Origin of the sequence: Magnetospirillum sp. WYHS-4, from assembly GCA_039908345.1 — a bacterium.
Lineage (GTDB): Bacteria > Pseudomonadota > Alphaproteobacteria > Rhodospirillales > GLO-3 > JAMOBD01.
On sequence record JAMOBD010000013.1, the window covers coordinates 1 to 50,741 of the forward strand.

Sequence of the window (50,741 nt, forward strand, 5' to 3'; positions counted from 1 at the left end):
CTCGCCGCCGGATTGACGGCAGCCAGCCAGGCGCCGCCGTGGGGGGACGCCTGGACGGTGGCGACCGGCCTACCCCGCCAAGCGATGCCGGGCCGCCGGGCTTCCCACCGCCGGATCGGCCGGTCGGTCGGAAAGTCCGGCAACCAGAGCGAAACCACCCGCCGTTCCATGGCTCACCTCCAAAATCCAGGTCCCCGTGCCGCCGCCCCGGCAACGCAGCAATTCCAGCCGCCAACGCGGAGGGCCCAGGCCCGGCAAGGCGGAAAGGCTGGGTTCCGCCGTCACCCGCCAGCGCGTCACCGCCGGCAAGGGCTGGTCGCGGGCCAGCAGCAACAGGGCCGGCGTACCGCCCGTCTCGGCGGCCAATTGCAGACGCCGGGCGGTCACCGGCGGCAGGCTTTCCGCCTCGCCCAGCACGGCGGCGAGCGCCCGGCTCTTCAAGCCTTCTTCCATGGCCCAAAGCAGGTCGGCGGGACGGCGCGCCCGCGCCACCACCAGCCGTTCCGGTGGCAGACCGAAGGCCGCCACCCCCGGGCCATGCAGGTCGCCCCCCGCCCGGCACCAGAGCACCCGGCCTTCCTTCCCCGCCAGACGAGCCGCCAGAGCCGCGGCGAATCCGGATACCGCCGGACGTTCCCCGGCCAGAGCATGGAGGGCACCACGCGCCAATCCTCCGCCGGGCAAGGCCGCGTCGATATCCACCAGCCCGAAAGGCAGCCCCCCGTCTCCGCCGCCGCCCCTTCCTTCCAGGCGCCGGATTCGTTCCCGCAACCCAGCCAGAAGAGCTTTGTTAGGACGTTCAATGTTTACAATGTCAGCCATCGATCAGCCAATACGACTGTTTTATTCGTTATTTGTTCTAGAACAAATCGGGTTTTTTGTCAAGAATAGCATCCTCCCCGACTCCTCCCTTCCCCGCTTACTGGTCGCAACGATGCGCAACGGTTTGTGCGGCCGGCTACAGGTCATCCCATATTCCCTTGACAGGTCCCACCCCGAAAGGTTGACATCGAGGCGATGGGGAATCAGCAGGTTACCTCCGCCCAGTTTCAAGCGACGACCGTTTCACCTCCGCGCCCGCGCACCGAATACGGCGTCGTCGACTGGGAACAGTTCTTCGAGCATGTCACCGACGGCTTGGTGCCGCTGGTTCGACAGGCGCGTTCGCGCGATGCCCTTAAGAAGTGTTCGATGGTCATCGTCGAAGGCCTGTTCACCCGCAAGGACGATCACATCCATCGCCAGACCTTCCTGCGCGCCATCGGCGACATCGTCGGCGAGACCGGAGATATCGAAGAGACCAAGGACCGCCTGATCGACCTGCTCCGCCAACTCAAGGAACACCGGGCCGAGCGGGCCGCGGAATTCATCCGCGGCAAGCGAGCGGAGGAAGCGGCCGCCCCGGAACGCCGCCGTCCCGGACCGCCCCCCGAGATCGCCTTGGTCGCCGGGCCGAGCGACAATGTCCTGGAATTCGATACTCTCGGACAGACGTCGACCCAGCCCGACCAGCCCGGCACCACCACCGTCCCCGCCGAACTGTTCTGCCTGGTCTTCTGGGAGATCATCGCCGAACGTCTGGAGATGCTGCGTCGCGGGCTCACCCGGTCTCCCCTGTTGCCCAGTCCCTTGCCCTACCTGTTTTCCAAGGATTTCGCCGACCGCTACCAGCGCATCGTGGTGGCGGACATCGCGCCGGACCTCGCCCAGCGCCTGAGCACCATCATCCGCCCGGCGGAACTGCTGCCGCCCGAGCAACGGCACCAGTTCCTGCGCGAGCAGATCGACGAACACAAGAACCGGCGCTCAATATGGGCGCTTTGGCAGGAAGTTTGGATCGCCTCCACCCGCCAGGCCGAACTGCCCGCCGAGCCCAAGGAACAGAAGAAGGGCAAGCTCGACTTCCTCAAAAAGAAGGAGGACGTCCCTGCTTGGCGCAAAACCATGACCCGCGAGGAATGGCAGGAGGCGGTGGCCCGTACCACCGCCGCCAACCAGCGCGCCCAGCGCATCTGGGCCGAAATCACGGCTCCCGCCGACGTCTTCTCCCCCCCGCACGAGGAAGACAACGGCTTCCTGATGGAACTCTTCGCCCATAGTCCCCAGGTGCTGCAACAGAACATCCAGGCTATCCGCCAGATCGGCCAGCAGGGCGGCGAGGTCGGCCGCACCTTCGATTCCTACCGCCGCAACAAGAATATGGATCTGCCGGTGCTGGCGTCCTGCCTGTGGTTCCCCGATATTTTCCTGGAAGGCAAGAAGACGCTACTGAAATCGCTGGTGTCGGGCATCCTGAAGCAGGACCTGCCGCGCTACATGCCCCTGACCTGCCGGTACCTGGAGAAGTTCCTTTAGCCGACCGCGTTCAGCAGCCGCCGTTCCGGGAAGCACACGGTCACCGTGGTGCCGACGCCCAGTTCGCTATCGATGGTCAGCGTGCCGCCGTGGGCTTCCACCAGGCCCTTGGTGAGCGGCAGCCCCAGGCCCGTGCCCTCGTACTTGCGCGACAGTTCGCTGTCCACCTGGGTGAACGGCGTCAACACCCTGGCCAAGTCCTTGCGGGCGATTCCGATGCCCGTGTCGGCGACGCTGACCGTCATTCCCTCATCTTTCGGCACCCAGGCCCGCACGGTGATCCGTCCGCCCGGATTGGTGAACTTGATGGCATTGGATAGCAGGTTGAGGAAGATCTGCTTGAGCCGCCGTTCGTCCGCCTTCAGGCCCGGCAACCCGCTCTCGATCTGCGCCGCAAGCATCACCCCTTCCCGTTCGGCGCGCTCCCGTACCAGGCGCAGGCTGGCGTCGATGCAGGCGGCGATGTCGACCGGTTCCTCGATCAGGTCGACGCGCCCGGCTTCCACCTTGGATACATCCAGGATGTCGTTGATGACGTCCAGCAGATGTTGTCCCGAATCCCGAATATTCTTCAGGTAGCTAACGTAGCGGGCATCCCCTACTTGGCCGAATATCTCGGCCAACATGGCGTCGGAAAAGCCGATCACCGCGTTCAACGGCGTGCGCAATTCATGACTCATGGCGGCCAGGAATTCCGACTTGGCGCGGTTGGACTCCCGGGCCCGGACCAGGGTCTGTTCCAGTTCCACGTTCTGGCGTGCCAGTTGGCGGGCTCCCTCGGCCAGACGTTCCTCGTCACGCTTAGCGCGTGAAATGTCGGAAAACTGGGCGATGTAGTGGGTAATCTCGCCCCGAGGGCCCTTCTGAGTGCTGATTTCCAGCCATTCCGGATAGATTTCTCCCGCCTTGCGGCGGTTCCAGATTTCGCCAGCCCATTTTCCTTCCTCGGCCAGGTCCGACCACATGCGGGCATAGAAAGCCTTGTCGTGCCGGCCCGAACTGAGGATTCCGGGCGTTTTTCCCACCGCTTCATCCTTGGTGTAGCCGGTCACCGCGGTGAAGGCCGGGTTGACGTCCAGGATACGATTGCCGGCGTCCGAAATCATGATGGCATGCGGGCTATGGGCGAAGACGCTAGCCGCTAGACGCAGGCTCTCCTCACCCCGCCGCTGCAGGGTGATGTCGGCCACCGAACCCGCCATACGGTAGGCACGGCCATCGTCGCCCCGGAGCGCCAGACCGCGCTGGCGCACCCAGCGCACCTCGCCGCGCATCACGCGATAGTCGGCCGAGAAGAAGGCCGTCCGGCCACGCAGGTGATCGCGCATGGCGTCCAGGTAGGTGCGCCGATCCTCGGGATGAATGATACCCAGCCAGTCCCGCCCGTTCAGGAAGCGCTCGTTCTCGTCGATCTGGAAGATGGTCCTGAGGCGCGGCGACAGGAAGACTTGGTCGGTCGCGATGTCCCAGTCCCACAGCCCCTCGTTGGTACCCTGGACCGCCAGCATGTGGCGTTCCTTGGCAAGGTGCAGTTCCTCCATCTCGCCCCGCACTTGGCGTATCAAGGGGGCGAAGACCAAGCCCCCGGACAGCACGAGAACCAGCAGGGTCGCCACCAGCCCCAGGGAAGCCAGTTGGATCATCTGGGTTCCCTGGGATTCGGCCTCTACCTGATACTGGCGCACCAGGGCGTCGAGGGCGCGGGCCATGTCCCCTGCCCGCCCGGAAAGCGCGATCAGATCGGGATGGTCCTGCTTGAGTGCCAAGTCCGCATCGGGAACCGCGGCCACGCGGCGCGCCAGGACCAGGAAATCGCGCAGACTCCGGTCCAGGGTGCCGGCCGGGCCGTGGAAAAGGCTCGCGATTTCGCGTGAGGGCCGCCCCGCAGGCCCCCTGGCACCGGCCAGCAGGGCTCCGTGGGAACGTTCCATCAGGTCGATGGCATCATTCAACTCGACCCGCACTTCGGAGCGCGCCAACGGCGCCTCGGCATGCAGCGCTCGCCAAGCCAGGAACGCCACACGCTGCGACAGCATCCGTTGACGGCCGGCGATGTCGACCGCGGCGGCGGTCTCCTGCTTGCTCAGGGTAACCCGGATGAAGGTCGTATAGCCCCCCACCGACAGCAGGGCGAGTCCTCCCAGGACCAGAAGGATATGCACTGTCATGCGGCGCGTTACGCGCCGGATGGTATCGGCGACTTGGAGCATGGCCTCGCAACCCAGGGATAATCGGCTGCCGATTATGGCGAACCCTTCCGGGTCTTGCAAATTCCATGACAGCCGCTAGCCTGCTCTTGGTGCGCCGCAACACGGGAGGAACCGGCATGTCCGCCAAGGTATTGACCATCGCCCAGCAGAAGGGCGGGGCCGGAAAGACGACGCTGGCGGCGCAACTGGCAGTGGCCTGGTCGGCGCGGGGCCTGAAGGTGGCGGCCCTCGACATCGACCCCCAGGGCAGCCTGCTGAAATGGCATGAGGTGCGCATGTTGGCAGGCACCCGCCCCGACGGACTCACCGTCGGCAAGGTCGGCGGCTGGCGCGTCCCCAGCGAAGTGGATCGTCTGCGGCGGGAAGCCGATCTGGTGATCGTCGACAGCCCGCCCCATGCCGACACCGAAGCGAAGATCGCGGTGCGTAGCGCCGATCTGGTGCTGGTTCCCGTGCAGCCCAGTTCCATGGACGTCTGGGCGACCGGCCAGACCCTGACGCTCGCGGTGGCCGAGCGCGTCCCCGCCCTGGTGGTGCTCAACCGGGTGCCGGCACGGGCCAAGCTGGTGGAGGCGGCGCGGGCCATGCTGATGGAACAAGACATGCCGGTGATGGAATGCTTCATCGGCAACCGGGTGGCGTTCGCCGCCAGCATGATGGACGGCCGCGCCGTGGTGGAAACCGAACCGCGCGGCCAGGCGGCCCAGGAACTGGAAGCCCTGATGGGCGAACTGGCGGCCCGCCTCGGTCTTTGACCCTCCTATCCGCCGCCCTGCTTGCGCGCCCCTTGTGCCCGCGGCAAAGGCAGGCCATCATCGGGCCATGTCACAGACCGGCGACGACAATCGTCCGCCCTTGGTGGTGGGAATCTCCGGGGCCTCGGGCGCCCTTTTCGGGGTGGAACTTCTGCGGGTGCTTCGCAGCCTGAGCCAGCCCACCCATCTGGTGGTCAGCGGGGCCGCCGAACGCACCCTGGCGCTGGAGGCCGACATGGCCCTGGCGGAAGTCGCCGCTCTGGCCGATACCTTCCACCCGGCCGACGATATCGCAGCGCCGATCGCCAGCGGCTCCTACCGGACCCGCGGCATGATCGTCGCCCCATGTTCCATGAAGACGCTGTCGGCAATCGCGAACTCGTATGCAGACGGCCTTCTGACCCGGGCCGCCGACGTGACCCTGAAAGAACGCCGGCCGCTGGTCCTGATGGTGCGCGAGACGCCGCTGCACAAGGGCCACCTGGATCTGATGGCGCGCGCCGCCGACCTGGGCGCCCTGATCCTACCCCCGGTTCCCGCCTTCTACCACAAGCCGCAAACCATTCTGGACATCGTCCACCAGATCCTGGGCAAGGCCCTGGACCACGTGGGCGTAGAGCATCAGCTCTTCGAGCGCTGGCGCGGCGTCTGAGTCCGCCCGGCCACGATCAGGTCGCAGACTTCCCGCACCGCGCCCTCCCCGCCTTTCCTGCGGGTGACGAAGGCGACCCGCTTCAGGACCTCGGACACCGCGTCGGCCACCGTCATGGGAAGGCCAACGGCTTTGAGCACCGGTATGTCGTTGATATCGTCGCCCATGTGGGCGACTTGGGAGAGGGGAATGCCCAGCCGGCCTGCCATCTCGGTCAGGGTCGCCAGCTTGTCCTCGACGCCCACGTGGACTTCGGCAAGGCCGAGCTTGTGGCCGCGATGGGTAATGGAGGGCGTGTCGCTGGCGGTGATGATGGCGACTTCGACTCCGGACTGGCGGGCCATCTGCATGCCCATGCCATCCTTGACGTTGAACTTGCGGAGCTGGCTGCCGTCGTCGGCGTAATAAAGTCCCCCGTCTGTCAACACCCCGTCGACGTCGAGGGTCAGGAGACGGATATCCTTCAGCCGCTCCTTTACGGCGCGGACCGTCAACGGGCGCGCGGCCATCAGAGTTTCCTCTCGCTACGCATCAGGACCTCGAAATCAGGCGCCGGGACGGGCGGGCTGAAAAGGAATCCCTGGATTTCGTCGCACCACTGCTGGCGCAGGAAGGAAAGCTGGGCCTGGGTTTCCACGCCCTCGGCGATCACCCGCATGTCCAGACTCTGGCCGATGGCGATGATGGCCGCCGCCAGCATGGCACCACCGCCGTCGCCGCCGATGTCCTTGACGAAGGAGCGGTCGATCTTGATGGCGGTCAGCGGGAAGGTGCGCAGGTAGTTCAGGGACGAATAGCCGGTACCGAAATCGTCGGCCGAGAGCGAGATGCCCATCTCGCGGATTTCGCGGAGCGTCAGTAGCGCTTCCTCGGCCCGTTCCATCAGCGAGCTTTCGGTGATCTCCAACTCCAACATCTCAGGCGGTAGACGGGTCTCGTCCAGGATGGCCCGGATGTCCTTCATCAGGTCACGCTTCGCCAGTTGGCGTGCCGACAGGTTGACCGCCATCTTGATCGGCGGCAGTCCCATGTCTGCCCAGGCCTTGGCCTGAAGGCAGGCCTGCCGCAGCACCCATTCGCCGATGGGCACGATCAGGCCGGTTTCCTCGGCCAGCGGAATGAACTTGAGGGGCGAGATCAGGCCTTCCTCGGGGCACTGCCAGCGCACCAAAGCCTCGGCCCCCGCCACATGGCCGCGCCTCAATTCCACCTTGGGCTGGTAGTGCAGCACCAGTTCGTCGCGATCCAGGGCACGACGCAGGCGGTTTTCCAGAGACAAGCGATGGCGGGCGCGGACGTTCATGTCCTCGGTGAAGAACTGATAGGCGTTACGCCCCAGTTCCTTGGCGTGAAAGGCTGCCGTATCGGCATTGCGGATCAGGTCGGCGGTGGTTTCGGCATCCTCGGGGAACAAGGCGATGCCGATGCTCACCGTGACAATGATGTCGTGGGCCCGCTCCTCGAGCTGCATGGGTTTGGCGATGGCCTCGAGCAGGCGGCGGGCGATGATCGTGGTCTCGTCGGCCGAATGAATATGGTTGAGCAACACCAGGAACTCGTCGCCGCCGAGGCGGCCGACCGTGTCGTTTTCGCGCAGACAAGGCTTGATGCGGCGCGACACCTCGACCAACAAGGCATCGCCCAGATTATGCCCCATGCTGTCGTTGACGAACTTGAAATTGTCGATGTCCAGGTACATCACCGCCATCTGCTCGCGATTGCGCGAGGCATCGGCCAGGGCTTGGTGCACCCGGTCCTGGAGCAGGCGGCGGTTGGGCAAGCCGGTGAGCCCATCGTAGTTTGCCTGGTAGATCAGCCGTTCGGCGTCCTGCTTTCGCTTGGTGATATCGGAGAACATCGCCACGTGATGCTGTATCTGGCCATCCTTACCCGGAATGGCCGAGACCGACAGCCATTCGGCGAACAGTTCGCCGTTCTTGCGGCGGTTCCAGACTTCCCCTTCCCAACGGCCCGTCTCGCGCAGTTGAACCCACATGGCATCGAAGAACTCGGGATCGTGCCGCCCGGCGCCAAGGATGTCCGGAGCCTTGCCCAGGACCTCGTCGGCGTCGTAGCCGGTGATCGCCGTGAAGGCCGGATTCACCGAGACGATGATATTCCTGGCATCGCTGACCAGGATGCCCTCGCTAGTTACCTCGAAGATGGCGTCGGCAAGGCGCAGCCGATCCTCGACCGCTTTTTCCTGGGTGATATCCTCCACCACCCAGACGGCGTCGGCGCTTCCGGCCCCGCCGGGAACGGGAGTTCCCGACATGCGGGCCCAGAACGGAGAGCCGTCCTTGCGGCGCATGGACCGCTCGCTGACGCAGCTCTGCCCCGTGGCGAAGGCCGCGTCGGCATGGGCGTCCAACGCCAGAGCCTCTTCCGGAGACAGCGACAGGGAGGAAAAACCGAGGGAGGTCAATTCCCCGGCGGCGAAACCGAAGATGCCTTCCATCTTGCGGTTCGCCCACACGACCAGCCCGGCCTTGACGTGGACGATTCCCACCCCAGCCGTCTGCAAGACGATATCCTGTTCGCTCGGCGCCACGTCGGAAGGCATGTTCTTGGCGGGCACGCCGGATTCCTCGGCCATACCGGGTTTCACGAGTTGTCGAGTCCAATCCGGAGGCCCGCGCCGCGCGGGATTCCACACGAACACGAACCCATCCGATCCAGGGGCACTGTAATACCGTCGGCACGGCGAAAACAATCTAATTCCAGAGCGCCACAGTGCCCGGAACTCGAAGCGCACCAATGTATTGCCCCGCCTCTCTGGAACACGGCAAGGTATTGATAAGACAAGCCGCCAAGCAGGCCGGAGTCGCGGGACGGGCCTTGCGGGCCATCAGCCCTTCTTGAACCCGGCCGGCGTGGGGAATTTGCTCTTCAGTTCAACCCATCCCGGGACGTTGGCAGGCTTGGAAGGACGCGCCAGGGCCTTGGCGGCATCCGCCAGCTTGTCGATGCGCGACTGGGTGCCGGGATGGGTGGAAAACAGCGACGTGGTCTCGCTGCTGTTGTCCGGATAGAGCGTCTTCAAGGTCTTGAAGAAATCCCCAGCCCGCTGCGGGTCCATGCCGGTCTTCTGGAAGACGCCCAGGATATGGTTATCGGCCTCGAACTCATTGGCACGCGAATAGCCGGTGAGCACCATGGTGTAGAGCGGCCCCTCAAGGGCGCTCAACACCTCCGCCCCCAGGGGGGCGGCCGAACCCATCCAGCTTGCCACGAGTTGCTTTCCCGCCCCGCCGATGGTGGTCAGGAACGCCTGGTTGCGCATCTGCTTGGCGCTGTGACTGAGTTCGGCATGGCCGATCTCGTGGGCGATCACCGAGCCCAACTCGGCCGGATCGTCTGCGTAACGCACCAATTCCGAATTGACTGCGATCTTGCCCCCCGGCAGGGCCCAGGCGTTGACTTGCTTGTTGTCGACCAGGGTGATTTCCCAGGGTAGATTCTTGCGGTCGCTGGTGGAGATGAAGGGTTCGGCGAACTTGCGCAACGCTTCCTGGGCATTACGATCCGAATAGGCGCCGCCGGACTTCGTCAGATAGCCGGGGTAGTAGCTCTGCCCCATCTTGATTTCGTCCTCCTCCTTGATGGAGAGGGCGCCCATCAACTGAGCGGCCCCGCCCACCACGTCGCCCAGACTGAGCTGGGCCACGGCCGGTGCGGCGGCCAACAGCCCCGACGCTCCCAGGCCAAGAACGAAGCCGCGGCGATGCAACATGGTCATGAGAACCCCTCTCGAAGGATTAGTAGCGGGTGCCGGCGGCCTTGGCCAGGACGCGGACGTTGTCGTCCATCGGCAGGACGTAGTCGTGGGCGGCCAAAACCCGTCCGTCGGAAGCCTGAAGAATCTTGAGGTTGACGTAGATGCTGTCACGGGCCGGCGTGTAGGTACCGGCGACCACCGCCTGCGCCCCAGCGGTCTGGCCGATACGGCGGGCATCGCGGGACAGCACGAACTGCCCTTCCCCTTCGCGGACCAGGAAACCGTCGCGGAGCTTGATCTCGGTGACCGTATAGCCAGCGTTGGCGATGCGCGAGGCGATCTGCTCGGCGATCAGGCGGCCCAGCGGCGTGGACTCCTCTAGATGGTTGATATCGGACAGGGTGGCGACCAGCACCGGCTGGGCGGGATCGAGGCGAGCCTGCATGGTCTGCACCAGTTGGTCCGCGGCCGCGTAGCTGGCGAGGATGACCGGATCGCCGGCCAGTCTTTGACGTTCCTTGGTCGTGAGCACCGGTTCCCCGGCACAGCCGGCGGCCAGAAGAAGGACGGCCAGGAGGCCCGTCGGGCGAAGGCGGAACATCGGGCGTCTCCTCAGGGCGCGTTGATCGAGAACTCGCGGATCGGCAAAGGCTGGGCCGGTGCCCCCGCCAACGCCACTCCCAGGGGGCCGGCCGGTGCACTGCCCGCGTACTGGAAGGCTTCCTTGCGGTCGATGTAGTACATGGCCTCGTTGCGCGACAGGATATCGCCTCCCTTCAGGAGGGTCACGGTGATCAGTATCTCGTCGTTGGCCCCATAGCCGAAGGCCCCCGCGTTGGCCAGCTCCAGCGCCGTCCCGGCCACCATCATGTTGGCCGTCACCAGATTGAACCCGCCAATGTCGCGCAGACGGTGGATTCCGCCCAGGGCGCTTGCCGCCAGAAAGGCGCTTCCGGTAGCGGGACGGTTGGACGTCTCGTGCAGGATCGGCTGGACTGCCGTATGGACCCGATAGCCGGCCTCGGCCCGCACCAGGGTTACCGGCAGACCCTTCTTGACCAAGTGAGTGGTCAGGTGGTCGCGGAAGGCGCGCCCGAAGGGCATGGAGATATCCAGAGGCTCAACGAAATAGCTGCCGCCTCCCGGCGGGGCCTTCTTGGCGGCCTCGGCGATCTCGGCCGCCACGTCGGAAGCCAGGATGTCCCAGTGCTGGACCCGAAGCATTTCCATCTGGGTGGTCGCGTCATGGCCGACCGCAACCGGCGTCGCGGCGGTCTCGCATCCGGCCACCGCCAGCCCCAGCAACGCCACCGCGAGCATTCTCGTAGGAAACACCGGATGTCCTCCGCAGGTTGGACCGTGCTCCAAGCCTATGCCGGCCTCCCGCCCCGGTCAAGGACGCGAGGACGACACCTGGATACCGAATTCGAAGAGGCGTTCGACCGGATTACATGGTTGTCGGATCGACTTGCCTCACCGCCCGGCGACGATACAGGCGACGGAGAGCTTTTGCAGGGCGTCGCAGGAAGCGACGGCTTCGGCACGGGAGGCGAAGGGCCCGGCCTGCACGCGATAGAACAGTCCACGCGGCCCCAGGTCCGCTTCCTCGACATGGAAGTTCAGTCCGGCCAAGACTGCGGGATAGGACTCCTGCAGCTTCTTCCATTCCTTGGCCGCCTGGTCGGGCGAACGCAAAGAGGCCAACTGGATGCGCGGACCGCCACCGGAATGGACGGCCGCCATCCGGGCGGGCATGGCCGCAGCCGGAGAAGTCGCCCGGTTGGGCTTCGCCTCGGGCGCCGGCTTGGCCGACGTCTCGATCTGGGGTGCCTTGGCCGGATCGGCTGGCGGCGACATGGGCACCGCCTCGGGCACCGGAGCGGTGGCAACCGATTGCGGACGACCGGCAACGGCCTCGTCCTCCACCTTGGCGAGGATTTGCTTGATGCCGTCGGTGGCGGCGGTTGCCGCCAAGCCGGATACCCGACCCCAGGGGCCGTCCAGGCTGCCGGCCGGCACCGCGTTTTCCTGCTGGGCCTCGCCGACCGTCGAGCCGTCCGGGCGCAGGACCGTCCAGGTGATGCGCACCGTCTGCTGGCCCTTCTTGTCGGGCGGCGACATCTCGACCGTGCCGTTGATCGTCGCCAGCAGGTCGCCGGCCTTGTCCGCCACGGGCACGTCGGCGTCCTTGAGGGCGGTCTTCAGGGCTGCCGCCAGGGTCTGGTTGCCGTCGCCGGGAGCGCCCACCACCTCCTGGACGCGCACGCCCTTGCGGGCGCCGGGCTGGGTGGCGGCCACTTCCCGCGGGTCCTGCAGCATGGCGGCCACCGCCTTGCCGGTATCCAGGCCGACGGCGCGGATGATCTTGGGATCGCCGTTCACCCATTCCCACCAGGTGCCCTTGACCTCCTGGACGTGGGAGCCCATGGGGCGGCGCTGCTTGTCGAACAGGGTCCATTCGATGAACACGATGGTCGCCGCGCTGCTGTCCTGGTTGGTGCGGGTCTTGCTTTTCAGCAGGTAATGGCCCGTACCCGGCCCGCCGGCGGAAGCCGGAATGCCGCGGTTGGACAATTCGTCCGCCACCGACTGGGCCAGCAGGCGGGCCATGGGCACGGCCGGACCGTCGACGTGTTCGACTTCGATGTTGCCGGCTTCCTTGATGGCCGCAAGCGGACTGACCTTGGGATCGCTGGGACCCAGGAAGGGCTGCGGCAACTGCCCGCAGGCCGCCGCCAGGAGCGCCGCCAGAACGACCAGCCGTTTCGTCAGACCATCACGCACATCGCCACCGTCACCAGGAGAAAGGCCAGGATCAGGATTACCATATGAGGCATGGCGAGCAACCCCTTCGCGGGACGAGCTAACGGGCGAGTGCGATGGCGGATAGCTGTCGGCCATAGTCCGCTTGGCCTTCCAGGGTGGCGCGGCGGTAGCTGAAGAAGGTCTTCTCCTCCCGCCGGGTGTCCCTGGACAGCACCTCGAAACGCGCGACTCCGGCCGACTCGAGTCGCATGGCGACATAGCCGGGCAGGTCGAACAGGTGATGACCGTCCCGTCCCGATGGCACGAAGAAGCGTCCGTTCGCCGGATCGTCTCCGGTCAGGGCAGCGAGGAATTCCGGCCCCACCTCGTAGGACGGTTGGTGGATGCAGGGCCCCACCGCAGCGAGGATAGACTCGTGCCGGGCGCCCAGGCCGACCATGGCCTCGACGGTCGCTTCCAGGATTCCGGCCCGCGCGCCCTTCCAGCCCGCATGGGCGGCGGCGACGACCCCCGCCTCAGGGTCGGCGAACAGCACGGGCGCACAGTCGGCGGTGAGAATCCCCAAGGCCAGGCCGGGGGTCCGGGTCGCCATGGCGTCGGCTTGCGGCGCCCCGCCGTTCCAGGGGCCATCCACCACCACGCAAGCCGACGAATGGACCTGATGGACGGTGACCAGGGCCCCGGAATCCAGGCCCAGGCTTGCCATGGTCCGGCCGCGGTTGGCGCGCACCGCTTCCGGATCGTCCTTGGAGCCGGGGCCGCAGTTGAGCGTCGCATAAAGCCCGGCGCTGCAGCCGCCCTCGCGGGTGAAGAAGGCATGCTGGACGCCGGGCAGGCCCGACAGGGCGGAAGCGGCGATCATCGGCTGGCGTCCTCCTCGTCGAAGCCGGGCGGCGTGGGCAGGCCGGGGGCCGTCAGGCACAGAAACTTGAACAGGCTGCCCATCTCGTCAGGATCGGTCAAGCGCCGGAAGGCCGCCTGGATGTCCGCCGCCTGCTGGGGCGTCGCCTTCTGTAGCAGCATTGCGGCTCGGGCGCCCAACCCCAGGCGCAGCAGGAATTCCCCCTGAGGCAAGGGGCCGTAAACCGCTGCCCCGCGCTCGGCGGCGGAACGTCCCAAGGCCTCGAAATCCACATGAGCGGTCAGATCGGCATCGCCGGGATCGGCCAGCACCTCGTGGAAGGCATGGCCCTTGACCGCCTGCAAGGTGTCGCCGATTCCCGAACGGTGATGCCCGTAATCGACGATAAGGGCGGCGCCGCCGAAGCGGGCAAGCCGTTCCGCCAGGGCGTGAACGACCGCCAGCCCGGACGGACAGGTTTCGACGATGCCGCCTTCCGGGGCGTCGGCCAGGTCGTCGGACAGGAAGGGCGGCCGATGCGCAGCGGGCGCCAACTGGAATTCCAGCCCCTTTTCGTCCGCCGCCAGCCCCACCATGCGCTCGCGCCAGCCGTCGCCCACCTTCTGGAACTGGCGGATGGGCAAGGCGTCGAAGAACTCGTTGGCGATGACCAGGAGCGGCCCCTGCGGCACCTGGTCCAGGCTGTCGTGCCAGGTGGCCGGGACATCGCCCAGGGCTTCCCGCTGGCGGGCCCGCAAGGCCGGGCTGATTTCCACGAGATGGACCCGGATGGCTTGGCGAAAGCCGGGGACGCTGCGGGCGGCGCGCAGCATGTCGGCCATCAGGGTGCCGCGGCCGGGGCCCAGTTCCACCAGGTTCAACGCCTCCGGCTCGCCCATGGCGCGCCAGACCAGGGCGCCCCATAGTCCCAGGATCTCGCCGAACATCTGACTGATTTCGGGCGCCGTGGTGAAGTCCCCGCCGCGCCCGAAGGGATCGCGGCCCATATAGTAGCCGTACTTGGGATGGCCCAGGACCTCGGCCATGTACTGGGCGACGGACAGCGGCCCTTCGAGTGCGATGCGCCGGCAAAGGATATCCAGCAACCCGCTCATGACGCCGGGCGGCGCAGGGCCAGGACCGCCAGGGCGATGCCGGCGGCCAGCATGGGCAGGGACAGGGCCTGGCCGATGGTCAGCCAGGGCAGCACCCAGGCGTCGGGCTGGCGGAAGAACTCGGACACCGAACGCGCAATCCCGTAGCCCGCGATGAAGACGCCGGCGGTCAGGCCGGGACGACGGCGCAACGCCTCGTTCCGGTAGACCAGGTTGGCGACGGCGAACAGCACCAGTCCTTCCAGCAGCGCCTCGTAAAGCTGGCTGGGATGGCGGGGCTCGGGCCCGCCGCGCGGAAAGACCATGGCCCAGGGCACGTCGGCGGGCCGGCCGAACAACTCGCCGTTGATGAAATTGGCGAGGCGGCCGAAGAACAGGCCGATGGGCGCGCCGCAGGACAGCAGGTCGGCGAAGACCAGGCCGGAAATGCCCCGCCTTTTGACGAAGACGATGCCGGCCACCGCCACGCCCAGGATGCCGCCGTGGAAGGACATGCCGCCTTCCCAGACCCGCAGCATGGCGCCCGGGTTCGCCAGGTAGTAGCCGGTCTGGTAGAACAGCACGTAGCCCAGCCGCCCCCCCAGCACCACGGCCAGGGTAGCCCAGACCAGGAAATCGTCGATGTCGATTTCCTTGACCGGCAGGGGCGCCTTGCGGGCCAAGCGGACGATCAGCCGCCAGCCCAGCACCAGCCCGGCCACATAGGCCAGCGCGTACCAGCGAATGGCCAAGGGCCCGATCTGGAACAGCACCGGGTCGATATTGGGATAGGGAATGGCGAGCAGGATGTCGGTCACCGGAACGAATCCTCGGCGTCCAGGAAGTCGCGGACGTAGCGCGCCACGCCGTCCTCCAGCGCCGTAAAGGGCCTGGCATAGCCGGCGGCGCGCAGGCGGCCCATGTCGGCCTGGGTGAAGTACTGGTATTTGTCGCGGATCGCTTCGGGCGTCGGGATGTACTCGATCTTCGGCTCCTGCCCCAGCGCCCGGTAGGTGGCCGCGGCCAGATCCTTGAAGGACCGGGCCTGGCCGGTGCCACAGTTGAACAGGCCGCTGGCTTCGGGATTGTCCAGCAGCCACGTCATCACGTCGATGCAGTCGCCGATCCAGACGAAGTCGCGCGACTGGCCGCCGTCCTCGTAGTCGGGGCGGTGGGACTTGAACAGCTTGCAGGTGCCGCCCGCCTTCACCGTGGGGAATATTTGGGCGACCACGCTTTTCATGGTCCCCTTGTGGGCCTCGTTGGGGCCGTAGACGTTGAAGAACTTCAGCCCCGCCCATTGCGGCGGACGAAGCTCGCCATTGCCCAAGGCCCGCACCACCCAGCGGTCGAACAGGTGCTTGCTCCAGCCGTAGGCGTTCAGGGGACGCAGCGTCTCCAGATGGCGGGGGGAGGCGTCGTCGGAGAATCCCTGCCGCCCGTCGCCGTAGGTGGCGGCCGAAGAGGCGTAGATCAAGGGCACCTGGTGGGTGGTGCACCAGCGCCAAAGCGCCACCGACAGGCGGAAGTTGTTGTCGACGATCTTGTCGGCGTCGGTTTCGGTGGTGGCCGAAATGGCCCCCATGTGGATCACCGCCTTGACGGCGGCGCTATGAATGTCGAGGAAATCGAGCAGACGGTCGGGATGGACGATGTCGAACAGATCGCGCTTGGCGATGTTCTTCCATTTCACCCCGTCGCGCAGGCGGTCGCAGACGACGACGCGGCCCAGGCCCCGCTCCTCGATCGCCGCCGCCATGTTGGAGCCGATGAATCCGGCGCCTCCGGTCACCACGTACATGCAGGTCTCCTTCCCGATCGCCGGGCCTCTATAGCGCAAAACCGCCCGCCCGTCACTCGCCGGCCAGCCATCCCTCCACATCGGCGAGGGCGCGGGCGGCCAGGGCCTTTTTGCGTTCGCGGCCCTTCAGCGGCCGGCCGCGTTCGTTGCGGGCCTCGATGGGCGGGAACAGGCCGAAGGTGATGTTCATCGGCTGGTAGGTATCGGCCAGGGCGCCGCCGGTGATGTGGCCCAGCAGGGCCCCCAGGGTGGTGGTGGCGGGCGGCGGGCGCGGGGGCAGGCTCCGGGCTTCTTCCGCGGCGAAGCGCCCGGCCAGCAGGCCGACGGCCGCGCTTTCCACATAGCCCTCGCAGCCGGTGATCTGGCCGGCGAAGCGCAGTCGCGGATCGGCCTTCAGGCGCAAGGTGCCGTCCAGCAGGCGCGGCCCGTTCAGGAAAGTATTGCGGTGGATGCCGCCCAGGCGGGCGAATTCGGCCCCTTCCAGGCCGGGAATGGTGCGGAAGACTTCCACCTGGGCGCCATGGGCGAGCTTGGTCTGGAAGCCCACCATGTTGTAGAGGGTGCCCAGCCGGTTGTCCTGGCGCAACTGCACCACGGCGCGCAGCCGGCGGCCGGGGTTGTGGGGATCGCGGAGCCCCACCGGCTTCATGGGACCGAAAGCCAGGGTCTCGCGTCCCCGTTCGGCCATCACCTCGATGGGCAGGCAGCCTTCGAAATAGGGGGTATCCTTCTCCCAGTCCTTGAAGGGCACCTTGGGGCCGGCCAGCAGGGCGTCGACGAAGGCCTCGTACTGGGTGTCGTCCATGGGGCAGTTGATGTAGTCGTCCCCTTCCCCCTTGTCCCAGCGCGATTGGAACCATGCCTTGGAGAAGTCGATGGACTCCTTGACCACGATGGGGGCGATGGCGTCGAAGAAGGCGAGGGAATCAGTTCCGCTCAGGGCCCGGATGGCTTCGGCCAAGGGCGCCGAGGTCAAGGGCCCGCTGGCGACGATGGCGCTTGCGCAGCCCGGCAGGTCCAGGGAAGCGACTTCCTCGCGGACCAGTGTCACCAGGGGATGGGCGAGGAGGGTCTCCTCGACGGTCCGGCTGAAGGCCTCGCGATCCACGGCCAGGGCGCTGCCCGCCGGCACCCGGTTGGCGTCGGCGGCCTTGAGGATCAGGGAGCCGGCCCGGCGCATTTCCGCATGCAGGACGCCCACCGCGCTGCCTTCGGCGTCGTCGGAACGCAGGGAATTGGAACAGACCAGTTCCGCCAGCCCGCCCGAGGCATGGGCCGGCGTCGACTTCGCCGGCCGCATCTCGTAAAGCCGCACCGGCACGCCGGCCTGGGCAAGTTGCCAGGCGGCTTCGCTGCCGGCCAGGCCGCCGCCGATCACAGGTATGGGTTGGATCGCCATGGCCCAGTCATAGAGCCGGCTCCCCCGATTGACAAGCCCGCGCGGGCCGGCTACCAGAATGCCCATGAACGCCGATCAGATCCAATCCATCGCCATCCAGGTCGCCTTCGTCGTCGGCGCCCTGGTGTTCGTCAAGTACCTGCCGCGCCTGACCGCGGGCGTGCCCTTCGTCGAGCCCCAGGCCGTCAAGAAGCTGATGGACGAAGGCAAGGACGTGGTGGTCGTCGACGTGCGCACGGCGGGCGAATTCACCGGCTCGCTGGGCCACATTCCCGGCGCCATCAATCTGACGCCCGGCGATCTCAAGGAACGCATCGGCCTGGTTGCGGAAAAGCTGGAAGCCTACAAGAACGAACCGGTCTTCGTGCTCTGCCGCACGGAAAACCGCGCGCCCGGCGGCGCCCGGGTGCTGAAGCAGGCCGGCTTCACCAATGTCGCGGTGGTCAAGGGCGGCATGGCGCGCTGGAACCGGGAAGGCTTTCCTGTGGAAGGCGTGGGCGCCTGATCGGGCGGCCGTTAACTTTTTCTAAACCCGAATCATGGCACCCTGAGAAGCAGCAAGCTTTTCGGGGAGAAAACCCATGATGACGACGCAGAAGCGCCGGGCTGCCGGGACGGGGATCGTCGGCCCCAAGGAAATGCAGCTCATTCTGGTCAATACGATCCTCTACAGCGCCGCCTTCGCGGCGTTCATGTGGAAGGACTTCGCCCAGGTCTTTCAGTGGCTGACCAACTGAAGGCGTTCGTAGCGCACGCCTTTCGGCGTGGCGGCCAGGCCGGCGCGATCATGGATCGGTCCCGATTCCACCCGGACGGCCGCGGCTCCCGCCCCTGAGGCCTTGGCCCGCGGCGGGACGTCTCCCGGATAGAAGGCGCTCGCCTGTTTCAGGCGGACGGGCTTGCCGTCGACCTGGGGGTCGCGGAAGACGACCGTCGCGCGCGGGACTTGGTCGGGCGCGATCTCCTTGCCGTAGACCTCGAAAAAGCTGTTGAAGGAGCGCCCCAGCCGCGTCGAGGCGCCGGGAAACTTCAGGCTGCCCGCTTCCGCGCAGGCATCGGCCGGCAAGGCGCAGACCCGGTAGCGCAGCCAGGAGGACTCCGCGTCCGCCGCCTCGCGGGTCAGGATGACCCGGTAGCGGCCCTCCCGCCAGTCCATCCGGTTGCGGACGCTGACGAAGTCCCCTTCCGAGCCGCTGCTCACCCCCACCCCGCCCGGCGCGGCGCGGATATGATCCTCGCGCCGCTCGTCCCAGCGGGAAAAGATGATGCCGCGAGCCGCTTCCCTGCCCATCTGGTGCACCTGGGTCTGCAACCCGCCGTAGGCGCGGATGCCGTTGATGGTCAGCAGGCCGGTGGGCGCGATGTAGAGCGGCACCTCCCCCCCGACGGCCCCGGCGATTTCCACCTCGATGGAAAATTCCCGGAATTCGACGGCGTCGTCCAGGGTCCACCAGATGTCCGCCAGATGCCAGGGAATGCGCTTCCAGGCTTCGGCCGCGAGGGCCGCGCCCGCAGCCAGCAAAACCAAGGCAAGGACCGGAAAGAAGAAGCCCCGCCGCAAGGGCGGGGCCTTCCCGTCGACTTCCCGCGGATCGGAAACCATTACTTCTTGGCAACCGCGTCGCCGGCGAAATAGCCGGCCACGCCACCCGCCAGAGCGCCGCCGGTGGTCGCCAGGGCCTGGCCCACACCGCCGCCGAACTGCCAGCCGACGATGCCGCCCGTCGCCACGCCGATGGCCGTACCGACCACATGCTCGGTCTTGATATCGTTCATGCTGGAACAGCCTGCCAGAAGGCCTATGGCCAAAGTCGCCGTCATTACCTTTTTCATCGCTACCTCCGGGTCGAATTTCTCAACGCGAATGGCGGGATTGTACACTCGGCTCGATTCCCGCCCAACAGGATTCACTCACCCGTTGAGCAGCGCCTCGATCTCGGCTTGGCTGAGGCTTGGGCCGTCCGCCACAGCGCCGGGCGCCCCTTCCGGCAGAGGCTGGTTGGCCTTGCGCCTTTCCGGACCGTTATAGTTGGGGCTCGCCCTGCGGCGCCGATCGGGCCCGAAATAGATCTTGGTGCGCACGAAGGGCCGCGGCCGTTCGATGATCGCCTTGACCCTGGCATACAATCCCTTGGCCGAGATCGGCTTCGCGATGAACTCGTGAACCCCGGAATCGCGGGCCTCGAGAACCCGGTTCATCTCGGTATGGCCGGTCAGCATGATGATGGGGACGAAGGGGTTGGGGCTGTCCTTGCCGGTCCGCACCAGACGCACGAAGTCAAGGCCGTCCAACGGCGACATGTTCCAGTCGCAGATGATGATGTCGGCCGGGAAGTGCCGCAACTCCTTGAAAGCATCGGCGCCATCGCCGGCCTCCAGGCAATTCCTGGAGCCCAGCGCATGCAGGATGGTCTTGACCAACGCCCGCATGTGCTTGTTGTCGTCGACGATCAGGAAGTTCAGGCGCTCAAGGTTGTAGTTCGGCATACCTCGGCCATCCCGGTTCCGTCCCCCAACCGGGGCATTATAGTCAGCCCGCCCGACCCGCGACAAGGCCGGCCAACTACCAGGGAATCGGGGAACCGTCGTAGTTGAGGAACGCCCCGGAGGTTTCCGGAGTCAACCCCGCGATGACCTTGCGCATGCCGGCGACGCTGACGTCGGCGTCGATCAGGGCGCCGGGGCCTCCCATGTCGGTCCGCACCCAGCCCGGATGCAGGATGCCGACCAGAATACCGCGCGGCGCCAAGTCTACGGACAAACTCTTCATCACGGCGTTCAAGGCCGCTTTACTGGAACGGTAGACATAGGACCCGCCGGATCGGTTGTCGGCCATGCTGCCCATCTTGCTGGTCAGGGCAGCGATGCGCTTCTGGCCGCTACGCGCTACATGGTCGAGGAAGGCCTCGCTGACCTTCAGGGCGGCCATGGAATTGATGCGGAAGACCTCGCCCCACCCGGCGTAGTCCAGGTTGCGCAGCGCCGAGGAACGCGGCCCGTAGACACCGGCGTTGTTGATAAGCACGTCGATGGATTCGCGGCGTAGGCTGGCGGCCAGGGCATCGACGGCTTCGTGGTTCCCCACATCGAGGGCTTGTACCAGGAGGTCGCCGCGCAAAGCCGTCAACCCTTTTGAATTCTTCGGATCGCGGCCGGTGGCGACCACCCGCCAGCCATCGTCCAGGTACTGGCGACAGAACTCCAGGCCGATACCGCGGCTTGCGCCGGTGATCAGCACGGTGGGCATCCGACGCTTCTCCCTCCCTGGTGGCGGAACCGGAGCGCGAACTCAGCTCTTCCCTTGCGGGAGGTTCTGGTCCTTTTGGGACTTGTAGAACTTGACCAGCGTGCGGATACCAAAGGCCAGAGCGAAGCCCAGGATAACCAGCGCGCCAAGAATGAGATGGTTCGGGTCCATGGCCCGGAGAATACCTTTCTCCCGGCCCGGAGGCGAGAGGGATTTGTCGTCCCTTGTCCAGAACCTTAGACGTCGATCTCCTCGACGAAGCGGGCGTGTTCCTGGATGAAGGCCATGCGGAGTTCGGGCTTGCGGCCCATCAGGCTTTCCACCAGTTGCGCCGTCTGGCGAGCCTCCTCATGGTCCTCGACGTTATGGCCTTGGGGCACCACCACCCGCAGCAGGGTGCGCTTGGCCGGGTCCATGGTGGTTTCCTTCAGCGAGGCCGGCGGCATCTCGCCCAAGCCCTTGAAGCGGCTGATCTCCACCTTGGAGTTGGCCTTGAACTCCTTGGTCAGCAGTTCGTCCTTATGGGCATCGTCGCGGGCGTAGACGCTCTTGCCCCCGTGCACCAGTCGATAAAGCGGCGGCTGGGCCAAGTAGAGGTGCCCGCCCAGCACCAGCTTCGACATCTCGCGGTAGAAGAACGTCATCAGCAAAGAGGCGATGTGGGCGCCGTCCACATCGGCGTCGGTCATGATGATGATTCTCTCGTAGCGTAGCGCTTCCGGGTCGAAGCGGTCGCGGGTTCCGCAGCCCAAGGCCTCGACGATGTCCGACAGTTCCTGGTTGGCCTGCATCTTGTCGAAGGAGGCCGAAGCCACGTTGAGAATCTTGCCCCGGAGCGGCAGAATCGCCTGGGAGGCGCGGTCCCGCGCCTGCTTGGCCGAGCCGCCGGCAGAATCGCCTTCCACCAAAAAAATTTCCGTGCCGACGTTGACCGTGCGGGAACAGTCGGCCAGCTTGCCCGGCAGGCGCAAGCGCTTGGTGGCCGACTGGCGCTTGGTTTCCTTGTCCTGGCGGCGCTTGAGCCGGGCCTCGGCACGCTCGACGATCTTGTCCAGCAGGGCCTTGGCCGTTTCCGGATCGCCCGACAGCCAGTGGTCGAAATGGTCGCGCACCGCGTTCTCGACCAGACGGGCGGCTTCGGCGGTCGCCAGTTTCTCCTTGGTCTGGCCCTGGAACTGGGGATCGGCGATGAAGACCGACAGCATGGCGCAAGCGCCGTTCACCACGTCCTCGGCCATGATCTTGGCCGCCGCCCGGTTGCCGATCATCTCGGCATAGGCCTTCAGGCCCCTGGCCAGCGCCGACCGCAACCCGGCCTCGTGGGTGCCGCCCTGGGGTGTCGGCACCGTGTTGCAATAGCTGTTGAAGAAGCCTTCCTCCTCATCGGCAGGCCAAGCCACCGCCCATTCCGCCTTGCCGGGGCCTTCGGGAGCTAGACGCGCCTGACCGGCGAAGGCCTTGGCGGTGACCGTCGGGCGACCCTCTAGCATGGTACCCAGGAAATCCGAGAGGCCGCCAGGAAAATGCAGTACGGCGCTGGCGGGGGTTTCCTCCTTTTCGCCCAGCAGGGAGGGATCGCAGGACCACCGGATTTCCACCCCCCGGAACAGGTAGGCCTTGGAACGCGCCATGCGATAGAGCCAAGCAGGCTTAAAGCGGGCCCGTGTGCCGAATATCTGCGGATCGGGCGAGAAGACCACCGTGGTGCCACGCCGGTTCTGTACCGCCCCCAGGGCCTGCAGGGGTCCCAGCGGCTTGCCGCGCGAATAGGTCTGGGAATAGAGCTGGCGGTCGCGCGCCACCTCGACCACCAGCTTTTCCGACAGGGCGTTGACCACCGAGACGCCGACGCCATGCAGGCCGCCCGAAGTCTCGTAGACCTTGCCCGAGAACTTGCCGCCCGAATGCAGGGTGGTGAGGATGACTTCGAGCGCCGACTTCCTGGGAAACTTGGGATGGGGATCGACCGGGATGCCGCGCCCGTTGTCGCGCACCGTCACCGCGCCGTCGGCCGCCAGTTCGAGTTCGATGCGGCTGGCATGTCCGGCCACCGCCTCGTCCATGGCATTGTCCAGAACTTCCGCCACCAGATGGTGAAGCGCATGCTCGTCGGTGCCGCCGATGTACATGCCCGGCCGCCGCCGTACCGGCTCCAAGCCTTCCAGGACCTCGATGTCCTTGGCCGAATAGTCGTCCTTGCCGCGCGGCGCGCCGGCAAACAGATCGTCGTCGCCCATCATGCTTCCCGTCCAGGATTCTTGAACGCAGGATACAGTAGTCGCCGGGGAGGAAATGACAAGGGGTAGCGTGGCTCCACGATGGGGCCCCGTTGCGGAATCCATCCCCGATCAGGCCAAGCAGCCCACCACCCGGTTGCGCCCGCTTTCCTTGGCCTTGTAGAGACACTGGTCGGCCCGCTCGAAGAAATCCTTCGGATTATCCATCTTGCTCGGCCGGACGGTGGCGACGCCGATGCTGATCGTGACATGATCGGCAGCCGACGATTTCTTATGCTCGACTTCCAGGGCGGCCACCGCCTCGCGGATCTTTTCTGCCACCACCAGGGCGCCGGCGTTGTCGGTGTTGGACAGGACGCAGGCGAATTCCTCGCCGCCGTAACGCGCCGCCAAGTCGGTGGCACGGACGACCAGGGCCGACATCGCCTTGGCGACCGCCGCCAGGCATTGGTCGCCCATGGCGTGGCCGTATTCGTCGTTATACCATTTGAAGTGGTCCACATCGATCAGGATAAGGGACAAGGGCGCCCCGCTGCGCATGGCCCGCGTCCATTCCAGTTCGAAGACTTCGTCGAAGCGCCGACGGTTGGCGATGCCGGTCAAGGCGTCTGTCGTCGACAGCTTGGCCAGCATGTCGCGATTCGCGGCCAGTTCGCGGGTAGTCCTGGACTCCCGGGCCACCACGAAAATCCCGATGACGATCGCCAGGATGACCGCACCGGTGCTCAGGCCCATCATCTTGCGCTGGGTCTGTTCCACGGCCCGGCTGGCGGCGGCGGCCTCGCGCAGCGACGAATCCTCAACCACCTTCACGAAGGTGTTCAGGGATTCGATGATTTTGGATTGGCCGTTGAGGCCGGCTTCCACCTGGGCCTGGATCTCACCGTTGCCCCCCCCTTCCACGACCCGCGCCATGGCCTCGTCGACAACCGGACGCGCCTTGGTGATGGTGCCCTCCAGGGAACGCAGGGCATCGGCCTCCTCGGGCGTCAGGATCAAGTTCTGCAACTCGCCGCGAGCCCGCACGAAGACGCTGGCCGCTTCACGGAAATGTTCCTGCTGGGAGTCGCGGTCGAAAAAGTCTGGAAATGTCGTGGCGAAGGCCAAGCGGAAGGAACGTTCGCGCACCGCCTCCCGCATCACGAAAGCCGCCCGGACCTTTTCGCGGAAAGCGGCGTCCCGCAGCCAAGCCTGGCGGGTAACCTCCAGGTGCTGGACGCCGATGTAGAGCGCCCCCAGCATGCAGGCCAGGATCGCCCCGAAACCGACGATCAGGAACGCGCTCGCCCGGCGACTTACCGTCATGCTTCCCCCCCCCCACGGACAATCATCGAAAATGACCCCGTACGGTGAGTGTAACATCGCGGCCCTGGTTTATTAAGCCCGTACATCTACCTGCTGTCGCATTTTCGCTCGGGAATTTCCCCTCATTCACGGATGACAGGGGAGACCATCCTCCCTAAGATGCGCGGCATATGCTCCGGGGAGGATCGCCATGCATCCGAGACAGCCGAACAGGCCGGCGCGCCGGCGTTTTCTGATGGGCGCCGCGGCAAGTGCCGCCGCCGCCTGGGTCCCGTCGCGGTTTGCTATCGGCGGCGAGGCGCCGGTCCGGATCGGCATCATGCTGCCCTACACCGGGGTCTACGCCCAGCTGGGCGAGAACATCACCAGCGGACTGACGATGCGGCTCAAGGCTACCGGCGACAAGCTGGGCGGCCGGACATACGAACTCCACAAGGTCGACAGCGAGGCCAATCCCTCCAAGGCCGTCGACAACGCCACGAAATTGGTCAAGGGCAAGGATGTCGATTTCGTGGTCGGTCCGGTGCATTCCGGCGTCGCGCTCGCCATGACCAAGGTGATGGCCAAGTCGCCCAAGACCATCATGATCTGTCCCAACGCCGGGGCGGACGAATTGACGCGCGGCGCCTGCCTGCGGAACGTCTTCCGTACTTCTTTCAGCAATTGGCAAACCGGATTTTCCATGGGTGCCGAGGTGCTGAAGCGCGGCCATAGGCGCGTTGTCACCTTGACCTGGAAGTACGCCGCCGGCCAGGAGATGATGGCCGCTTTCGGCGAGAGTTTCCGTAAGGCAGGAGGCGCAGACCCGGTGGAGCAACTCTGGGTCGACTTTCCCGACGCCGAATTCCAGCCGGTGCTGACCCGCATCGCGGCCCTGAAGCCCGACGCCGTCTTTGCCTTCTTCTCCGGCTCGGGCGCGGTCAAGTTCATTCGCGACTACGACACGGCTCTGGATCGCAAGCAGATCCCTCTTTATGGCACCGGCTTTCTGACGGAGGGCGTGCTGGACGCGGTCGGCAACCACGCCGAAGGCATCGTCACCGCGCTGCATTGGGCCGAGACCCTGGATTCTCCGGAAAATCGCCTGTTCCTGGGCGACTTCCGCAAGACCACCGGCCGGATGGCCGATGTCTTCGCGGTTCAGGGATGGGATACCGGAACCCTGCTCTATCGCGCCCTGGACACGGTCAAGGGCGATACCGGCGCCACCAAGGACCTCATCCAGGCGATGGAGGATGCCGAGATTTCGGGGCCGCGCGGTGTCTGGCACATGTCCAAATCCCACAACCCGATCCAGGACTTCTACCTGCGGCAGGTCGAAGGCGGCCGCAACAAGGTCCTGGGCATCGCCCACGCCCAATTGGAAGATCCGGGCACCGGCTGCAAGATGTGACATGGACGCCTCGTTCGTCCTGATCCAGGCCTTGAACGGCGTCCAGTACGGCATTCTGCTGTTCCTGGTGGCGAGCGGTCTTACCCTGGTGTTCGGCATCATGGGCGTAATCAATCTCGCCCACGGGTCCTTCTACATGATCGGCGCCTATCTGGCCTATTGGCTGACCGCGAAGACCGGCAGCCTGGGAGGCGCCGTGGCCTTGGGCATTCCCATCGCCTTCGCCCTGGGACTGGCGGTGGAGCGCTTTGCGGTCTCCTTCCTCTATGGCCAAGACCACTTGAAGCAAGTTCTGCTGACCTATGGGCTGATCCTGGTGCTCAACGAACTGCAACGCATGCTGTGGGGAAGCGACGTTCATTCGGTGCCGGTGCCGGAGATACTGCGGGGCACCGTCCGGCTTACCGAGACCCTGTCTTATCCGATCTATCGCCTGTTCCTGTCCGCGGCCTGCTTGGCCTTGGCCGGCGGCATGGCGTGGGTGGTGCGCCGGACGCGCCTCGGCATGACCATCCGCGCCGCCGCCGCGGACCGCGAGACGGCCGGAGCCCTGGGGATCGACACCGACCGCCTGTTCTCCCTGGTCTTCGGTGCCGGTGCGGTGCTGGCGGCCCTGGCCGGAATGCTCGCCGCCCCCATCGAGTCGGTGGCGCCCGGCATGGGCGAGCAGGTGTTGGTGCTCTGCCTGGTGATCGTGGTCATCGGCGGCATCGGCTCCGTCAAGGGCGCCTTCCTGGGCGCCATGGCCATCGGCCTAGCCGACTCCTTCGGCAAGACCCTTCTGCCCGAGACCGCCGGCCTTTTCGTCTACGGCCTGATGGCTGCGGCCTTGGTCTGGCGGCCGCAAGGCCTGTTTGCCCGGGGGACCTGAGGTGCGCGCCCCGGCGATCCACGGTGCGATTCTCGCCCTGCTGCTGGCCCTGCCGCTCACGGTGGGCGAGTTCGGGCTCACCCTGGGTGCCAAGCTGGCCGCCATGGCGCTGTTCGCCATGAGCCTCGATCTGCTGGTCGGCACCGTCGGCCTGGTCAGCCTGGGCCATGCCGCCTACCTGGGCCTGGCCGCCTACGCCGCCGCCCTGCTGCCGCCGGGCTTCGCCTCCCTGCCCGCCGCCGTGGCCGCCGCCGGTCTGGCGGCACTGGTCATCGGCGCACTCTGCCTCCGGGCATCGGGAGTCTACTTCATCATGGCGACCCTGGCCTTCGCCCAGATGGCCTTCACTTTCGTCCAGGGGGCCTCCGTCCTGGGCGGGTCCGACGGGCTGCTGATCGATGCCCGCCCCCTCCTGGTGAAGGATGCCGCCGCCTTCTACCTGTTCAGCGTCGCCGTCCTCGCCGCCGGCTACGGGCTGCTGGCCTGGGTGGTGCGATCCCCTTTTGGCCGCAAGCTGGCCGGCATCCGGATGAACGAGGCACGCATGGCCTCGCTCGGCTACGCCACCTACCGTCTGAAACTCGCCGCCTTCGTCATCGCCGGGGCGGTGGCCGGGCTGGCCGGATGGCTGATGGCCTATCAGGCCGAATACGTGTCGCCGGGGCTGCTGGACTGGCGCCTGTCAGGCCTGGCGCTGATGATGGTGATCCTGGGCGGCAAGGGAACCTTGTACGGCCCGGCTATTGGCGCCGCCGCCCTGGTGCTGCTGGAGGAAGTCCTGTCCGATCTCACCGCCCACTGGATGCTGGGAATGGGGCTGTTCGTCATCCTGGCGGTGATTTTGCTGCCGCGCGGCCTGGCGGGCCTGCGGAGGCATCATGGCTGAGGTCTTGCTGGAAACCGTGGGCCTTTCGCGTGCCTTCGGCGGCCTGCATGCGGTCGCGGATCTGTCCTTGCGTGTCGAAGCCGGCCGCGTCCACGCGGTGATCGGCCCCAACGGCGCCGGAAAGACCACCCTGGTCAATCTGCTGTCCGGCCACCTCGCCCCGACGGCCGGACGCGTCCTCCTGGAAGGCCGCGACATCGCCGGCCTGCCGCCCTACCGCATCGCCCGCCTGGGGGTGGGACGTATCTTCCAGCGTACCAGCCTCTTCGCCGAGGCCACCTGCCTGGAGAACTGTTGCCTCGGTGCGGGCGGCGGGCGGGACGCCATCGGCCGGGCCCGTGCGGCCCTCGATCTCTGCGATCTGGGCGACCTGGCGGAGGTGCGCGCCGACCGCCTCAGCCATGGTGCCGCCCGTCAGCTCGAAATCGCCCTCATGCTGTCCGCCGGGCCGCGCCTGCTGCTGCTGGACGAGCCCCTGGCCGGCATGGGTGCCGAGGAATCGGTTCGCACCACCGCCCTGCTGAAAAAACTCGCCGGCGACCGCACCCTGGTGCTGATCGAACACGACATGGATGCCGTCTTCGCCTTGGCGGATACTGTCACGGTGATGGTGGACGGCCGGGCCATCGCCACCGGCAATCCGGCGGCGGTGCGCAACGACCCGGCCGTGCAGCGGGCTTACCTGGGGCATCCGGCATGACCCTTCTGGAAGCCCGGGGCCTGCATGTCTACTACGGGGAAAGCCACATCCTGCACGGCGTCGACCTGCTCATCGCGGCGGGGGAAGCGGTAGCCCTGCTGGGGCGCAACGGCATGGGCAAGACGACGACGGTGCGCGCCCTGATGGGCCTGACGCACCCGCGCCGGGGATTTGTGCGGTGGTTGGGAGAGGACATCACGGCCGCCCCTCCCTTCCGCCGTGCCCGCTCGGGCCTGGGCCTGGTGCCCGAGGGGCGAGGCATCTTCCCCAACCTGACCGTCGACGAGACCCTGGCGGTGGCAGCCCGGCCCGGCGGGGAATGGACGCGGGAAGCGGTGCTCGGCCTCTTTCCGCGCTTGGCGGAACGGCGCCATCACCCGGCCGGCAGGCTGTCCGGGGGCGAGCAACAGATGTTGGCCATCGGCCGCGCCCTGACCACCCATCCGAGGCTACTGATTCTGGACGAAGCCACGGAGGGTCTCGCACCTTTGGTGCGGGAGGAGATCTGGGCGGTGCTGCGCCGTCTGCATGCGGCCGGCCTGGCGATCCTGGTCATCGACAAGGATTTGGAGACCTTGCTGGGGCTGGTCGACCGCTGCGCCATCCTGGAAAAGGGCCGCATCGTCTGGGATGGATCGACCGCCGACTTGGCTGCGCGTCCGGACGTCCATCTGAGATATTTGGGAGTTTAGGGCGCGCCGGACTGACGGATTTGTGAACTGGTGCCCGGCGACGATCCGGGATAAATATACAGGGGTGAAACAGGGGAAAGGCGACCCATGCCCAGCAACCGGGCCGTCCAGCGGCGGCCGCTCGATCCGTCCAAGTTCCGCGATCCCCGGCTGACCGCCAAGGGCCAGGATCGGGCTGTGGTGGCGCTCACCCGCCTGCGGTGCGTCTGGTTCAATACCGGCAGTCTGTGTAATCTGAATTGTCACGGCTGCTACATGGAATCGGGTCCCACCAACGACCGTTTGCCGTTTCTGTCGGCGACCGAGGTCCGGACCTATCTGGACGAGATCGCCGCTTGCGGCCTGCCGGTCGAGGAGATCGGGCTCACGGGCGGCGAGCCCTTCATGAACAAGGACATCCTTGCCATCCTGGAAGACGCGCTGGAGCGCGGCTTCCGCGTCCTGGTGCTGACCAACGCCATGCAGCCCTTCCGGTTCCGCCGCGAAGCGGTGAAGGCCCTGAACGAGAGGTTTCCCGGCCGGCTGACGCTTCGGGTTTCCATCGACCACCCGAGCCCTGAAGGGCACGAGGCCAACCGGGGCGACGGCTCCTGGGACAAGATGCTGGAAAATATCAGGTGGATGGCTGGTAATGGTCTTTCCCTGGCCGTCGCGGCCCGCACCGGCTGGGGCGAGGCGCCCGACGTTCTGCGCGCCGGCTACGCGGCACTGTTCGCCCACCTGGGCATCCCCATCGACGTTACCGATCCACGCCGGCTGGTGTTGTTCCCCGAGATGGATGCGACCCAGGACGTCCCTGAAGTCTCGGTGCAATGCTGGGATATCTTGGGCGTCGCCCCCGACAGCATGATGTGCGCCACCTCGCGCATGGTCATCAAACGCAAGGGTGCCGACCGTCCGGTGGTCGTGCCCTGCACCCTGCTGCCCTACGATCCCCGCTTCGAACTGGGGTCCGAGCTTGCCGGCTCGGCCCAGGCCGTCTCCCTCAACCATCCCCACTGTGCCAGCTTCTGTGCGCTGGGCCGTGGGGCCTGTTCGGTGTGACCATGCCTCTCCAGCAATTGCAGACAGCATCGCCCTACGTCTCGACCACCCACGGCATCACCGTGTCCGTCGAGCCTTCCTACCTGGCCGAACAGTCGGACCCCGAGGCCCAGCATTTCGTCTGGGCCTACCACGTGCGCATCGAAAACCACAGCAGCGGCCCGGTCCGCCTGCTCACCCGCTACTGGAAGATCACCGACGCCCGCGGCACGGTGCGCGAGGTCCATGGCGACGGCGTGGTCGGCGAACAGCCGACCCTGGCGCCCGGCGAGTCCTTCGAATACACCAGCGGCACCCCCTTGCCGACCCCGTCGGGCATCATGGTCGGCACCTACGGCATGACCACGGAAAGCGGTCAGCCCATCGAAGTGGCCATTCCCGCCTTCTCCCTGGATAGCCCGCATGAACGGCGGCAGGTTCATTAGAACGGGTTGAAATCGGAAGGGACCTCCCCACATCAAGCGAAGTCTATCGCCTCCCCTTTCTTCAGGAGACCTTCCGTGCCCCCCACAAAGAAGACCTTGACCGTCGTCGATGCCGAAGGCGTGCTGAACCCTTCCGGCGTCGCTCTGCCCAGCCGCGCGGAAGCGGAGGAGGCGGTGCGGGTGCTGCTCCGCTGGGCCGGCGACGACCCGGACCGCGAGGGCCTTCGGGATACGCCGTCACGGGTAGTCAAGGCCTATGAGGAGTATTTCCAGGGCTACGCCGCCGATCCAGTCGAGCACCTCAAGCGCACCTTCGAGGAAGTGGACGGCTACGACGAGATGGTCCTCCTGAGGGATATCCGCTTCGAATCCCACTGCGAGCATCACATGGCGCCGATCATCGGCCGCGCCCACATCGCCTACCTGCCGCACCGCCGGGTGGTCGGCATCAGCAAACTGGCCCGTCTGGTGGAAATCTTCGCCAAGCGTCTGACCATCCAGGAAAAGATGACCGCCCAGATCGCCAACACGCTGAACGATATCCTGCAGCCGGAAGGCGTGGCCGTGGTCATCGAGGCGGCGCACCAGTGCATGACGACGCGCGGCGTCCACAAGCCGGGCGTCACCATGGTGACCAGCCGCATGCTGGGCGCCTTCCGCGACAATTCCTCGACCCGGCGCGAGTTCATGGCGGCCATCGGCAGCCCGCGTGGGGGCAATGGGGGGCTAGTCTGAATAATGTGAATATCCGTAGTGTGACGGACATGGCGCTTCCTTTCGGAAGGGAATGGAGCTAGAGTTCCGGCCGCATCGAGACCGGCAAGGACGTCTCTGCTTCCGCCACATAGGCTCCCTTTTCCCATGACCATGCCCTCCCAGGAGGACTCTCCCGAGTCCAACGCCGGCCGCGCCGTCGGCCTCATGTTCGCCGCCATCGGCGTGGTGTTCGGCGACATCGGCACCAGTCCGCTCTATGCCATCAAGGAAACCTTCGGCGGGCCGCATCCCCTTCCCATCGACAGGCTGCACATGATGGGCATCCTGTCCCTTGTCTTCTGGACCATCGCCAGCATCGTCACGATCAAATACGTGACGGTGATGATGCGTGCCGACAACCGCGGCGAAGGCGGCAGCCTGGCGCTGCTGGCCCTGGTCGGCAAGGCGGTGGAGAAGCGGCCCGACCTGGGGCCGGTGGTGGCGGCATTGGGTATTTTCGCCGCCGCCCTGTTCTACGGCGATTCCATGATCACCCCGGCGATCTCGGTGCTCAGCGCCGTCGAAGGCCTGGAGGTCGCCAAGCCCGAACTGGGCCGCTTCATCATCCCGATCACCATCGCCATCCTGATTTCGCTCTTCGCCATCCAGAAGCATGGCACCGGGACGGTGGGCAAGTTGTTCGGCCCAGTGATGACGCTTTGGTTTCTCGTCCTGCTGGTACTGGGGGTCCGCAATATCGCCGCCATGCCCTATGTCCTGACCGCCATCAGTCCGCACCACGCCTTCATGTTCGTCCTAGCCCACCCCTGGACCGCTTTCGTCGCCCTGGGTTCGGTGGTGCTGGCGGTGACGGGCGCCGAAGCGCTCTATACCGACATGGGGCATTTCGGCCGCTTGCCCATCCGGCTGGGCTGGTACATCCTGGTACTGCCCGCCCTGGTGCTCAACTACTTCGGCCAGGGGGCGCTGCTTCTGAAGACTCCCGGCGCCATCGAGAATCCCTTCTTCCTCATGGCCCCGCAATGGGCACTGCTGCCCCTGGTGGGGCTGGCGACGGCAGCCACGGTGATCGCCTCGCAGGCGGTCATCTCCGGCGCCTTTTCGGTGACCCGCCAAGCCATCCAGCTGGGATATCTGCCGCGTATGAACATCATCCATACCTCGGAAAGCGAGATCGGGCAGGTCTACATCCCTTTCCTCAACTGGGTGTTGATGATCGCCGTCGCGGCGCTGGTCTTCGGCTTCGGCACCTCCAGCAACTTGGCCGCCGCCTACGGTGTGGCGGTCACCGGAACGATGCTGATCGACTCCGTCCTCATCGGCATGGTTATGCTGCTGATCTGGAATTGGAGCCCCCGCAAGGCTCTGCCTTTCATCGTCCTGTTCGCCGCCGTCGACTTGGCGTTGTTTTCCGCCAACTCGTTGAAAATTCCCTATGGCGGCTGGTTTCCGCTGGCGGTGGCTTCCGTGGTCTTCCTGCTCCTCACCACCTGGAAGAAGGGCCGCGCTCTGCTGAACCGCCGATTGAGGCGGGACGCCCTGCTCCTGGAAGACTTCCTGAAGACCCTGTCGAACAACATCCCCAGGGTCAGCGGCACCGCCATGTTTCTCACCGGAACGCCGGAGGCGGTCCCCCCGGCACTGCTGCATAACCTCAAGCACAACAAGGTGCTGCACGAACGGGTGGTCTTCCTCACCGCCCGCATCGAGGAGGTGCCCACCGTTTCCGAAGAACGCCGGATCGTGTCGGAAGACCTGGACAACGGCTTCCGCCGCCTGGTCATCCGCTACGGCTTCATGGAAGAACCCAACATCACCCGCACGCTGATGCATGCCCATCAGGCACAGCTGGGGTTCTTCTTCGTGCCGCTGGCGACTTCCTATTTCCTCAGCCGCGAAATGCTGGTCCCCAGTCCGCAACCAGGCATGGTGATGTGGCGCGAACGCCTGTTCGCCTGGATGTCGCGTATGGCGGCCACGCCCATGGATTTCTTCCACCTGCCCCACAACTGCGTGGTAGAGATGGGAACCCAGGTGGAGATATGATGCCGGTCACCCCTCGCAATGACTCGTTGGCCGGTATCGAGATCTCCCTTCTGGAACGATGAGCGAATTCCGGTACCTTTCGGACGCAGCCAGGATAAGCGTCGACACTCCCCTTTCCCCAGACGAGTTGAAGGTTCTGGCCAGCCCGGAGCGCCTGATCCGCATCAACCCGATGCTGGAAATCCAGACCCTGGAACCCGATGGCGCCGACGGCCTGCATTTGGTGGCGAGGAACTTGTCGAACGGCCATGCCATCGATACGGCCATCGCCGTGGAACGGGATGGCGACACCGTCATTCTCCGCTACGATGCCGGCCTGAAAGCCCGTACCTTGCTGCAAATCGAGGCAGGCCCCACCGGCGGCGGACGCCTGATCGTCACCGACGACTACGATGCCCTGCCGGAATCCGAGCGGGCGGAGCGTGCCCCCGAGGTCGACCGCAGCCTGGTCCCCTGGGGCCACGCCCTGCACGGATACTTCCGCCTGTGGCGGCGCTGGAGTTGGCTGGGACCCTGGCGCTGGTACATGGACCGGGTCTGGCTGAACATGACGCCTTCGGGGCGGCGCATCGCCTATATGCTGTGGGCCATCACGGCTTTCGAGATCGCCGCGGCCCTGCTGCTGGCTGCGGCACTCATGGGGGAGCCCCCCCCGACCACCCGCGCCTAACCATATCCCGACCGGTCGATGTGATGCTGGTCTTGTTGAACCCGGCGCCGAAGACCTTGGTCGTGACCCACCCGTTCTGGCGGCACTCTTCCAGAGTCCTTTCAAGAATCGTCCCCTTGATGTCGTCGGCGACCGCGATATCCCCCGACATGGTCAGAAGTTCCAGAAGCAGTTGTTGTTGCGGCAGGATATGGCTCATCGCATCCCCGACATTTAACGTTCCGTCGACGAACGCATGTTAGGGGGATTCGCGGAATGTCGGCAACAGCCCTTTCAACCGATGGCGTATATCCCTGAGGTACAAGGTTCCACCGGCCGTTCGCCGGGCAATAAGGCCGCGCCGCGCCGCCGGCCGGCCAGCAGGTCGTCCAGGCCACCGCCAACCGTCGCCTCGCAGCGGCCGGCCAGGGTCTTGCGGTCGGCGAAGGCGGATGCCGCAACGGGCGGATGGAACAGGACTTCCACTTCGACGCCATCGCGCCCCAGGACGCCGATCAGATGCGGCAGGAGCTCCATGTCGCCGAACCAGGAGAAGGCCGGACGGTCTTCGGCCGCCAGGGGCCGGCCGTCGCCGTGGCGGGTGTAGGCGAGAGAGACCGGCTGTACCATCCGGCGCCCTTCGGTCGCCGCGAACAGGCCGCTGCGGAAGGGCAGAACCCGATTGCCGTCGCTGCTGGTACCTTCCGGGAACAGGACGAGACGCTCGCCGCCCGACAGGCGGGCCGCCATCCGCTCGCTTTCCTTGCCGGCGGCGGCACGGCGCCGGGAAACGAAGACCGTTCCCCCAAGATGGGCGATAATCCCGAACAAGGGCCAGCGGGCCACCTCGGCCTTGGCGACGAAGGCGGCGTCCAGCAACCGCCCCAGCACCAGGATGTCCAGGTAGGAGGCATGGTTGGCAACGTAGAGCGTTCCGGCGGCCTCCGACGGCCGGCCGGAAACCCGGAGCGCAATCCCCAGGATGTCGCAACAGCCGGAAAACCAGAGCGCGGCGACACGCCGCCGGGCGCCGAAAGGAAGCACCGCCAGGTAGACCGGCAATAGAAGACCGGTCAGGCCGAGGAACAGCGCCCCACGGCGCAGGACCCTGGTCACGGCCGGGCCTCCTCGCCCGTCGGACGGCTGGCGTAGTGCTTGAGGTAGCGCCCGGTAACCTGGGCGGTCTCGACAACCACGCAAACGTCGATGGTGTTGAATTGCGTGTCGATCACCGCACCTTCGCCGACCATTCCACCCAACCGCAGATAGCCCTTGACCAAGGGAGGCAGGGCCGCCTTGGCCGCCTTCTCGTCCAGATCGCGCCGCGGCAACAGGTCCATGTCCACCGCCTGCGGCCCCAGCGCGCTCGGCCGCAACTGGCGCGGCGCCCGGTGGCAATGGTGCAGATAGCTGAAGGCCTGGGCGTGGGCCGCCGGATCGATGCCGGGGAAGCTGGCGCAGCCGAACATCCAGCCCACCTCGTGGCGGAACACGTACTCGGCCAAGCCGCGCCAGAGGATCTGCATCACGGCCCCGCCCCGATAGGCGGGATGGACGCAGGACCGGCCCAGTTCCATCACCTCGCCGGTGCAAGACATCAGAGGCCCAAGGTCGAATTCCCCGGCCGTGTAGAATCCCTGCCCGCGTCCCAGGGCGGAACGCCGCCGCAGGCGGTAGGTGCCGACCACGAAAGGCGAGGCCTCGCGCTGATCGATGTCGATCACCAGTAGGTGGTCGCAAAGTTCGTCGAAGCGGTCGAAGTCGCGCCGCAGGCGTTCCATTTCCGGCGTCGGCCGGGCGCCCATCTCGTCGTAGAAGACATGGTAGCGGAGCGCCTGTGCCGCATCCAGGTCCAGGGCGGTTTCCGCCAAGCGGACCTCGAAGTTCCCGAATCGCATGGACTGCATGGATACACCTCCGTCAGATGCGATAACATAAAGTCGTCTCATAGATACATTCCCTGAAACCGTAACTTCTTGATTATTGTTCCATTGTGGATTTGTGATCGTCGCGTTGCGGTTCGGAGACAAGGCCTCTACCATGGAGGCGCCGTTTCACCTCGGGAGATCGCCCCCATGCCCGCACTCCACGTTGTTCTCGCCGTCCTGGCCGTTCTCGCCACAGCCCTACCCGCCCTGGCCGGCCTGCCCATGCTGGACGAAAAGCGCGGAGTGCTGACCATTGCCCCGGTGGTCGAGAAGGCCACGCCCGCCGTAGTCAACATCTCGGTGGCGACCCGCGAGGCCGCCGATAGCAACCCCCTCTACCAGGACCCCTTCTTCCGCCGCTTCTTCGGCGCCCCGGAGCGTCAGGAAAGGGATTCCATGAGCGCCGGCTCGGGCGTCATCGTCGATGCCGCCAAAGGCTACGTGCTGACCAACCATCATGTGGTGGAAGGCGCCTCCGACGTCACGGTCACCCTGAAGGACGGCCGGGCCCTGAAGGCCAAGCTGGTGGGCAGCGATCCGGAAACCGATATCGCCCTGCTGCAAGTCAAGGCAGACCGCCTCCAGGCCCTGCCCTTCGGCAGTTCCGACAGCCTGCAGGTGGGCGATCTGGTGATCGCCATCGGTAATCCCTTCGGCCTGGGCCAGACGGTAACCTCGGGCATCGTCAGCGCCCTGGGGCGTAGCGGCCTCGGCATCGAGGGCTACGAGGATTTCATCCAGACCGACGCCTCGATCAACCCCGGCAACTCGGGCGGCGCGCTGATCGATTCGCGGGGCGAACTGGTAGGGATCAACACCGCCATCCTGGGCCCCAGCGGCGGCAACATCGGCATCGGCTTCGCGGTGCCGGTCGCCATGGCGCGCTCCGTGATGGACCAGTTGGCCCAGAACGGCCAAGTACGGCGCGGCATCATCGGCGTCGCCATCCAGGACGTCACGCCCGAGATCGCCGAAGCCATGGGGTTGGCGCGACATGGCGGCGCCCTGGTCACCAAGGTGGAAAAAGGCACTTCGGCCGAGGCGGCCGGACTCAAACAGGGCGACGTCATCATCGCGCTGGATGCTCGCCCGATCAAGGATGCCGGCGATTTACGCAACCGCGTCGGCATGATGCGGGTGGGCGACGCGGTGGAGGTCGTCTACCTGAGGGGAGGCCGGGAACTCCGGGCCGTGATGAAGGTCGGGGCGCGCAAGGCCGCCGCCGACGCCCGGCCCGACGCCAAAGCCGGCAAGGACGGAGACATTCCCGTCTACCGGTTCGCCGGGGCCCGCTTCGCCCCCCTGCTGCCGGGAGCACCCGGATTCGGCATCGTGGAAGGCGTCCTGGTGCTGCAGATCGACCCGGCCGGCAAGGCGGCGGCGGCCGGACTCGCCCAGGGCGATATCGTGGTCGCGGTGGACCGCCAGCCGGTGCGAAATCCGCTGGAGATGGCCGCCGCCGTGGATCGCCTTGAAGGGCCGGTACCCCTGGCCGTGCTAAGAAACGGTTCCCGCTTATCCATCGTAGTTCGCTGACCGGGGTCGTCTTTCTCTTCCGTTGCGGAAGCGTTGTCCGTAGAATGGCCTCCATGGCGGCCTACAATCTGGAACGCTTGAACTTCCTGATCGTCGACGACAACCGGCACATGCGCATGCTGGTGAAGACGATCTTGCACGCCCTGGGCGCCAAGAACGTGGTCGAGGCCGAGGACGGCGCCGACGCCTTCCGCGAGATGCGCACCTTCCCAGCCGACATCGTGATCTGCGACTGGAACATGGAACCCCTGGACGGACTCGACTTCGTGCGCCTGGTCCGCACGGGCAAGGACAGCCCCAACCCTTTCGTACCGATCATCATGCTGACCGGCCACACGGAAATGAACCGGGTGGTCGAAGCCCGCGATGCCGGGGTCAACGAGTTCATGGCCAAGCCCATCTCGGCCCGCGCCCTGTTCGCCCGCATCCAGCAGATCATCGAAAAGCCCCGGCCTTTCGTGCGCACGAAGCGCTATTTCGGCCCCGACCGCCGACGCAAGATCAAGGGCAACTACAATGGCCCGGAACGTCGCAAGGAAGGAATGCCGAGTTCCAGCGAATCGGCCGGGGCCCTCAGCCAGGACGAAATCAACAAGCTGCTGAACGGCTAATCGTTCCTCGTCTTCCTGAGTCCGTCCCAGTAGGTGAGGCGTTTGGCGATCTCGCGTTCGAAGCCGCGTTCGCCCGGCTGGTAGAACCGTTGGCGGGCCATGCCTTCCGGGAAGTAGTCCTGGCCCGAGAATCCTTCCTCGGTATCGTGGTCGTAGACATAGCCGTCGCCGTATCCCATATCCTTCATCAGCCGCGTGGGCGCGTTCAGGATATGCTTGGGCGGCATCAGCGAGCCGGTCTCGCGCGCCGCCCTTTTCGCCGCCCCCGCCGCCTTGTAGGCGGCGTTCGACTTGGGCGCCGTGCCCAGATAGACGACCAATTGCACCAGCGCCAGTTCCCCTTCGGGCGACCCCAATCTCTCGTAGGCCTCCCAGGCGGCGATGGCCTGGGGCAGCGCGTTTGGATCGGCCAGCCCCACATCCTCGACGGCGAAGCGGGTCAGGCGCCGGGCGATGAAGCGCGGGTCCTCACCGCCTTCCAGCATGCGGGCGAACCAGTAGAGCGCCGCATCGGTATCCGAGCCCCGCAAGGACTTGTGCAGCGCGCTAATCAGGTTGTAGTGGCCTTCCTGGGCCTTGTCGTAGAGCGGCATGCGCCGCTGCACCGCCTTGGTGAGTGCCGCCGTATCAAGAAGCGGCGCGGGCGGCAGGGCGAACAGAATCTCCGCCATGTTGAGCAGGTAGCGCCCATCGCCGTCAGCCATGGCCCGCAGGGCGGCGCGGGCATCGGGCTCCAGGGGCAGGCTTCGGCATTCCGCCGCCTCGGCACGGCCGAGCAGTTCCTCCTGCGCCTCGTCGGACAGGCGATTGAGCACCAGAACCCGGCAACGTGACAACAGGGCCGCGTTCAGTTCGAACGACGGATTCTCGGTGGTGGCCCCCACCAGAATCACTGTCCCATCTTCGACATAAGGAAGGAATCCATCCTGCTGGGACCGGTTGAAACGGTGGATTTCATCGACGAATAGCAGGGTTCCCTGCCCGATTCGGCGGCGCTGGCGGGCGGCGTCGAAGATCTTCCGCAGATCGGCCACCCCCGAGAAGACCGCTGACAGCGGCTCGAAATGCAGATCGGTGCGTTCCGCCAGCAGGCGGGCGATGGTGGTCTTGCCCGTACCCGGTGGGCCCCAGAGGATGATCGACGCCAGCTTGCCGCTCGCCACCATGCGCCCCAAGGGCCCGTCGCCGGCCAACAGGTGCCCCTGGCCCACCACCTCGTCCAGTGCCCTGGGGCGCAGGCGGTCGGCCAGGGGGCGGGGAGCCCGGGATTCGAAAAGCGTGCTCACCGCCCGACCATCAGTTCCAGTATCTTGTCGCCGCGCCGGATGGCCATCTTCCAGCGCGCCACGCCCTCGCCCAACAGCCCCTTGAGCTGCCTGACCGATTCGATGCGGGTACCGTTGATCTCGACCATGCGGTCCCCCGGCTTGAAGCCAAGGCGGGCCGCCGTGCCGCCCCGCTTGATCCGGAGCAGAATGACACCGCCGCCCACCTCGTCCAGGCCCATCTCGTCGGCCAGAGCCGGCGACAGATTGGCGACCACCGCTCCCTCCAAGGGGCTGGCTCCGGACAGCACCGTCTCCTCGCGCGCCGGCACCTCGGGAGGGGAGAGCAGCGGCAGGGCCAGCGTCAGGCGGTCGCCACGCCGCCAGACCAGCAGCTGCGCCGTCCCGCCCACCGGCAGAGTGGCGATGCGGAAACGCAGTTCGCGCGGATTGTCGATGGCTCGGCCGTTGACCTCGAGAACCACATCGCCCGGAATCAGGCCCGCCTTCTGGCCGGCCCCGCCGGCATGGACCTCGCCCACCAAGACGCCGGTCGGACGCGGCAAGCCGAAGGCGGCGGCCAAATCCGGGTTGACCGCCTGGCCCGCGACCCCCACCCAGGGCCGCACCACCTTGCCTCCGGCCGCCAAGCCGGACACCACGGAGCGCACCATGTTGGACGGCGTGGCGAAGCCGATGCCCATGTAGCCGCCGTTCTTCGAGAAGATGGCGGTGTTGATGCCCACCACGCGGCCGTCCATGGCGATCAGGGCGCCGCCCGAATTGCCGGGATTGATGGCGGCATCGGTCTGGATGAAGGACCCCAGGTCCGAGATGCCCACTTGGGTGCGGGCAAGGGCGGAGACGATGCCGCCGGTTACCGTCTGTCCGACGCCGAAGGGATTGCCGATGGCGAGTACCAGGTCGCCCACCTCCAGGTCGTCGGAATCGCGCAGTTCCAGATAGGGCAAGGGCTCCTTGCCGGAATCGACCTTCAGCACCGCGAGGTCGGTGCGCTCGTCGGCACCCGCCAGCTTGGCCTGGAACTCGCGGCGATCGGCCAGCACCACGGTGATCTCCTCGGCGCCCTCGATGACGTGATGGTTGGTGACGATCAGCCCGTCGGGCCGCAGGATAACCCCGGAGCCCAAGGAGTTCTGCACCTTCTCGCGCGGCGGGCCCAAGGCCCCCAGGTCCTCGCCGAAGAAGCGGCGGAAGAAGGGGTCGTCGAACAGCGGCGCCACCTGGCGGGTCCGCACCGTCTTCTTCGTATAGATGTTGACCACTGCCGGCGCCGTGCGCTTGACCAGGGGCGCGTAGGACAACTGGACGTCCGCCCGGTCCATGGGCACTTGGCGCTGCTGCGCGCCAGCCGGCAAGGCGATGGCCAGGGCGGCCAGGACGATGGCAATGGTCTTCCTCACGGCGGAGTCTCCTCGGCTGAACGAGACCGAAGCTTAGCACCGCTCCCGCCGGGGCGTAATAGCAATGGGGGGAAGGCGTGCCGCTCGCCCTGCCGTCCGCATCACTCCCCTTCGGGAGGGCGCGGACGGCGGATCACCTTGGGCGCCCAGGCCTTGGTGGCCGGCTGGGCGGCCGGAGGATGCGGTTGCTTGGGGCGCTTGGGCTTGGTCAAGCCCAGGTGGGCGAGCATCGCCTCTTCCTCGGTCTGTCCTTCCGGTTCGGCTCGCGCCACCACCTCGGCCGGATCGGCGGCCCGCGGTTTCCATGCCTTGATGGTGACCGGGCGACCATCCTGGGTGCGGAAGACCTTCGGCTTGACCACCTGCTGCACGCCGGGCGTCTGTTCCGCCCGCGCCACCGACAGCCGCATGGCGTCCAAGGGAATTTCGCTGCGCGGCCCCCGCTGGAAAGCATGCTTGTAGGCCAGCATCTCCTTGGTCATCTTGGTCAGCTTGTCGGCAGAATAATGGCCGAAACGCCGCCAGACACTATAAAGAAAGGTCTCCACGTCCTCGGGCAGGAAAAGCTCGGCATCGACATCGGGCCGTCCTTTCGAGAAGGCGGCGAAGACATTGGGTTCGATGGGCCCCATTTCGTCGGCGACGAAGACCGCCGGCATCAGCGCCCGTCCCTCCGAGACCACGGCGAAGTAGGCTTGCGCCAGGAACATCAGCCGATGGAGCTTCTGCGGCTGCAGATACTCGTTGGCATTCAGCGCCGTGTCGGCGAACCAGAAGGCGATGTCGAATGCTGTCCTGACGGCGGCCGTCATCTCGATCCTGTCGTCCCTGCCTTAGGATCGCCATGATACCATCGTCGAATGCACCTCGCGCAAGGGAGAAGCGGATGACCACGGGGACAAGACGGCGACTTCTCGGAACGGCGGCAGGGCTGATCGCCTTGGCCGCCTTCGGCGCCGCCACCCTATCCCCCCGCCTGCCCGGAATCGCCGAGAGCGCCGCCCTGGCCGCCCTGGCCAGGGCCGGATTCCCCGAGGCCGCCCTGAGTCTGGACGGAATCGGATGGAGCCGTCTGACGGCCGCCGACCTGCGCCTCGCGCCCGGTGCCCCCTCCATCCGTCGTCTGGAGATCGACTTCTCGCTCTGGGATATTCTCGTCGGCCGCCGCGTCCTGGACCGGGTGGTCGTGGTCGGCCTCGACCTGCCCCTCGTCACGGATGGTTCGGGAATCAGGGTGGCCGGTCTGCCCAACCCCGCGGCCGACGGCGGAGACTCATTGTGGACGCTCAACAGCCTGGTCCTGGACGATGCCATCCTTCGGCTGGAAGGCGCGTCCCCAGCCGTGACACCTTTGCGCCTGGACGGAAAAATCGACCGCGGCGACGACGGATGGAACTTCTTCGGCCGCCTGAACGCGGCCGAGGCACGGTTAACCCTGGAGTTCTCCGGTCGCCATAGCGGGACCGAGGGCGCGGCGCAATTGGAGCTCAAGCCGGTCCATTTCGTCCCCGGCCGCCTTCAGCCCCGGGATATCTCCCCGGCCTACGCCGCCGCCATCCAAGACCTGACGGCCACCGTCTCCGGCAAGGGACCCTTGCGCTGGAATGCCAAGGGACTACAGGGAGACTTGCGAATCGACCTCGCCGATGGAAGCGTCGACCTGGGCGGCCTGCGGCTGGAGAAGATCGCGGGTGGCCTGCGTCTTCTCGCCCTTAATGACGTGCGCCTGGACGGCCTGACCGTCCAAACCGCCCAGGGGACCTTTACCGTCGCCCCCATGACGCTTCTGGCACCCAAGCCCGGCCGGCACGAAGGCAGAATCGTCCTGAACGGCGTTTCCGCCCAGGCGTTGCTGGACGCCTTCCAGGTTTCCCACACAGCCGTGGATGGCCGACTGCAGGGAACCATTCCCTTCGCCCTCGACCACGGTCGTCTGGTGGTGGCGGATGGGAACTTGGAGACCGCGTCTCCGGGCACGCTGCACTATGCGCCGCCCGCTCCACCCGCCGCGTTGCAAGCGGGCGGCGGAGGGGCTAGTCTCATGCTGTCGGCCCTCAAGAATTTCCATTACGAGGAACTGCGCCTGACGGCCGACAGGGGATCGGATGGGGAATGGCAGGCCCGCATCCGTTTGGCGGGAAGAAATCCAGAATTGCTGGAGGGACGCCCCTTCGAGTTCAACATCAACATCGGCGGCGCGCTGGATGCCATCCTGCGTCATGGGCTCGAGGGTTGGCGGCTCCCTCAGGCCTTGGCCGACGCCCTCGTCCGCCAGGGAACGAATTGACATGGACCGCATGCGGGAATGGATTCTGGCATCCGCAAGCCTGTTGGTATTGACGGCCTGCGAACCGCGGGTAACGGTGGAGGCTCCCGACAAGCCGATCACCATCAACCTGAACATCAAGATCGAGCACGAACTCCGCGTAAAGCTTGAGAAAGATGTCGATGACCTAATCACGAAGAAGAAGGAGCTGTTCTGATGGCCAAGACCACAAAACGGACCCTTCCCCTCCTGGCGGCCGCCATTGCCCTTCTTCTTTCCCTGCCCGCTTTCGCCCAGAGCCTGGGCGACGCCAAGAGCCAGGGATTGGTTGGGGAACGACCAGACGGATACGTCGGCGCCGTCAAGAGCCTACCGTCCAGCGTCAAGAGTCTGGTGGACGACGTCAACGCTCAGCGTCGCGCCAATTACGAGGATATCGCCCGGAGACAGAACACGAGCCGTTCCGCCGTCGAAGCGGTGGCAGGAACACGCCTGCAAGACATGACCGCGCCGGGCGGCTTCATCCAGGACACGTCGGGAGGGTGGCGGCGGAAATAACCCGCCTCAACCCACTTCATCGGCCATGGCGTACCACAGGCCGTCGTTACCTTGGCAGGCAGTGCCTTCGCCCGATTCCACCGTCTCTCCCACCGCCAGGGTGGCGCGGTAGTCGCGGCAAAGTTCGCCCGACTGCATCCGGTAGCTGCGGGTCGGCCGGAAAATGCCGCTGGCCCCGGTCGCCGGGTTCTGCCAGCCGTGCACCTCGCCGTCGCGGCCCTTGCTCAGGGCCCGCTTGGCGGCGTCGTCATGCATGGACCAATCCGAGGATTCCAAGCGGCGAGCCACCACATAACCCGCCCCGGCACCGACCAAAGCCGCCCCGGTAATAATCAAGGTGCGTCCCATGCCGCCCCCGAACTGGGCGCCGATCAAGCCACCCGCGGCGCCGCCGAGAGCCGCGCCAAGCAGGCCGCTGGAATTCACCTTCATGTTTTCAGTAGCGCATCCGACCAAAGAAAGGGCCAGTACCGCAACCACGACTTTCTTCATGGCCAACTCCTCTCGATCCCATTCTGGTTTACGAGCCGGGGGTTAATATTATCTGAATCGAGCCGAATCTCGAAGGAATTTCGTAGAGACGCCCGTCAGCGCGCCGATTCGTCCGGGCTTGGCGGCAGAAGGGGCGACTCGCCAGGCCCGGAATAGGACCAGTTGTACGGCCCTGTCGCCGTCTCGCCGCCGGCCCGGGCTCCCGTCCAGGAAGAACCGCTTCCACCGTCGCAGGCAAAAAAGGCGGCTGCGAAAGTTGCCGGGCATTTGGTCCGGGTGTGGCGGACGAAGCGCGCCGTCTTTCCGTGCTTGCCGCAAGTCTCGCCGGCCATGCGACGGACTTCCTCGGGCGTCGTGGCCTTGGCGCTGTAGCAGATGGTGACGTTTCGTCGTTCGACGGGCTCCTGCCTGAAGGTCTCGGAATCCCGATTGAACTCATCGGGATTGTGGACATAGGGCGGCAAGGCACAGCCAGCCCCTCCCCCCAGAACGATAAGTGACAGCAGAACGACGGCGAGGCCACGAGACTTCATGGCCCTTCTATAGCCTTTTCCGAACCGGTTGGGCAATCGGCGGTGTAATGGCCTCATTCCCCTTCGTAGACCTCCCGCCCCACCGCCATCCAGGGGGGCGACTGGGCGGAGATGAGGGCAAAGGCCGGACAGGTCGGGCGGTGGGCGCCCGGCAGGTAGCCGATGCTCATCAGGAACTCGTTGACCACCTCGCCCCCCATGAAAACGAAGGTCTTCTTGAACAGCCTTACCCAATCGTCCTTGTGCCGCGGATGATTCCCGGCAATCCAGGCGGCAAAGTCCCCGTGGCTGTCGCGGAGCGCCCGGACACGCCGCGCATTCTCGATGACGGCGGCCACCTTTCGGCGATTGCGGATGATGCCCGCATCGCCCAGCAGACGAGCGACATCGGCCTCGCCATAGGCGGCAACCCGGTCGACCGCAAAGCCCTCGAAGGCGGCATGGATGAACGGACGTTTTTTGAGGACGATTTCCCAGGATAGGCCAGCCTGGAATATCTCCAGACTCAGGCGCTCGAACAACCCCGCCTCATCGACCAGGGCAAAGCCGTATTCCCGATCATGGTAGTCCCCATGCACGGGATGGCCCGGGGCAAGGTCGCAGTACCAGGACACCTAACGCAGAGCCGTCTGCAGCAGGGACTGGAGTTCCTCCAGTTCTCCCAGGGCGGCGGACAGGTCGGCCTTGCGTTTTTCCTTGTCCGGCGAGGGCGGAATGGATGGAGGCGCTGCCGAGTCGACCGCCACGACGGCGGGAGCCGGCGTCTCGACAGGTGGAGCCACCGGATAAACCACAGGGCCACGCCGGGGTTGCTCCGCAGCGGCGAACAGGTCGGCGGCCGGAACCCGCGGCGGCTCGGGAATCAATTCGGGGACCTTCGCCTTGTCGCCCGGCGTCCCCTGGCGCAGCAGTTTCTGCACGCCCTTGATGGTATATCCTTCCTCGTGCAGCAGGGTCCGGATGCGCCGCAAAAGCACCACATCCTCGGGCCGATAGTAACGGCGACCGCCCCCCCGCTTCAGGGGACGGACCAGGGGAAACTTGGTTTCCCAGAACCGCAGCACGTGTTGCGGCAATTCCAGCTCGAAGGCCACCTCGCTGATGGTGCGGAAGGCCTCGGGGGACTTGCCCTCGCGGCGCGGCTCGTCGATGTCGTCTTTTTCGGGGTTCATGCCGACGCAGGCCCGCTTACGCGGGCTTCCGCTTGCGGTTGATGTGCGACTTCAAGACCTGTGACGGCCGAAAGACCAGGACCTGGCGCGGGAGAATGGGAACCTCCTGGCCGGTCTTGGGATTGCGCCCGATCCTCTGCCCCTTCTTGCGAACTGAAAAGCTGCCGAAGGAGGAAATCTTGACGGTTTCCCCGTGCACCAGGGCCTCGGAAATGGCACCCAGCACCTGTTCCAGAAGTTCCGCCGACTCGTTACGCGACAGCCCCACTTCCTGGTAGACCGCCTCGCTAAGCTGCGCCCTCGTGATGGTTCTTCCAGCCATACCCGCCCCTCGTCCGGAAGCCTGTCCTGGGAGACAGCCTATCCTTCCCGAAGAAACCCGTCAATATCAAAGGGATGGGATACGACTTTACCAGCGGGCCAGGGCCGCCCCCCAGGTGAAGCCGCCACCCATGGCTTCCATGAGGACCAGATGGCCCTCCCGGATGCGGCCGTCGCGCACCGCTTCATCCAGAGCGAGCGGTATGGAGGCTGCGGAAGTATTGGCATGCCTCTCGACCGTCACGACCACCTTTTCAGGCGGCATCTTGAGCTTCCGCGCGGTCGACTCGAGAATGCGCCGGTTGGCCTGATGGGGTACCAGCCAGTCCAGGTCCTCGGATATGAGGCCATTGGCGTCGAGGGCTTCCTTGACCACCTGAGCCAGGTTGGTCACCGCATGACGAAAGACTTCCTGCCCGGCCATTCGCACGAACCCCATGGAGCGGGTCGACGACGGCCCCCCGTCCATGTAGAGCAAGTCTTCCAACCGTCCGTCGGCGTGTAGATGGGTCGACAGGATGCCGTGGCGGCCGTCGGCTTCGGCACGTAGAACCACGGCGCCGGCACCATCGCCGAACAGGACGCAGGTGTTGCGGTCGCTCCAGTCGAGCAGGCGGGAAAAGGTCTCGGCACCGATCACCAGGGCCGTCTTCACCTGGCCGGAGCGGATGAAGCTATCGGCCGTCGCCAGGGCGTAGATGAAACCCGAACAGACCGCCTGCACGTCGAAGGCAAAGCTTCCCGTCGCGCCGATTTGCGCCTGCACCCGCACCGCCGTGGCGGGAAAGGTTCGGTCGGGAGATGTGGTGCCCAGTACGATCAGGTCAAGGTCGGCCGCGGCGACGCCGGCCATCTCCAAAGCCTTTAGCGCGGCCTCGCGGGCCAAGTCCGATGTCATCTGACCTTCGGCGGCGATGCGGCGCTCGCGAATGCCGGTGCGTTCCCGGATCCACTCGTCCGAAGTATCGACCCGTTTCGCCAGTTCGTCATTGGTGACGACGTGCTCCGGCAGGTAGGAGCCGCTGCCGACGATCCGGGCGCGCAACGTCATGTCGCCCCCCCTACCTCTTGCGGGGCGGACGCTTGGTGCCGACCGAGTTGGGCGAAGTCCTCGCGGATGGAATCGACCAAGCCGTCGCGTGCCATCTCGGCCGCCACCTTGATGGCGTTGGCGAATCCCAGAGCATCGGTTCCGCCGTGGCTTTTGACGCAGATGCCCTTCAGCCCCAGGAACATGGCGCCGTTGTAGCGGCGGGGATCGACCCGCCTGCGGAAGGAGTCCAGGGCCGGCTTGGCCAGCAGCGTGCCCAGCTTGGCGGCAAACGAACTGGTCAGCGCCTCCTTGAGAAAGGCACCCAGCATCTTCGCGATGCCTTCGGCGGTCTTCAGTGCCACGTTGCCGGTGAAGCCGTCGGTGACGATCACGTCCACCGTGCCGGCACCGATGTCGTCACCTTCCACAAAGCCGTGGAAGCGGATGGGCAGGGTACTTTCGGAAAGAATCTGCGCCGCCTTCTTGACGGCGTCGCTGCCCTTCATTTCCTCGGTACCGACATTGAGGATTCCGATGGAGGGTTGCTTCAGCCCCAGCACGTTGCGGGCGAACACCTCGCCCATCACGGCGAACTGGACCAGATTATCCGCATCGCAGTCCACGTTGGCGCCCAGATCGAGCATCACGGACTCGCCGCGCCGGGTCGGGAAATAGGTAGCGATGGCCGGGCGATCGATGCCGGGCAGGGTCTTCAGGACGAATTTAGCCATGGCCATCAGGGCCCCGGTATTGCCAGCCGAGATCACCCCTGCCGCCTCTCCGGTGCCCACGGCGTTGATGGCAAGCCGCATGCTGGATTGCCGCCGGCCACGCAGGGCTTGGCTGGGTTTCTCGTCGTTGGGCACGACATCGTCGGTATGGCGGATATCGGAAGCCGCCGCCACGGCCGGGAAGCGGGCCAGCAACGGCTCCAGCCGCTCCCGGTCACCGAATAGCAGAAAGCGCACGCCCGGATCTTTCCGGAGCGCCAAGTCGATACCTTCAATGACCATGTCGGGAGCGTGATCGCCGCCCATGGCGTCCAGGGACAGGGTAATGCACTCGGGCACAGGCCAAATCCCCCCGCTGCCGCCCCCTCCTCGCTTATCGAGGATCAGGCGGTGGTGGCGACCAGTTCGCGCCCGTCATACTGCCCACAGGCGGGACAAACATGATGCGGCCGCTTCAGTTCGCCGCAATTGGGGCACTCATGATAGGAAGAACTCTTGAGAGCATGGTGGGCGCGACGCATGTTGCGGCGCGACTTCGACACTTTCTTCTTGGGAACAGCCATCGGCGTAACTCGCTTTGTCGGAAAGGACCGGTCGTGCGGAAGGCGCCCTACTTAAACAATTCCGCAGGCAAGGGCAAGGAGATTGGCGGCAGGGATCATCCCTTTTTTTTCAGTTCCGCCAGAACGGCGAAAGGATTGGCCGGCTTGGCTTCCGCCGCCTCGCCGGTCGAGTAGCCGGTGAAAACGGCTCCGGGCGCCCTTGGAAAGAGATCGATCTCCAGGCCGAACTGCCCCGCCACGGCCTCGCCCAGGTCGATGACGCCGTCGGTGATGGGCTCCGGCAGTTCGTTCGCCCCGATCTCCTCTTCCATAGGTTCGTCGCGCTCCGGAGCGGGCGGGGCGAACAGAAGTTCGAAGGATGTCGCCACCTCGGCGGTCACGGGCGCCAGGGTGACCACGCAGCTCTGGGTGAGGCGGGCCGATAGTTCGCCCCGAACCCTCACGCGCCCCCCCGCGATGGGCATCAGGGACAGAGTCGCCTCGAGCATTTCCAAGGATACCAAGTCGAAGCGCCGCGCCAGCGCCGCACGCTCCTCATCGGTAGCCGCCAAGCGCCGCTCGCTCTCGCCGGGCGGCAAGTCCTCGACGCGCAGGGGCCGCGAGAACTCGGGCGGCGGGACGGGCTCGTGCAAGGTCATGGGATGTCTCCCTCGAAAGGTGGAAAGGCGGCGCGGCCAGCCATCAGGTCCGCCAGCGTCTGCGCCTCCAGGGCCGCCGTCGCCGTCGCCAGGTAACGCGCCACGGCCGCCACCTGGACGTCTTGCGGCAGGGTGCCGCGGAAAAGGTTGCGTCGCAGGGCTTCGCCCAGGGACGCCCCCCCTTCCGCCAGGCCCCGGTCGTAGGCGGCGATGCGCCCGTAGAAGGCTTTGGCCATCTCCTTGATCCGCTTGCCCACAACCAAGTCGCCGACGCCGATCTCGCGCAGGTTATGGTCCATGTCCTCGAACATGCGATCGAACAAAGCCTGGGATAGCGGGGCCGCGGACTCGCCGTCCCGCTTCAGTCGGCGCAGCAGCAGGTAGACCTGCAACGCCACCATGTCGAAGCGGCCGTCCAGGCTGTCCGGAACCCCGCCCCGCCCATAGAATTCCGGCCGGCGCGCCTGGGCCACCGCAGCCGCGTAGAGGGCGGAAGCCGGCCCGGCGAGAGGGTTCTTCTGGCGGAACAAGTGCAGGATCATTCGGCAGACGCGTTGACAAAGGGGGTAGACCGACTATCCTCTAGCACATGCGGACTTGTCATACGAGCATCACCCTGCGGGCGCTGGCCCTGGCCGCCGTGGTTCTGTCCATCGGTTGTTCACCGCGCATCGATTCCCGCGGGAACCTTCCCGATCCGGAACGCTTGGCCGAGATCAAGGCCGGCCAGATCACCAAGGACGAGGTGCTGGAAAACCTGGGATCGCCGTCCAGTATTGGGGCTTTCGACGAGGAAACCTGGTACTACGTCAGCGAGCGGACGGAAACCAACGTCTTCTTTGCCCCCGAGGTCAAGGACCGCAAGGTCCTGGTGCTCAAGTTCGACAAGAAGGGCACCCTGGCCGACATCCGCCAGTTGGGTTACGAGGATGGATACGCAGTCCGCCCCATCCAACGCGAAACCCCGACCGGCGGCAATGAAGTCGGGATGTTCGAACAGCTGTTCGGCAACATCGGCCGCTTCAACAAGGACAGCCGCAAAGGCGGCGGTGGCGGCGGCGGCGAGTAATCCCCCCGCAATGACCTGAACCCAAGGCGGCCCTGGTGGGTTGAATTCACGGCGACGCGGGCCAGCGCCGGGCGCCGTGAAGAACGTGGAGAACTTGAACTCCCATCGGCGCTTCGCGGTAGACCACCACGTAAGGAGTTCCGTCCACGACCAATTCCCGGGCGCCGGCAACCCGGCCCGGCCGCCCGAGCCCCGGGAACTCGCCCAGCCGATCGACGCAGGCAAAGACCCTTGCCGCCATGTTCCGGGCGGCCCCCGGATCGTCCTTGGCGATGTGGTCCGCCTGGGCGTCGAGGTTCAAGAGCGCCCGGCGCGTCCAGCGGACGATCACGCCCGCCATTTGGCACGCACCCCCGCCACCGCTTCGGCGTCGGCGAAGTCTCCGGTGTCGGCCTCCGCGATCCCTTGCCGGACCTCTTCGACGAACCATGTCTCGTGGTCCACGAAGGAGGCGAGCGCCTTCTCGACCACCCAACTCTTGGGACGGTCCAGCGCCAGCGCCAGAGCTTCCACCCGGTGGGCCAAATCTTCCGGTACGCGTACCGAGACGGATGCGGTCTTGGGTGCCATTGCCTCTCGCCTGTATGAGTGTTGCATACAACTCCGTACATTGTGACACCCGGCTATCGGTTTGTCGAGAGCCGGCTCGGACCCTGTCGGCTCGGCCCCTGCGGGGCTCCGCCGCCCTTGCCCCCTCCCCATGCTGGTGGCAGGATTGGCGCATGCGTATTTGGCTTGCCTCGCTTCTGGTCCTGTTTCTTGCCGCCGGGACGGTTCGGGCCGATCCGGCGGCGGAGG

At 66.0% G+C, this 50,741-nt stretch carries 58 protein-coding genes; 21 read left to right on the top strand and 37 right to left on the bottom strand.

Annotated features, from left to right (window positions below):
* Positions 1–69 precede the first annotated feature (69 nt).
* Positions 70–771, bottom strand: a complete 702-nt coding sequence (locus tag H7841_05905) for a hypothetical protein (GenBank protein MEO5336410.1) — start codon at positions 769–771, stop codon at positions 70–72.
* Between the two features lie 246 nt (positions 772–1,017).
* Between H7841_05905 and H7841_05910 the strand changes: the two genes are divergently transcribed.
* Positions 1,018–2,355, top strand: a complete 1,338-nt coding sequence (locus H7841_05910) for a hypothetical protein (protein MEO5336411.1) — start codon at positions 1,018–1,020, stop codon at positions 2,353–2,355.
* Here the strand turns inward: H7841_05910 and H7841_05915 are convergent.
* On the bottom strand, positions 2,352–4,565 hold the full coding sequence (locus tag H7841_05915; GenBank protein ID MEO5336412.1) for an ATP-binding protein: 2,214 nt from the start codon (positions 4,563–4,565) through the stop codon (positions 2,352–2,354). The two genes, H7841_05910 and H7841_05915, sit on opposite strands and share 4 nt — an antisense overlap.
* A gap of 116 nt (positions 4,566–4,681) precedes the next feature.
* Between H7841_05915 and H7841_05920 the strand changes: the two genes are divergently transcribed.
* Together H7841_05920 and H7841_05925 are read left to right on the top strand one after the other, a co-directional pair.
* The gene (locus tag H7841_05920; GenBank protein MEO5336413.1) at positions 4,682–5,320 is read left to right on the top strand and encodes a ParA family protein; all 639 of its coding nucleotides are present in this window, start codon (positions 4,682–4,684) and stop codon (positions 5,318–5,320) included.
* A 67-nt stretch (positions 5,321–5,387) separates the two neighbouring features.
* Positions 5,388–5,972 (top strand): UbiX family flavin prenyltransferase, encoded by a 585-nt coding sequence (locus H7841_05925; GenBank protein MEO5336414.1) that lies wholly within the window; start codon positions 5,388–5,390, stop codon positions 5,970–5,972.
* On the opposite strand, the gene H7841_05930 is transcribed toward H7841_05925, so the two are convergent.
* From H7841_05930 to trmFO, 11 genes are all read right to left on the bottom strand, one after another.
* Complete coding sequence (locus tag H7841_05930) at positions 5,942–6,481, bottom strand: HAD hydrolase family protein (GenBank protein MEO5336415.1); 540 nt, start codon at positions 6,479–6,481, stop codon at positions 5,942–5,944. The two genes, H7841_05925 and H7841_05930, sit on opposite strands and share 31 nt — an antisense overlap.
* On the bottom strand, positions 6,481–8,568 hold the full coding sequence (locus H7841_05935) for an EAL domain-containing protein (GenBank protein MEO5336416.1): 2,088 nt from the start codon (positions 8,566–8,568) through the stop codon (positions 6,481–6,483). Before H7841_05935 ends, H7841_05930 begins: the two co-directional genes overlap by 1 nt.
* A gap of 252 nt (positions 8,569–8,820) precedes the next feature.
* Entirely contained in the window at positions 8,821–9,711 is an 891-nt protein-coding gene (locus H7841_05940; GenBank protein MEO5336417.1) for a M48 family metallopeptidase, read from the bottom strand.
* A 19-nt stretch (positions 9,712–9,730) separates the two neighbouring features.
* On the bottom strand, positions 9,731–10,291 hold the full coding sequence (locus tag H7841_05945; GenBank protein ID MEO5336418.1) for a FlgO family outer membrane protein: 561 nt from the start codon (positions 10,289–10,291) through the stop codon (positions 9,731–9,733).
* 11 nt (positions 10,292–10,302) lie between these two features.
* A complete protein-coding gene (locus tag H7841_05950) occupies positions 10,303–11,025 on the bottom strand; it encodes a hypothetical protein (GenBank protein MEO5336419.1) in 723 nt (240 codons plus the stop codon).
* A 138-nt stretch (positions 11,026–11,163) separates the two neighbouring features.
* Complete coding sequence (locus H7841_05955; GenBank protein ID MEO5336420.1) at positions 11,164–12,474, bottom strand: SPOR domain-containing protein; 1,311 nt, start codon at positions 12,472–12,474, stop codon at positions 11,164–11,166.
* A gap of 79 nt (positions 12,475–12,553) precedes the next feature.
* Positions 12,554–13,318, bottom strand: a complete 765-nt coding sequence (pgeF, locus tag H7841_05960; GenBank protein ID MEO5336421.1) for a peptidoglycan editing factor PgeF — start codon at positions 13,316–13,318, stop codon at positions 12,554–12,556.
* Positions 13,315–14,412: an SAM-dependent methyltransferase gene (locus H7841_05965; protein ID MEO5336422.1), complete on the bottom strand. Its 1,098-nt coding sequence runs from the start codon at positions 14,410–14,412 to the stop codon at positions 13,315–13,317. Before H7841_05965 ends, pgeF begins: the two co-directional genes overlap by 4 nt.
* Positions 14,409–15,200: a prolipoprotein diacylglyceryl transferase gene (gene lgt, locus H7841_05970; protein ID MEO5336423.1), complete on the bottom strand. Its 792-nt coding sequence runs from the start codon at positions 15,198–15,200 to the stop codon at positions 14,409–14,411. Before lgt ends, H7841_05965 begins: the two co-directional genes overlap by 4 nt.
* A gap of 5 nt (positions 15,201–15,205) precedes the next feature.
* On the bottom strand, positions 15,206–16,192 hold the full coding sequence (rfaD, locus tag H7841_05975) for an ADP-glyceromanno-heptose 6-epimerase (GenBank protein MEO5336424.1): 987 nt from the start codon (positions 16,190–16,192) through the stop codon (positions 15,206–15,208).
* 52 nt (positions 16,193–16,244) lie between these two features.
* Entirely contained in the window at positions 16,245–17,591 is a 1,347-nt protein-coding gene (gene trmFO, locus H7841_05980; protein ID MEO5336425.1) for a methylenetetrahydrofolate--tRNA-(uracil(54)-C(5))-methyltransferase (FADH(2)-oxidizing) TrmFO, read from the bottom strand.
* A 64-nt stretch (positions 17,592–17,655) separates the two neighbouring features.
* Between trmFO and H7841_05985 the strand changes: the two genes are divergently transcribed.
* The gene (locus H7841_05985) at positions 17,656–18,096 is read left to right on the top strand and encodes a rhodanese-like domain-containing protein (GenBank protein ID MEO5336426.1); all 441 of its coding nucleotides are present in this window, start codon (positions 17,656–17,658) and stop codon (positions 18,094–18,096) included.
* A 76-nt stretch (positions 18,097–18,172) separates the two neighbouring features.
* Positions 18,173–18,328 carry a hypothetical protein gene (locus tag H7841_05990; GenBank protein ID MEO5336427.1) on the top strand — a complete coding sequence of 52 codons (156 nt, stop codon included), beginning with the start codon at positions 18,173–18,175 and terminating at the stop codon, positions 18,326–18,328.
* Here the strand turns inward: H7841_05990 and H7841_05995 are convergent.
* The 6 genes from H7841_05995 to H7841_06020 form a co-directional block, all read right to left on the bottom strand.
* Entirely contained in the window at positions 18,310–19,194 is an 885-nt protein-coding gene (locus H7841_05995; GenBank protein ID MEO5336428.1) for a hypothetical protein, read from the bottom strand. The genes H7841_05990 and H7841_05995 overlap by 19 nt on opposite strands.
* Positions 19,194–19,424 (bottom strand): hypothetical protein, encoded by a 231-nt coding sequence (locus H7841_06000; protein ID MEO5336429.1) that lies wholly within the window; start codon positions 19,422–19,424, stop codon positions 19,194–19,196. Before H7841_06000 ends, H7841_05995 begins: the two co-directional genes overlap by 1 nt.
* Positions 19,425–19,502: 78 nt before the next feature.
* Positions 19,503–20,078 carry a response regulator gene (locus tag H7841_06005; GenBank protein ID MEO5336430.1) on the bottom strand — a complete coding sequence of 192 codons (576 nt, stop codon included), beginning with the start codon at positions 20,076–20,078 and terminating at the stop codon, positions 19,503–19,505.
* Positions 20,079–20,154: 76 nt separating this feature from the next.
* Positions 20,155–20,838, bottom strand: a complete 684-nt coding sequence (locus tag H7841_06010; protein ID MEO5336431.1) for an SDR family oxidoreductase — start codon at positions 20,836–20,838, stop codon at positions 20,155–20,157.
* Positions 20,839–21,074: 236 nt separating this feature from the next.
* On the bottom strand, positions 21,075–23,075 hold the full coding sequence (gene parE, locus H7841_06015; protein MEO5336432.1) for a DNA topoisomerase IV subunit B: 2,001 nt from the start codon (positions 23,073–23,075) through the stop codon (positions 21,075–21,077).
* Between the two features lie 111 nt (positions 23,076–23,186).
* Entirely contained in the window at positions 23,187–24,380 is a 1,194-nt protein-coding gene (locus H7841_06020) for a diguanylate cyclase (protein ID MEO5336433.1), read from the bottom strand.
* A gap of 235 nt (positions 24,381–24,615) precedes the next feature.
* Between H7841_06020 and H7841_06025 the strand changes: the two genes are divergently transcribed.
* The 10 genes from H7841_06025 (at position 24,616) to H7841_06070 (ending at position 33,824) form a co-directional block, all read left to right on the top strand.
* Positions 24,616–25,773 carry an ABC transporter substrate-binding protein gene (locus H7841_06025; protein MEO5336434.1) on the top strand — a complete coding sequence of 386 codons (1,158 nt, stop codon included), beginning with the start codon at positions 24,616–24,618 and terminating at the stop codon, positions 25,771–25,773.
* 1 nt (position 25,774) lies between these two features.
* Positions 25,775–26,644 carry a branched-chain amino acid ABC transporter permease gene (locus tag H7841_06030; GenBank protein ID MEO5336435.1) on the top strand — a complete coding sequence of 290 codons (870 nt, stop codon included), beginning with the start codon at positions 25,775–25,777 and terminating at the stop codon, positions 26,642–26,644.
* 1 nt (position 26,645) lies between these two features.
* Complete coding sequence (locus H7841_06035) at positions 26,646–27,530, top strand: branched-chain amino acid ABC transporter permease (GenBank protein MEO5336436.1); 885 nt, start codon at positions 26,646–26,648, stop codon at positions 27,528–27,530.
* Complete coding sequence (locus H7841_06040; protein ID MEO5336437.1) at positions 27,523–28,230, top strand: ABC transporter ATP-binding protein; 708 nt, start codon at positions 27,523–27,525, stop codon at positions 28,228–28,230. Before H7841_06035 ends, H7841_06040 begins: the two co-directional genes overlap by 8 nt.
* Entirely contained in the window at positions 28,227–28,922 is a 696-nt protein-coding gene (locus tag H7841_06045) for an ABC transporter ATP-binding protein (protein MEO5336438.1), read from the top strand. Before H7841_06040 ends, H7841_06045 begins: the two co-directional genes overlap by 4 nt.
* A gap of 87 nt (positions 28,923–29,009) precedes the next feature.
* Entirely contained in the window at positions 29,010–29,966 is a 957-nt protein-coding gene (locus H7841_06050; protein MEO5336439.1) for a radical SAM protein, read from the top strand.
* Positions 29,967–29,968: 2 nt separating this feature from the next.
* Complete coding sequence (gene apaG, locus H7841_06055; protein ID MEO5336440.1) at positions 29,969–30,391, top strand: Co2+/Mg2+ efflux protein ApaG; 423 nt, start codon at positions 29,969–29,971, stop codon at positions 30,389–30,391.
* Between the two features lie 96 nt (positions 30,392–30,487).
* Positions 30,488–31,126 carry a GTP cyclohydrolase I FolE gene (gene folE, locus H7841_06060; GenBank protein MEO5336441.1) on the top strand — a complete coding sequence of 213 codons (639 nt, stop codon included), beginning with the start codon at positions 30,488–30,490 and terminating at the stop codon, positions 31,124–31,126.
* Positions 31,127–31,252: 126 nt separating this feature from the next.
* The gene (locus tag H7841_06065; protein MEO5336442.1) at positions 31,253–33,154 is read left to right on the top strand and encodes a potassium transporter Kup; all 1,902 of its coding nucleotides are present in this window, start codon (positions 31,253–31,255) and stop codon (positions 33,152–33,154) included.
* Between the two features lie 58 nt (positions 33,155–33,212).
* Positions 33,213–33,824 carry a hypothetical protein gene (locus H7841_06070; GenBank protein MEO5336443.1) on the top strand — a complete coding sequence of 204 codons (612 nt, stop codon included), beginning with the start codon at positions 33,213–33,215 and terminating at the stop codon, positions 33,822–33,824.
* Here the strand turns inward: H7841_06070 and H7841_06075 are convergent.
* The 3 genes from H7841_06075 to H7841_06085 all read right to left on the bottom strand — a co-directional run bounded on the left by H7841_06075 (position 33,790) and on the right by H7841_06085 (position 35,710).
* Positions 33,790–34,023: a hypothetical protein gene (locus H7841_06075; GenBank protein ID MEO5336444.1), complete on the bottom strand. Its 234-nt coding sequence runs from the start codon at positions 34,021–34,023 to the stop codon at positions 33,790–33,792. The two genes, H7841_06070 and H7841_06075, sit on opposite strands and share 35 nt — an antisense overlap.
* A gap of 74 nt (positions 34,024–34,097) precedes the next feature.
* A complete protein-coding gene (locus tag H7841_06080; GenBank protein ID MEO5336445.1) occupies positions 34,098–34,919 on the bottom strand; it encodes a 1-acyl-sn-glycerol-3-phosphate acyltransferase in 822 nt (273 codons plus the stop codon).
* Positions 34,916–35,710: a GNAT family N-acetyltransferase gene (locus H7841_06085; protein ID MEO5336446.1), complete on the bottom strand. Its 795-nt coding sequence runs from the start codon at positions 35,708–35,710 to the stop codon at positions 34,916–34,918. The genes H7841_06080 and H7841_06085 overlap by 4 nt, the downstream gene beginning before the upstream one ends.
* A gap of 168 nt (positions 35,711–35,878) precedes the next feature.
* On the opposite strand from H7841_06085, the gene H7841_06090 reads away from it, so the two are divergent.
* Positions 35,879–37,267: a Do family serine endopeptidase gene (locus H7841_06090; protein ID MEO5336447.1), complete on the top strand. Its 1,389-nt coding sequence runs from the start codon at positions 35,879–35,881 to the stop codon at positions 37,265–37,267.
* A gap of 53 nt (positions 37,268–37,320) precedes the next feature.
* The gene (locus tag H7841_06095) at positions 37,321–37,878 is read left to right on the top strand and encodes a response regulator (protein MEO5336448.1); all 558 of its coding nucleotides are present in this window, start codon (positions 37,321–37,323) and stop codon (positions 37,876–37,878) included.
* Here the strand turns inward: H7841_06095 and H7841_06100 are convergent.
* From H7841_06100 to H7841_06110, 3 genes are all read right to left on the bottom strand, one after another.
* Complete coding sequence (locus H7841_06100) at positions 37,875–39,164, bottom strand: replication-associated recombination protein A (GenBank protein MEO5336449.1); 1,290 nt, start codon at positions 39,162–39,164, stop codon at positions 37,875–37,877. The two genes, H7841_06095 and H7841_06100, sit on opposite strands and share 4 nt — an antisense overlap.
* The gene (locus H7841_06105; GenBank protein ID MEO5336450.1) at positions 39,161–40,567 is read right to left on the bottom strand and encodes a DegQ family serine endoprotease; all 1,407 of its coding nucleotides are present in this window, start codon (positions 40,565–40,567) and stop codon (positions 39,161–39,163) included. The genes H7841_06100 and H7841_06105 overlap by 4 nt, the downstream gene beginning before the upstream one ends.
* Positions 40,568–40,668: 101 nt before the next feature.
* Positions 40,669–41,379 (bottom strand): DUF4065 domain-containing protein, encoded by a 711-nt coding sequence (locus H7841_06110; GenBank protein MEO5336451.1) that lies wholly within the window; start codon positions 41,377–41,379, stop codon positions 40,669–40,671.
* A gap of 74 nt (positions 41,380–41,453) precedes the next feature.
* Between H7841_06110 and H7841_06115 the strand changes: the two genes are divergently transcribed.
* The 3 genes from H7841_06115 to H7841_06125 are packed head-to-tail and all read left to right on the top strand — an operon-like array spanning position 41,454 to position 43,391.
* Entirely contained in the window at positions 41,454–42,854 is a 1,401-nt protein-coding gene (locus tag H7841_06115) for a YdbH domain-containing protein (protein ID MEO5336452.1), read from the top strand.
* 1 nt (position 42,855) lies between these two features.
* Complete coding sequence (locus H7841_06120; GenBank protein MEO5336453.1) at positions 42,856–43,050, top strand: YnbE family lipoprotein; 195 nt, start codon at positions 42,856–42,858, stop codon at positions 43,048–43,050.
* Positions 43,050–43,391, top strand: coding sequence for a YdbL family protein (locus H7841_06125; protein MEO5336454.1), 342 nt, complete (start codon positions 43,050–43,052; stop codon positions 43,389–43,391). The genes H7841_06120 and H7841_06125 overlap by 1 nt, the downstream gene beginning before the upstream one ends.
* 6 nt (positions 43,392–43,397) lie before the next feature.
* On the opposite strand, the gene H7841_06130 is transcribed toward H7841_06125, so the two are convergent.
* The 10 genes from H7841_06130 to H7841_06175 form a co-directional block, all read right to left on the bottom strand.
* Positions 43,398–43,883 (bottom strand): RT0821/Lpp0805 family surface protein, encoded by a 486-nt coding sequence (locus tag H7841_06130; protein MEO5336455.1) that lies wholly within the window; start codon positions 43,881–43,883, stop codon positions 43,398–43,400.
* A gap of 95 nt (positions 43,884–43,978) precedes the next feature.
* A complete protein-coding gene (locus H7841_06135) occupies positions 43,979–44,416 on the bottom strand; it encodes a hypothetical protein (GenBank protein ID MEO5336456.1) in 438 nt (145 codons plus the stop codon).
* A gap of 53 nt (positions 44,417–44,469) precedes the next feature.
* A complete protein-coding gene (locus H7841_06140; protein MEO5336457.1) occupies positions 44,470–45,030 on the bottom strand; it encodes a DNA-3-methyladenine glycosylase I in 561 nt (186 codons plus the stop codon).
* Positions 45,031–45,588: a MerR family transcriptional regulator gene (locus H7841_06145; GenBank protein MEO5336458.1), complete on the bottom strand. Its 558-nt coding sequence runs from the start codon at positions 45,586–45,588 to the stop codon at positions 45,031–45,033.
* Positions 45,589–45,604: 16 nt separating this feature from the next.
* Positions 45,605–45,910, bottom strand: a complete 306-nt coding sequence (locus tag H7841_06150) for an integration host factor subunit alpha (GenBank protein MEO5336459.1) — start codon at positions 45,908–45,910, stop codon at positions 45,605–45,607.
* Between the two features lie 87 nt (positions 45,911–45,997).
* A complete protein-coding gene (locus tag H7841_06155) occupies positions 45,998–46,954 on the bottom strand; it encodes a ketoacyl-ACP synthase III (GenBank protein MEO5336460.1) in 957 nt (318 codons plus the stop codon).
* A 2-nt stretch (positions 46,955–46,956) separates the two neighbouring features.
* Positions 46,957–48,012, bottom strand: coding sequence for a phosphate acyltransferase PlsX (gene plsX / locus H7841_06160; protein MEO5336461.1), 1,056 nt, complete (start codon positions 48,010–48,012; stop codon positions 46,957–46,959).
* Positions 48,013–48,056: 44 nt separating this feature from the next.
* On the bottom strand, positions 48,057–48,236 hold the full coding sequence (gene rpmF, locus H7841_06165) for a 50S ribosomal protein L32 (GenBank protein ID MEO5336462.1): 180 nt from the start codon (positions 48,234–48,236) through the stop codon (positions 48,057–48,059).
* Between the two features lie 95 nt (positions 48,237–48,331).
* Complete coding sequence (locus tag H7841_06170) at positions 48,332–48,874, bottom strand: DUF177 domain-containing protein (protein MEO5336463.1); 543 nt, start codon at positions 48,872–48,874, stop codon at positions 48,332–48,334.
* Entirely contained in the window at positions 48,871–49,416 is a 546-nt protein-coding gene (locus tag H7841_06175; GenBank protein MEO5336464.1) for a ubiquinol-cytochrome C chaperone family protein, read from the bottom strand. The genes H7841_06170 and H7841_06175 overlap by 4 nt, the downstream gene beginning before the upstream one ends.
* A gap of 47 nt (positions 49,417–49,463) precedes the next feature.
* Here H7841_06175 and bamE point away from each other — a divergent pair, with 47 nt between their 5' ends.
* Positions 49,464–49,943 carry an outer membrane protein assembly factor BamE gene (gene bamE, locus H7841_06180; protein ID MEO5336465.1) on the top strand — a complete coding sequence of 160 codons (480 nt, stop codon included), beginning with the start codon at positions 49,464–49,466 and terminating at the stop codon, positions 49,941–49,943.
* 46 nt (positions 49,944–49,989) lie between these two features.
* Here the strand turns inward: bamE and H7841_06185 are convergent, their stop codons facing one another.
* The gene (locus H7841_06185) at positions 49,990–50,283 is read right to left on the bottom strand and encodes a type II toxin-antitoxin system RelE/ParE family toxin (protein ID MEO5336466.1); all 294 of its coding nucleotides are present in this window, start codon (positions 50,281–50,283) and stop codon (positions 49,990–49,992) included.
* Entirely contained in the window at positions 50,271–50,513 is a 243-nt protein-coding gene (locus tag H7841_06190) for a ribbon-helix-helix protein, CopG family (protein ID MEO5336467.1), read from the bottom strand. The genes H7841_06185 and H7841_06190 overlap by 13 nt, the downstream gene beginning before the upstream one ends.
* Positions 50,514–50,741: the final 228 nt, after the last annotated feature.

What these genes read in the sequence shown, in the direction of transcription:
- H7841_05910 (MEO5336411.1), top strand. Translation starts at nt 1,018, where the DNA reads ATGGGGAATCAGCAGGTTACCTCCGCCCAGTTTCAAGCGACGACCGTT.
- H7841_05915 (MEO5336412.1), bottom strand. Translation starts at nt 4,565, where the DNA reads ATGCTCCAAGTCGCCGATACCATCCGGCGCGTAACGCGCCGCATGACA.
- H7841_05920 (MEO5336413.1), top strand. Translation starts at nt 4,682, where the DNA reads ATGTCCGCCAAGGTATTGACCATCGCCCAGCAGAAGGGCGGGGCCGGA.
- H7841_05925 (MEO5336414.1), top strand. Translation starts at nt 5,388, where the DNA reads ATGTCACAGACCGGCGACGACAATCGTCCGCCCTTGGTGGTGGGAATC.
- H7841_05930 (MEO5336415.1), bottom strand. Translation starts at nt 6,481, where the DNA reads ATGGCCGCGCGCCCGTTGACGGTCCGCGCCGTAAAGGAGCGGCTGAAG.
- H7841_05935 (MEO5336416.1), bottom strand. Translation starts at nt 8,568, where the DNA reads ATGGCCGAGGAATCCGGCGTGCCCGCCAAGAACATGCCTTCCGACGTG.
- H7841_05940 (MEO5336417.1), bottom strand. Translation starts at nt 9,711, where the DNA reads ATGACCATGTTGCATCGCCGCGGCTTCGTTCTTGGCCTGGGAGCGTCG.
- H7841_05945 (MEO5336418.1), bottom strand. Translation starts at nt 10,291, where the DNA reads ATGTTCCGCCTTCGCCCGACGGGCCTCCTGGCCGTCCTTCTTCTGGCC.
- pgeF (MEO5336421.1), bottom strand. Translation starts at nt 13,318, where the DNA reads ATGATCGCCGCTTCCGCCCTGTCGGGCCTGCCCGGCGTCCAGCATGCC.
- H7841_05965 (MEO5336422.1), bottom strand. Translation starts at nt 14,412, where the DNA reads ATGAGCGGGTTGCTGGATATCCTTTGCCGGCGCATCGCACTCGAAGGG.
- rfaD (MEO5336424.1), bottom strand. Translation starts at nt 16,192, where the DNA reads ATGTACGTGGTGACCGGAGGCGCCGGATTCATCGGCTCCAACATGGCG.
- trmFO (MEO5336425.1), bottom strand. Translation starts at nt 17,591, where the DNA reads ATGGCGATCCAACCCATACCTGTGATCGGCGGCGGCCTGGCCGGCAGC.
- H7841_05985 (MEO5336426.1), top strand. Translation starts at nt 17,656, where the DNA reads ATGAACGCCGATCAGATCCAATCCATCGCCATCCAGGTCGCCTTCGTC.
- H7841_05990 (MEO5336427.1), top strand. Translation starts at nt 18,173, where the DNA reads ATGATGACGACGCAGAAGCGCCGGGCTGCCGGGACGGGGATCGTCGGC.
- H7841_05995 (MEO5336428.1), bottom strand. Translation starts at nt 19,194, where the DNA reads ATGGTTTCCGATCCGCGGGAAGTCGACGGGAAGGCCCCGCCCTTGCGG.
- H7841_06000 (MEO5336429.1), bottom strand. Translation starts at nt 19,424, where the DNA reads ATGAAAAAGGTAATGACGGCGACTTTGGCCATAGGCCTTCTGGCAGGC.
- H7841_06005 (MEO5336430.1), bottom strand. Translation starts at nt 20,078, where the DNA reads ATGCCGAACTACAACCTTGAGCGCCTGAACTTCCTGATCGTCGACGAC.
- H7841_06010 (MEO5336431.1), bottom strand. Translation starts at nt 20,838, where the DNA reads ATGCCCACCGTGCTGATCACCGGCGCAAGCCGCGGTATCGGCCTGGAG.
- parE (MEO5336432.1), bottom strand. Translation starts at nt 23,075, where the DNA reads ATGGGCGACGACGATCTGTTTGCCGGCGCGCCGCGCGGCAAGGACGAC.
- H7841_06020 (MEO5336433.1), bottom strand. Translation starts at nt 24,380, where the DNA reads ATGACGGTAAGTCGCCGGGCGAGCGCGTTCCTGATCGTCGGTTTCGGG.
- H7841_06025 (MEO5336434.1), top strand. Translation starts at nt 24,616, where the DNA reads ATGGGCGCCGCGGCAAGTGCCGCCGCCGCCTGGGTCCCGTCGCGGTTT.
- H7841_06030 (MEO5336435.1), top strand. Translation starts at nt 25,775, where the DNA reads ATGGACGCCTCGTTCGTCCTGATCCAGGCCTTGAACGGCGTCCAGTAC.
- H7841_06040 (MEO5336437.1), top strand. Translation starts at nt 27,523, where the DNA reads ATGGCTGAGGTCTTGCTGGAAACCGTGGGCCTTTCGCGTGCCTTCGGC.
- H7841_06045 (MEO5336438.1), top strand. Translation starts at nt 28,227, where the DNA reads ATGACCCTTCTGGAAGCCCGGGGCCTGCATGTCTACTACGGGGAAAGC.
- H7841_06050 (MEO5336439.1), top strand. Translation starts at nt 29,010, where the DNA reads ATGCCCAGCAACCGGGCCGTCCAGCGGCGGCCGCTCGATCCGTCCAAG.
- apaG (MEO5336440.1), top strand. Translation starts at nt 29,969, where the DNA reads ATGCCTCTCCAGCAATTGCAGACAGCATCGCCCTACGTCTCGACCACC.
- H7841_06065 (MEO5336442.1), top strand. Translation starts at nt 31,253, where the DNA reads ATGACCATGCCCTCCCAGGAGGACTCTCCCGAGTCCAACGCCGGCCGC.
- H7841_06070 (MEO5336443.1), top strand. Translation starts at nt 33,213, where the DNA reads ATGAGCGAATTCCGGTACCTTTCGGACGCAGCCAGGATAAGCGTCGAC.
- H7841_06075 (MEO5336444.1), bottom strand. Translation starts at nt 34,023, where the DNA reads ATGAGCCATATCCTGCCGCAACAACAACTGCTTCTGGAACTTCTGACC.
- H7841_06085 (MEO5336446.1), bottom strand. Translation starts at nt 35,710, where the DNA reads ATGCAGTCCATGCGATTCGGGAACTTCGAGGTCCGCTTGGCGGAAACC.
- H7841_06090 (MEO5336447.1), top strand. Translation starts at nt 35,879, where the DNA reads ATGCCCGCACTCCACGTTGTTCTCGCCGTCCTGGCCGTTCTCGCCACA.
- H7841_06095 (MEO5336448.1), top strand. Translation starts at nt 37,321, where the DNA reads ATGGCGGCCTACAATCTGGAACGCTTGAACTTCCTGATCGTCGACGAC.
- H7841_06110 (MEO5336451.1), bottom strand. Translation starts at nt 41,379, where the DNA reads ATGACGGCCGCCGTCAGGACAGCATTCGACATCGCCTTCTGGTTCGCC.
- H7841_06115 (MEO5336452.1), top strand. Translation starts at nt 41,454, where the DNA reads ATGACCACGGGGACAAGACGGCGACTTCTCGGAACGGCGGCAGGGCTG.
- H7841_06120 (MEO5336453.1), top strand. Translation starts at nt 42,856, where the DNA reads ATGGACCGCATGCGGGAATGGATTCTGGCATCCGCAAGCCTGTTGGTA.
- H7841_06125 (MEO5336454.1), top strand. Translation starts at nt 43,050, where the DNA reads ATGGCCAAGACCACAAAACGGACCCTTCCCCTCCTGGCGGCCGCCATT.
- H7841_06130 (MEO5336455.1), bottom strand. Translation starts at nt 43,883, where the DNA reads ATGAAGAAAGTCGTGGTTGCGGTACTGGCCCTTTCTTTGGTCGGATGC.
- H7841_06135 (MEO5336456.1), bottom strand. Translation starts at nt 44,416, where the DNA reads ATGAAGTCTCGTGGCCTCGCCGTCGTTCTGCTGTCACTTATCGTTCTG.
- H7841_06145 (MEO5336458.1), bottom strand. Translation starts at nt 45,588, where the DNA reads ATGAACCCCGAAAAAGACGACATCGACGAGCCGCGCCGCGAGGGCAAG.
- H7841_06150 (MEO5336459.1), bottom strand. Translation starts at nt 45,910, where the DNA reads ATGGCTGGAAGAACCATCACGAGGGCGCAGCTTAGCGAGGCGGTCTAC.
- rpmF (MEO5336462.1), bottom strand. Translation starts at nt 48,236, where the DNA reads ATGGCTGTTCCCAAGAAGAAAGTGTCGAAGTCGCGCCGCAACATGCGT.
- H7841_06170 (MEO5336463.1), bottom strand. Translation starts at nt 48,874, where the DNA reads ATGACCTTGCACGAGCCCGTCCCGCCGCCCGAGTTCTCGCGGCCCCTG.
- H7841_06175 (MEO5336464.1), bottom strand. Translation starts at nt 49,416, where the DNA reads ATGATCCTGCACTTGTTCCGCCAGAAGAACCCTCTCGCCGGGCCGGCT.
- bamE (MEO5336465.1), top strand. Translation starts at nt 49,464, where the DNA reads ATGCGGACTTGTCATACGAGCATCACCCTGCGGGCGCTGGCCCTGGCC.
- H7841_06185 (MEO5336466.1), bottom strand. Translation starts at nt 50,283, where the DNA reads ATGGCGGGCGTGATCGTCCGCTGGACGCGCCGGGCGCTCTTGAACCTC.
- H7841_06190 (MEO5336467.1), bottom strand. Translation starts at nt 50,513, where the DNA reads ATGGCACCCAAGACCGCATCCGTCTCGGTACGCGTACCGGAAGATTTG.